Origin of the sequence: Pantoea sp. CCBC3-3-1 (assembly GCF_007981265.1) — a bacterium.
Taxonomy (GTDB): domain Bacteria; phylum Pseudomonadota; class Gammaproteobacteria; order Enterobacterales; family Enterobacteriaceae; genus Erwinia.
Genome location: NZ_CP034363.1, coordinates 2,638,081 through 2,695,234, shown reverse-complemented (window position 1 = coordinate 2,695,234; position 57,154 = coordinate 2,638,081). Strand labels below are relative to the sequence as shown.

Below are 57,154 nucleotides of genomic sequence, written 5' to 3'. Positions count from 1 at the left end.
TATAGTTATAAAAGCTGATATATAAATGTAACCACAATTAACCAAAGACTATCTTTCAATCGGCAAAGCCGAAAATACTACGGAAAAATGATTATTAGTAAGGCTCCTATTGGCTGCAATTTCGGCGATTAGATTTAGAGCTATCTCCCTGTCACGCTCTTGCCTGGCTCCCTCATTCGTTAGCCTGGCAATGAGTTCTACCCGCTCAAGCATCACCTGATTTTTCAATTCACTGTCCATTATCCCCCCTTAATAATTGCTGTTCATACATACAGTATCACAGCAATCATAACGATATAAAGCATTTTAAGAGAGTTCCTGAAAATCCATATCATCATGATACAAATAGCTTTTTCGACAAAATTCGTAACGAGCATTAATTAAACAGCCTTGGCATTTTTCCCAAGCATAGGCGAATTTTTGCACCACTATTCAGGCGACCAAATCATTTTTTAAAGGAAAATTCCCTAAGCTTTTCAACTCTGGCGAAAAGTTTTTCTATTTCAATGTGTTTTGTTGCCCTGAACAGCTCCCCACCGGCAGAACTGCGGAACCATTGCCCGTTGATTTTGGTTTCTGTACCGCCGATAAGGCGCACGGCGACCGCCCGGCTGATGGTTTCGCGGGTGATGTCGCGTATCTGGCCGATCACGTTTTCGCACGCTGCTTCTGTTTTGTCAGAGCGGCGCAGCTGAAGATGCCTCTTTTCCGGTATATCAGCCCTTACCCTGGTTAAATGCGCTGGTACGCGATGCTGTCATGCGCTCGCCTGATACGGCCGCAGCGGCAACTTTGCCTAATTCAGCCGTAGCCTGCATAACATAGTGGGTCATACGTTCGGCCTTAGCTTCATTCAACGGCACTGCTGGTAAGCATTTCATTTGTGCCAGCAAACCATCGATCAGCGTTGCATCTTCAGTTACATCAGTCAGCACAGCAATTTCTGGTGCCGTTAGCTGATGCATCTGGTCAGGGTTGAGCTTATTACGAAGAGTCTGCTGGTTCATGCCAATCTTATCCGCCAGCTCACGAATATTGTGGCGGCCAGCAAAAGCACGGCACGCATTTTCGAAATGAGATTGTTGAGAAACTTGAAAATCAAACATGGCTACCGATCCTTGAGCTTGCATAATCAAGTTATGGTTTGATATAGCGACAATTGAGGGCTTGCTGACGGTTCTTTTCACGCCATGCGGCAACGTTAATCAGAGCATTGCCATGCTTTTCCATTACGTCAGTACGTGTCCTGCCAGTCTTTTTACATTTGATAATGCGTGTGACAGCACTGGTTGGGGTAGGGGCTAAGAGTATGACACCGTTGGCAATCCATTTTTCCAGCACAGATTTGCTGATCCCGTTGGCTGCTGCGAAGTCTTCCTTAGACATGGTTGGCGAGGTGTTAAGGCTGATGGCACGGTCTACGGCAGCGTTAACGGCTGCCCTGAGTGCAGGCATCAGAGCAGACGTAATCTGAGCAATAAATTGTTGTGACTGCGCAGAGTCAAATGCATTTTGGCTGTTTGCATTTTCAGTATGCATGGAGCAATATCTCCTTTTGGTCGTTTTGTTATACGGTGTTTCATGTGGTGTGATGCATCCTAAATAAACAAATGATAATTAGTAAACAACAAAAGTTTATTTATTTGGTGGCTTATGGATTTTACCGAAGGAACGGCGTTAGAAATAATTGAGCGTCTGTCTACTGCGTATGGCGTTACTACACAGAAAACATTAGCTGAATGCCTTGGTGTGCCAGCTGCTAACGTAAGCAACTGGGTAAAGCGTGATAGCGTACCAGGCAGTGCGTTTGTGAAGTGCGCGCTGGATACCGGCAGTGATCTCAAACTACTTACTACTGGGAAACTTGCAAATGCGAGTTCGCTTGTTATGTCATCCTCTTCTAAAGGGAAAGCCCTTTACGACGAGATCATTTCTAACGGTGGCAGGCCAGTGCTTCGACGTATCATGGATGCCTACGGTTTCACCTTGCAGAAGCAACTCTGTGATTTGATGGGTATCTCGTCTGGTACAGTAAGCACCTGGATACGCAGGAATTATTTTCCCGGTGACGTTGTAGTAACTTGCGCGCTTGATACTGGCGTTTCTTTACAGTGGCTGGCAACAGGTCAGGGTGCGAAGGCAGGCGGGAACGCCAAGGAAAGCGCTGGCATAGCAGTCCAGCGTAAGAATCTGAGTGCAGGTGTGCTGCAGGATGCCGGAAACTGGACGGGAGATTTAACTTTTATTCCACACCCTCTTGATGAGCCTGTATTTATTTTAAGTAACTCGGGTTCGTGGGTTATTGATACTAGTGTGTCCAGTATCAGTAATGGACGTTGGCTGTTGAGTATTGACGATAAATACGACATTTATGATATTACTCTTTTACCGGGGCGCAAGATTAGTGTAACGAGTAAAGGAACTAACTTCACATGTGGCGCTGACGAGGTGAATGCCATAGGAAAAGTAGTGTTAACGATGGATTACAGTTTTTAAAAAAAGCATTAGATGATTTTTGTGCGTGAGCTTTCTCAAGCCAAGGATATGATGCGTAAGGATATAATATGTCGTTCGAATTTATTAAAGACATCCTATTGGTTGTAAACACACTAGTGTCGTTATTCATGATAACAATACACATTAAAAACAGCAGGCTGCAAAGAAAGAGCTATTTGTTGAATTCTCATAACCATAGGATTAGTTCAACTAACCTCGATTTTATTGAGTGTAAACAGCTTGATGATAATTTTGTAATCAAGTTGGCTTTTTACAATCCAAGTTCCACTGCTGCTATTATAAGATCTCTGACAGTCACTAAGAGTATCCCACATCCGAATTTTTTACTTCGAAATATTGGCCTCATGAAAGAAATTGATGTGGATTATATTTGGAGTCCGGCTTTAGATGAACAGAGCTACGAAGTTTCATATCTGCGAGATGCTTATCATTTACTACACGTCAAGACCGTGGCGACATTATATGTATCTGTAAAGGGATATGTTGACAGGTCTCGATATTTTTTTGAAATAAAGACAAACCATAATCATTATAAGCTTAGCTCACATATCGATGGCTTCAATCATCGCTTTTCCACATACTTTCGCGAATGGTACAGGGATTGATAGTTACAGGTGTTTAGTAGATTGTGTTGAAGCACCTGTAGCCATATTGTCGCCATTTGTTACTGTAACACTATGATTTTAAATAACTAAAAACGTCTTTGGTCTTTTTTTTGGATTGGTGACGGCCTCTTGCACGCTCCGTCGTTAATACGTATCTCAAGGCAGGCGGGATTATCAAAAAATGGACGGCATAAAGCATTTAAACCCCCTGAATATATAAATCGGTGCCAATATTTTTTGTGTTACCATTTTCCACTTTTTAGCTGGTAATTAATTTAGCGAAAAGTGACAGAAATAAAGTTCGGGGTGATGAGAAGGGGGGGTATTTAAAATCTTCAACCCGTCTTAATAAAAGATAAAGGTTAAAAATACGGCTCAGCATTCCTTTAGCTAAGCCGTAAATTAATTATATTTTTACTGTGCGTGGCACCTTTAGGCTGCTGTGAGGGATTTTTCTATCTTAATACTACCAGCCTCACCTTCTGTTAGTTCAAAGGTTTTTTCATCTGCTGTCACTTCCCATTCACCTTTGTCTGTATAGATAACATTGAATGTATAATCTCCCTTAGATGCATCACAAAATCCTGCATTTTTGAAGATGTTGTGAAATCCATTACATTTCCAGCTTCATAACTCCCAACCTGAACATAGAATTTAAGCTGAGGTTGAAAATCCATGTTGCTGTTAGGGCTTGCTTCGATGAAATTTGACATAATAACTTCACCACTGGAAGCCCTTACGGCTGAACCAGCATAGAAAACTTTATCGAAAGACCCATATGTCGGCGTCGATATTCTAAATGCACCCGCTTGTGTTTCTGGGTCATAAATAGCGTTTTCTAAATACCAGTTTTCCTCATCATCCATCACCATATTGATAGAGTTATTTACTTCCTCGTTGTTATTAGGCGTAAGCTCAACAATTTTTATAGCCGATCTTTCGCCTGAGGGTTCATTTATTTTTGGTTCTGATTTGTTTTCTTGCACGCCACCATAATACTGCACATATATTCTGAACGTTAATGTTTGATCGTTATAAAGTTTGTCGGTGTAAATGCTATTAACAAACGGAGTTTCGCCTCCTTCATATAAAGAAGGCTCTTGAAAGATAAATATATCTTTATCCATTTTGTTCATGTTAGTGACGTTAAGAGTGATTAACGTGGCCATAATACGCCTCCGGGGATTGAGTGGTTTGCTGATTTTTAACATGAAGTTACGATCGCAAAGCATCCAGTTGAGACAACAAAATGTTTAATTTAAAACAGGGCTGTTTTAAAACCCATTCACATTGATGAGTGTTATATGTGTTGTTTTTAATTGCCGCTGGTATTGAGGTTTGTTAAACAAGCCTGAGGTTGATTTATACTATTAACCATTTTTTAATAAAAGAAATAATTATATTTAAAGTAAAATGGTTCGGGACGATAAATTCAATTTGTCATTTATAAATTTTACGATTAATTATATCGATGCATTTAAGGTAAAGTCATGGTTAACTGCTGCTTTAAGAATTAACTTAGGTGCAGGAAATTATGTGATGGCGATCATATTTTAAAATATTAATGAATTTCATGATGTTGCGTCTTTCCCGGAGCGCGAGCAGCGATATTAAGCGTCTCGCTATTAAATTCATTCAGCCAGCGTTCCGCAAGCGCCTGTACCAGGTGACGTTTCAACCAGATAAAAATTCATATTTCTGTTCGAGACGACCCGTGAGGATTTTTGATAAAAGCTGCTTGTTTCTGTTTACCAGGCACAGCCACGGGATGTTGTGCCGTTTATCCAGGCCGCACTTTATCGCCTTCGCCTTGCGGTAAGCAATTTTAACATTTCATTAACCTCACAATGGTGATTAGATGAACTGTAAAAACCTGCCGATAAAATCCAAAAATTTCCTGACCAGTGCGATGAATAACGTAAGCCAGAAAATTAATAAACAAAAAAAGGGCAAACTAATAGCCGGAAAACTGATTGTTTATGGCTTTTGTTACATCGATCAATGTTTGATATCCAGTGAAATCATAACATTACAACGCTTTGAATCCGTATCCGGTTTTTTGCCCGAGCGGAGAAGAAGCTGCCGGATTAAAAAATCAGGGAAGCTGGTCACTTATCAGCATTCCGGATAGAAAATTAGCATTTCAGGGAAAGTATGTAGCTCTCACTGTGGTGTTGATGTCATGCCCTGTAAGGGAAAATTAAAGTTTAAAAGCTCTGTTTAGGATTAAATAAGGATATCCATGAAAAAGTTTTTTAGGTGGGTTTTTTACGTCGTTGTCGCATTAATTTTAATTGGCTTCTTTGTTGGTAAAGATGAAAATGCTTCATCATCAGGCAGCACCTCTCAGGCAACCTCATCAAACTCAGCGGCTCAAGCTGAAGCCACATCGGCACCACAAAAACCGGTTTATGAAACTACCGCTCGTAAGCTGTTCAATGCTTATGAAGAGAATGAAGTGGCAACGGATGAAGCGCTTAAAGGCAAGCGGGTTGCGGTAACAGGGATTGTGCAGTCGATTGACAAGGATTTTACCAATTCCATTATTATCAGTCTTAAAACGGATAACCAGTTTATGGCTGCGCGAATGGAAATGAAAGACTCCCAAAAAGCCGCCGCTATGTCGCTGAAGAAGGGAAACCAGGTTGTTATTGTCTGTGAAAAAATGTCCCGGATTATTGGTGCACCCTCAGGACGCGATTGTACTTTTAATTAATTGAGTAAAAGGTGCTGATTACAACCGGGTAAACAGCACCTTTTTTACCGATTAGAAACTTTCCCAGCTTTCATCCTGTGTCGAGATAACTGGTTTTGCCGGACGTTTTACCGGCTGCTTAACGATTTTTTCAGCCTGATGATTACCATATACTTCAGACATCAATTTAAACGATGACACCAGCTTACTGAGATTTTCGGCCTGATTCTGGAGTGAATGAGAAGCGGAAGAAGCCTCTTCAACCAGCGCGGCGTTCTGCTGGGTCACTTCATCCATCTGACCAATAGCCTGATGCACCTGTTCAATGCCACGGCTCTGCTCGGTAGCAGAACTGGCTATTTCGTTCACAATCGTTGCTACCTGCTTAATGGATTCGGTTACTTTTTCCGAGTTCTCACCCACGTTAGCAGCCTGAGCCGTGCCGTTCTCTACATGCTGTACAGAGGTGGTGATCAATCCTTTAATCTCACGGGCGGCAGAGGAAGAGCGCTGTGCCAGGTTGCGTACTTCGCTGGCGACAACGGCAAAGCCACGTCCGTGCTCACCGGCCCTTGCGGCTTCAACCGCAGCGTTAAGCGCCAGGATATTGGTCTGGAAGGCAATACTCTCAATCAGGCCGGTAATTTCCGAAATCTGGCCTGAACTTGTACGGATATCGTTCATCGTCAGCAGCATCGCCTTAACGGAGGCACCATTCTCAACGGAAAGATTATTGGCGGTATTAGCCAGCGTGCTGGCTTCATCTGCGCTGAGCGAGTTGCTTTTAACCGTCTCACTGAGTGCCGCCATGCTGGCAGCCGTCTGTTCAAGCGAGGCAGCCTGTTCTTCAGTACGTGAAGAGAGGTCTTCGTTACCCGCAGCAATCTGCGATGAGCCGGTACTGACCGACAAAGCAGAGCTGTTAACGGATGATAATGTCTCAGAAAATTTGCCAAGGAGCTTATTAAAAGCAGATGCGGTTTTACCGATCTCATCCTGTTTAGTGTCATCAGCCCGCCGGGTCAAATCAAGACTACTGCTCACCTCTAGCATGGTATTTTCAATATTAATTAAGCTTTTCCTGATGGTGGTAATGGTTCTAATCGCAAAGAAGCTTAATAAAATAATAATGAATGCCACACTGACGGACATAATCCAGATGGTTTTGGTATAAATCTCCTGGTTCTGACCTTTCAGCGCGTTACCAATTTCGATATTCAATTCAATCTGTTTATTTAAGTCGGCTGCCAGTTTTCTGCCGGCCTTGCCGATGCCGGTATCGCCCTGAAGCAGGGCTATTGTCAAAGCATGATTATGAGCACGTGACGCCTCTAAAAACGCAGGCAGCGCGGCACGAACGGCATCAATATCCTGATAAACCTGATTAGTGATTTGGCTGTCTTCCTCACTGGAAATATCATTATTTTTATAATAATCAGTGAGTTTCTTTAACTCGTCCAGAACGTTATTAATATTCTGTTCAGCTTCGGGGAATTTTTCATCATTAATTACGGACTGATGTTTATAAAGCAAGATGCCCAGACTGCTGGCTGCACTGATTGATTTGTTAAGATCCTTAATGCTTGGGATAGTATTGTTTTGCACGTATTCAAATCGCGACTGAAAGCCGGATATGATCGAGAACGAAACAAAGGCCAGGCTGCATAACGCCAGGGCCAGCATAGCAAATGTTAAAAAAAGACGCTGCGTAATGTTCATGCACACCTCAACCTGAGAGAGTTTAAGCTTAATAAGGCAATACTGCCTCCAGGTTGAGGTTATCGGCTTGCCTGAGCGTAACCTTAGCGCTCTGGGAATAGAAGCGGTAAAAAATTATGCTCCCCGGCCTCTGTTAAGACTGCTGTTCATCGTAACGTGACAATTCTATTAGATTTAAATCAGGATCTCGCACATAAACAGAGGTGATGTTGCCCCGGGCACCAGTACGCTTAACCGGGCCTTCAATGATGTCAGTATTTGTCGCTTTCAGGTGAGCGATGACCGCTTCAAGCGGCTGAGAGCAGATAAAGCACAGATCCAGCGAACCGGGAACGGGCAGGTGCGCCTTCGGATTAATTTCTTTCCCGTATTCATGAATATTAATTTTTTGCGAGCCAAACATGAAGGACTGGCGATTTTCGCCAAAGCCGATTCTCTCCATACCCAGGATGCGCGTATAGAAATCCGTGCATGAAGCGATGTCGCGTGTCGTCAGTACAAGGTGGTCCAGATGATCAATCATAATAACTCCCTGCGATATACAGATTCAGAAAGTTACTAAGTTTATACAACGGCAGAAAAAATGTTAAATGCACCGCATCGCTGCGATTTCGCTGACATCAGCGCCGGGGAGCTCTGCTTACGAGGATAGTGGTTGATCACCCAGTGACTCCGGCACCTGCCAGCCGCGGGGCAAATAGTTTTACGCATATTGCGTAAATAACAGGCGAATCAGCTCCTGGTAATGTTTCTCTTCTTCTGCACTGCGGGCAACTTCCAGACGACGCAAAAGTTTAGTGCAGACAGATTTAAGGTTGAGGTACTTTCCTGCTCGCAAAATTTCAACAACGATACTCCCCAACGTTTCCTGCTGAGAAGGAAGGGAAGCGCTGCTAAAGTAATGGGCCATCTTGTTAACCGATAAGGCATGATATCCATTCTGCTGCATGCGTCATTCCTCTGCTGATCAAAAGTTGTCCGGGCGCGTATAAGGCCCGGTGAAGCATGTTTCTTATACTTGTACAGCTTTTTTCAGATTGTACAAAGCAATATTATAGAATTAATAAATTAAAGCTTTATTATTAATGTGTTACAGATAGTGGGTTTTGCATCACTCACGCGTTTTTAATGACCTGCGCTGAAAATCAAACGTGAGCAGAGCTGATAACAGCATGTTGGCTATTTTACGGCTTAAAAATTCCTCAACTACACTTAACAGACTGGAAATAAAAGGAGAGGAAGATGTCAGAAAAAAAAGCAAACGAAAAACGTAAAGAAGAGGGTGATGTACATAAAGGCTTGCCGGAGGCGGCACCTTCGGCGGGAAATCCTTATGAAGAAGACGACCATCCGGCGAAGGACGCTCCCGATCAGCATGGAGAAATCCCTCGCCACCGGGATGACAGTGAAGACGACAAACAGGATCCTTACGAAAAGGATTAGCCTGATGCCGGGGCCCATTCATGCATGGCCCCGGCGATTTGACCGGACACTACCCTGATAAATATTAATCTTTCACGGTGGCCTCGCTAAGGCGTTCCGGCGCGGGTTTTTGCCATTGCTCTTCCAGCTCTTCCAGCGATTTCCCTTTCGTTTCCGGCACAAATTTCCACATAAACAGTGCGGCCATCAGGCCCATTACGCCATACAGCCAGTAAGCAAAGCCATTATTGAAGTGCGCATTCAGGTAGCTATTTTTGTCCATCATCGGGAAAGTCCAGGAGACCAGATAATTTGCAATCCACTGAGCGGCAACCGCTATTGACATTGCCTTACTGCGAATACGGTTTGGAAAAATTTCTGCCAGTAATACCCAGCATACTGGCCCCCATGAAATGGCAAATGAGGCGACGTAAAACAGCATTGCGCCCAATGCGACAACGCCAGAAAGCTTGCTGTAAAACGCAGTGCCGAGCGTGAACATCCCTATCGCCATGCCTAATGCGCCGATAATTTGCAGCGGTTTGCGGCCAAAATTATCGACAGTCATAATAGCAATAGTGGTAAAGATTAAATTAATTACCCCAACAATGATGGTTTGCAGCAGCGCAACGTCTGTACTGGATCCTATTGAGCGGAACACTTCTGGCGCGTAATAAAGTACCACGTTAATGCCCACGAACTGCTGGAATACTGACAAGAAAATACCGATAACAATGATACCCATCCCAAAAGAGAACAGAGAGTGCGAGGCGTTTTTATTATTCACTGACTGCGTTATATTGCGTAATTCAATCACGCTCTGCGCTTTGCCAACAAGTTTTTCCAAAATTTCAGCTGCTTTTATGGTCAATCCTTTTGTTGCCAGCCAGCGAGGGCTTTCCGGTACGGCAAACAGCAATACAAAGAAAAGGAGCGACGGCACGGCGCCGGAAAGAAACATAAAGCGCCAGCCCATCGTATTAAGCCAGGTTTCACTTCCCGATAACGCAATGCCATAATTAACGCAGTAGACCAGCAGCTGGCCTAAAATAATAGCGAACTGATTACAAGCCACCATTCTGCCACGAATTTTTGCCGGCGTTATTTCAGCAATATACATAGGCGAAACCATTGATGCCAGTCCAACGCCGATACCGCCGATGATACGATAAATAACAAATTCGCTGAGATAGCCGGAAAGATACCAGGGAACGCCGTTATCTGCATCTACGGAGCGGTGACCCAGCTCGGGGAAAGCCGATCCCACAGCGGACAGGAAGAAAAGCACGGCCGCGACAATCAGCGTTTTTTTACGGCCGAAGCGTGCGCTCAGCGGCCCGCCGCAGGCCCCGCCGATAATACAGCCAATCAGCGCGCTGGCAACGCAAAAGCCGAGCAGAGAGTTCGCTGCTGATTCACTCAGCCCCCTTGGAGAAATAAACACTGCATCGAGCGATGAAACCGTACCGGAGATAACGGCGGTATCATAACCGAATAATAATCCGCCTAATGTTGCTACCAGCGTGATGGAAATGACATAGCGGTTGCTGGCTTTGATATCTGGGGATATTGCCATAGTTACCTCTTGATAAAATATACCGAATCAGGCGGAGCCTTTTTATTTATCCGCAGGCTACCGCATCTTGCAGATACTCTGCTTTGCAACAAATAAACGACGGTGGGCTGTTGTGAACCCAACATAGGCCTGGCGGGTGGCAATGGAAATTACAATTTATGGTAATCGTAACCGTCTTTTTGCTTTTTATGATAACCATCACATGTCAAATTTTAACGGCTTAATAGACGCTGGTGTTGTCATGTGATCCCGGTCATGGATGGGATATTACAGAATAACAATGTGAGATTTTATAATTGTCAGATGCGAAGCGGACTTTGCATAGTGTTATTTCCTGACAGTGAATAAATAAGGAATTTCCGGTGAAAGAATATTTTGAACACGTGGGTAAAATTGATTACGAAGGCGCTGACAGCCAGAACGATCTCGCCTTTCACTTCTACAATCCGGATGAAATCATTCTCGGTAAGAAGATGAAAGATCATCTGCGTTTCGCTGCCTGCTACTGGCACACCTTTTGTTGGGCCGGTACGGACATGTTCGGCACGGGCGCGTTCGATCGTCCCTGGTTCAAGGCGGGCAGCGAGCTGGAACAGGCCAAACTGAAAGCGGAAATTGCCTTTGAATTTTTCGACAAGCTGAACGTGCCCTTTTACTGCTTCCACGATGCCGACGTGGCGCCTCAGGGAAATTCGGTGAAAGAGTATCTGCATAATTTCGCGGTTATCACCGATCTGCTGGCGGAAAAACAGCAGCAAACGGGGGTAAAACTGTTGTGGGGAACGGCAAACTGTTTTACTCATCCTCGCTACGGTGCGGGAGCGGCAACCAGTCCGGATCCGGAAGTTTTTGCCTGGGCTGCAACGCAGGTCAACGCGGCAATGGCGGCGACGCAAAAATTAGGCGGCGAAAACTACGTGTTGTGGGGCGGGCGTGAAGGCTATGAAACCCTGCTGAATACTGACCTGAAGCGCGAGCGCGAACAGATTGGCCGCTTTATGCAGATGGTGGTGGAGCACAAGTACCGTATCGGCTTTACCGGCACATTGCTGATCGAACCTAAACCTCAGGAGCCAACCAAACATCAGTATGATTACGATGTTGCTACCGTCTATGGCTTCCTGAAGCAGTTTGGTCTGGAGAATGAGATCCGGGTTAACGTCGAGGCCAATCACGCCACGCTCGCGGGTCACTCATTTCAACATGAAATTGCCACGGCGGCGGCGCTGGGTATCTTCGGTTCGGTAGATGCTAACCGTGGCGACCTGCAGCTGGGCTGGGATACCGATCAGTTCCCCAACAGCGTCGAAGAAAATGCGCTGATTATGTATGAGATCCTGAAAGCCGGCGGTTTCACCACCGGTGGCCTGAACTTTGATGCCAAAGTGCGTCGGCAAAGCACCGATCCCGCCGATTTGTTCTATGGTCATATTGGCGGCATGGATGTCATGGCACAGGGCTTGCGGATTGCCGCCAGACTGATGGAAGAAGGGCGGCTTGAGCAGGCACGCGAGGCGCGCTATGCGGGCTGGAACGGCCAGCTGGGGCAGGATATCCTGGCGGGTAATCTGTCGCTCAACGATCTGGCAGGCTATAGCGAAAAAGCCGCGCTTTATCCTGCGCATCGCAGCGGCCAGCAGGAGCGGCTGGAAAATATCGTTAATCAGGCTATCTATCGCTAACGCCAGGCAGCGCCAGAGGAAAAGGGCATGTATATAGGTATCGATCTCGGTACGTCCGGGGTAAAGGCGGTTCTGCTAAATGATGAGAACCAGGTGCTGGCCAGCCAGACGGAAACGATGACGGTTTCACGGCCTCATCCGCTCTGGTCAGAGCAGGATCCGGAAATGTGGTGGCAGGCCGCCGATCGGGCCATGCTTTCTCTGGCGCAACAGCATTCATTGCAGGCTGTTCACGCTATTGGGCTGACCGGGCAAATGCACGGTGCCGTACTGATGGGACGATCGCAGCAGGTTTTGCGTCCTGCCATCCTGTGGAACGATGGACGCAGCGCTGCGGCCTGCCGTCAACTCGAACAGAGCGTGAGGGATTCACGACGAATTACCGGCAACTTAATGATGCCCGGTTTTACCGCCCCGAAAGTGCTGTGGGTGAAGCAGCACGAGCCGGCTGTTTTTCGGCAGATTAACCGGGTGCTGCTGCCGAAAGATTATTTGCGCTGGCGAATGAGCGGTCAGTTCGCGACGGATATGTCAGACGCAGCCGGGACGATGTGGCTGGACGTCGGCAAGCGCGACTGGAGCGACAGTCTGCTGGCGGCATGCGGGCTGGATCGCGATCGGATGCCGACGCTGTTTGAAGGCAATCAGGTGACGGGAAGGCTGCTGCCCGAGCTTTGCCAGCGCTGGCATTTGCCTGCAAAGGTTCCGCTGGTTGCGGGAGGGGGCGATAATGCGGCCGGGGCGATAGGGGCGGGCATCTGGCGTCAGGGGCAGGCGATGCTTTCTCTTGGGACATCCGGCGTCTATTTTGCGGTCAGTGAGGGTTTTCAAAGCAATCCAGAGCAGGCCGTACACAGTTTTTGCCACGCTTTGCCTGATACCTGGCATTTGATGTCGGTGATGCTGAGTGCCGCATCCTGTCTTGACTGGGCTGCTCGTCTGACCGGTCAGGCATCGGTACAGGCCTTACTGATGCTGGCAGAGAAAGCCGTGGTTGACGAGCGGTCGCCCTGTTTTTTACCTTATCTTTCCGGCGAGCGTACGCCGCATAACGATGCGAATGCCACCGGGCTTTTCTGGGGGCTGACGCATCAACATGGGCCGGAAGCGTTGGCGATGGCGGTACTCGAAGGTGTAAGTTTTGGGCTGGCCGACGGCATGGCCGCGCTGCATGCCACCGGGGTGACTCCTGAGTCTGTTACCCTGATTGGCGGTGGGTCGCGAAGCCATTTGTGGCGGCAACTGCTGGCAGATATTACGGGAATGGCGCTGGACTACCGTACCGGTGGTGATGTGGGGCCGGCTCTGGGCGCCGCGCGGCTGGCAAGAATGAGTTGCTATCCCACAGCTTCACCGCAGGATTTGCTGCCGGCGCTGCCGCTGGAATGCCGCTATACGCCACAAGCGGAACGCCATGCGTTTTATCAGCAGCGGCAACAGCGTTTTCACCAGCTTTATCAACAGACCCGCGCCATCGTTTAGCTCTGTCGTCTTAATACGTTTCCCCGGCTCTTTCTTTTGACGGAGCCGCTTTCCTGCTCTGCCCCTCACTTTGTGCGATAACAATGCGCAAACTCTTTTGTTGATCACACTCTCTGCACGCGCCATGGCTTACCCGGATGAGACAGAATGAAAAAAGCACTATATTGGCTTATCCGTAGCCGGTCAGGAATGCTGAATGAACAGAAGCCATGACGCCTCGCCACCCCAGGCGAAAATTTCACTGCTCTTCAATGCCAATAAAGCCTACGACAGGCAAATCATAGCCGGTATTGGCGAATATTTTTATTCCTCAAAATGTGGCTGGGATATCTATATCGAAGAAGATTTCAGCGTGCATCACTTTAATTACAACATCCTTTCAAGTCGTGGCATTATCGCAGACTTTGACGATGTGGAAATGGCTCAGCAGCTAAGTCAAATTGATGTTCCTGTGGTTGGCGTAGGCGGGTCCTATCATCACCGTCAGGATTACCCTTCCGTGCCTTACGTCGCCACCGATAACGAAGCGCTGGTAGCCTGCGCCTTAAACCATCTGATTGAAAAGGGGCTGGAGCGATTTGCGTTCTATGGTTTGCCTGCCGCGGCAAATAAGCACTGGGCACACGAGCGAAGGGCGGCCTTTCTGCGCCAGACGGGCGCGCGAGGTTATCCGGGCGAAATCTTTGAAGGAATGGTAACCGACAGCCAAACCTGGGAGAGCGCACAGCGCAATCTGGCTGACTGGCTGACATCTCTGCCGTCTCAAACGGGGATCGTCGCCGTCACGGATTCCCGCGCACGTCATATTTTGCAAACCTGCGAGTATCTGGGGATTGCCGTACCGGAAAGCCTGTGTGTGATCGGCATTGATAATGAAGAACTGACGCGTTACCTGTCACGCATTTCACTCTCTTCGGTGGTGCAGGGTACGCAAAAAATGGGGTATTCAGCGGCGAAGCTGCTGGATGGATTGCTGGCCGGGCGCGCTGTGCCAGATGCGCCGGTGGTGATAGCGCCGGAAGGCGTGATTGCCAGACAGTCAACCGATTACCGTTCGGTTATTGATACCATGGTTATTCGTTCCCTGTCGTTTATCCGTAAAAACGCCTGTCGTGGTATTACCGTTGAGCATGTTCTGGAATCGGTTGGTACCTCACGTTCTAACCTGGATAAAAGGTTTACGTTGGAAACAGGCATGACTATTCATAAAGCGATTCAAACTGAAAAGCTGGCGAGGGCAAAAGAGCTGCTGGAGACCACCTCATTACCGGTAGCGGAAATCAGCCGCTTATGCGGTTACAACACGCCGCAATATTTTTGCGCGATTTTCCAGCAGAACCTTGCCGTTTCACCGGTGAAATATCGCAGTAATCGCGTCAGTCTCGTGCGATAAATTAAGGTTATTCGCAGCGAAAAGTAAAGGAAGCGGGCGGTTTCCGGGTGACTACCGATCCTCCCCGCTTCGAATTCGCGTGTTTAGCTTGTTTATCTCTGGTCAAACCACTAGTCTCATGAGCAGCATCACCTCGCGAGCATCGCGCCTGTAAGTTCTGGCTGGAGCCAACCTGATGAAAAATGAGAAAGAAATTTCGATAGACCAGTTTACCGACGCTGAAAAAACGCTGGTAGACGCTAAGGTAAAGGCCCTGACGCTAAAAAAAAGGTCATGTGCCGACTAAAAAAGAGGAAAAGGAGATCCTGAAAGAGGCCAAGCGTATTGTGATGAAAGATCGGGTCGTAAAAGAGACCACCAAAGCGGTTATTGCAAAAAAACCGCGTAAACCGGCTAATGCAAAAGAAAGCGAAGTGAAAGAGTTTAACTGGACCGCTTCTCTCAGAAAAAATCCCCGCGCGCTGAAAAGCCAGTAACACCGACGTCCTCAGCTGGCAAAATCGTACTGATTTATGCACTGAGGACCACGATTATCTCCCGCCTTAAATTAACGCTGTTATGCCAACGTTCTGTCGATGAGAGGGTTATTAACAGACTACACTTTATCTGTTTAGCCGCGCTACCCGTCGCCTTTTACGTGAACAGTTCAGGATCCGACTATGACATACCAATACCTTAATGGTGAAAACTGGCGGCATATTTATATTGTGGGGGATTTGCATGGTTGCCTGCGGCTATTGCAGGATCGGCTGGAGACGGTGCGTTTTGATGCTAAACAGGATCTGTTGATTAGCGTCGGCGACCTGATCGATCGCGGGCCGGACAGCCCCGGTTGCGTGGCGCTACTGACTCAGCCATGGTTTCGTAGCGTACGTGGCAATCATGAAGAGATGGCGATGAATGCGCTCAGCAAAGGCAATCATCAACAGTGGATTGGCAACGGCGGTGACTGGTTTTATAAGCTGGAAGGCATGAAGATGATTGAGGCGAAGCATGCGCTCAGCCGCTGCCGCCTTATGCCGCTAATTATTCATTTACAGCTGAAAAACCGGCTGATTGTGGTGGCGCATGCTGACTATCCGGCGGCCAGATATGAATGGGAAGCGCCGGTCGATCCTTTCGATGTTGTCTGGAGCCGCGCCCGTATCGAGCGCATCCAGCAGGGGAAGGGCGAACCGATTAGCGGCGCGGATGATTTCTACTTCGGTCACACGCCGCTGCCCAACGCGCTACACGCTTTCAACCAGCACTTTATTGATACCGGTGCCGTGTTCGGCAATCAGCTTACGCTGGAACAGGTTCAATAAAGGTCAGGAGGAAAACAGCCTGCCGTCACGAACCAGATCGCGCGGGTAGTTGTTTTTAATCCGGCTGCCGACCTTTTTTGCCAGTCCGACTGGCTGCTGCTGGCAGGTAACGATAACTTCATCGGCGGGCAACGCCCGCTCCGGATAAATATCGCGTCCGCGATACCACTCTTCGGCTTCAGCATGGGTGAGTTCAAAGCGATTCTTCGCCTGAGGCTGCGCCAGGGCAATCACCGCTTCATGCTGCCAGCGATAGCCTTTCGGGAAGGTTTCCGCCAGCTTCAGGCCGATGCGAGAGAAACGCACTTTGCCCAGCAGCGGTTCGATTGCCTGAGGAAATAACCACAGCTCTTTATCACGTGACCAGAGGCTGTGCGTGTCAGCGTTCCATACCAGGCCAGATTTCGCCGCTGCGGCTGCAATCTCTTCGGTTTCTTTGCGTCTGACCGGTAAGAAGGGCAGCTTACCCACTTTATAACCGGGGACGGGCAGCGGCTCGACGCTTTGCAGCTTGCGCAGACGCGCCACAAAGAAGCCTTCGCTGTCGAAAATTTGCGGGAACACGTGCAGGAAACCTTCTGGCGTACTGACGCGTTCGGCTCCGGCAAACAGCGCCTGCAAGGGTTCGATTTCCACCGCGCCTGGGTAACGTTCCAACAGCCAGCTAATCACCTGCTGATTTTCACTGCGGTTAAGCGTACAGGTTGAATAGATCAGCGTGCCGCCAGGCTTGAGCGCATGAAAGGCGCTTTCAATCAGATCGTGTTGAGTGGCGGCAATCGCTTCTGTGCTTTCCGGCGACCAGTTACGCAGCGCATCGGCATCTTTACGGATCACGCCTTCGCCGGAACAGGGCGCATCAAGCAGAACCGCATCGAAATGTTCAGGCAGCGCCGGACCGAAAACGCGACCGTCAAAGTGGGTCATGGCGGTATTGCTTACGCCGCAGCGGCTGAGATTGGCATGCAGCACTTTTACCCGACTGGCCGAATACTCATTGGCAAGAATTGCGCCCTGGTTCTGCATGCGGGCGGCGATCTGTGTGGTTTTCGAGCCCGGTGCCGCCGCCACATCCATTACCCGCTGTGGTGCCGGACAGCCCGCAAACAGTGCGCTAACGGGCAACATGGAGCTGGCTTCCTGAATATAAAACAGCCCCGCCAGATGTTCAGCGGTACTGCCCAGCGGCAGCGTATCGGCATCGCCACGGGCGATCCAAAATCCTTCTTCGCACCACGGGATCGGCGTCAGCGCCCATTGATAAGGTTCAACCAGCGTCAGGAAATCCGCCACGCTGATTTTTAAGGTGTTCACCCGCAGGCTGCGGCGAAGGGGTTGCTGGCTGATGGCGATAAACCGATCGAACTCTGCCGCATCAGGCAGCAGGTCGCGCATTTGATCTAAAAAGAGTTCCGGGAAGTACACGCGTGAAGAAGAAGACACTGAAAAATTCCGGCAGGAAAAAAGTGGGGGGAGTTTAGCACAATTGCGGTGGGCAGAAAAAAGGGGCGGTAAGTTACCCCTTTTAGACGAATGATGAACTCAAAGCGGGAGGGACACAGGCTGGTAATAAAGCGTCACGGGCCATGGACGGCCCGTGTCGAGCTGGCATGGATGCCGTCTTTTGCGTCTTTATGGACAGCCTGTGTCCCTCAAGCCAGCACCATGCCCTCTTTTTGGGTTAATTCGGCAGCGCCGTACCCCATTTGCGCCAGTCTTTTGGCTCCTCGTCTTCCAGCAGGAAATGCTTGCCGGAAGAAGCCCGAGGTGCCAGCGGAACCGTTGGCGGCGTGGCAAAGGCAATGCCACCCTGAATGAACTGCTGGAAGGTGCCGGTCTTCACCACGCCGCCGATCAGCCCAAATTTCAGGTTGTAGCCGGAAGCCAGCCAGAACACCGAGTTGTTACGGACCAGATGCTGGTATTTTTTACTGATGCGCAAGGTAATCTGCACGCGATCCGCCATTGAGCCGAGCGACGTGCCGGTGACCGTACCCACTTCAATACCCCGGAACAGTACCGGTGTGCCGACAGAAAGCGAGCCGCCCTCCGGCGCATCCATCACGACATTCAGACCATCAAGATAGCGGGCGTCGGTAATTGTCGATTCCTGTAGTTCAAAGGTACGTTGAGCACGACCTTTACCGGGATCGACGTTGATATAGGGCTGTAGCAGCGTATCAAGATGATTAACGCCTGCGGCCGAAATCTCTGGCGAAACCACCGAGAAGCGGCTGCCCAGACGGGCGAAATCCTCTACATATTCCGGGTAAAGCACCGCTTTGGCGATCACCTGATTTTTGTCCGCATTCAGCGCCAGCGATTCAAGCTGCCCAATGGTGATGCCGAGATAGCGAATTGGCATACCGGAAGAGAGCTTGCTGGCATCATAAGTATGCAGCGTAATCTGGCTACCGACGGCGCGGGCTGCGGTTTCAGAATCGTACAGCACGCGCTTGTCTTTGCTGGTCAGGCCTGCGCCTGCGCCAGAGAGGTTATCGAAGCTGATCGCGCCTTTCAGCGCACGGTTAAGCGGCGAAGCCTGTACCGTCAGGCCCGCGCCATTGAGCTGAACCCGTGCGCCGCCTTCTGACCAGAACACGCTGTTAGGCGTGAGGAGCTTGCGGTATTCCGGTTTAATATGAACGCGCACATCGAACTCGTTTGCTCGCGGTGTCACGTCAACAATCTGGCCCACCTGGAATTTACGGTAAAGCACTACCGAACCCGCCTGAATATCCGGCAGGCTGTTGGCGGTCAGCGTCAACGTGACCGGAAGCTGATTGCTGGTAATGCCTTCCGCCGCTTTTTCGGCATTGGCATAGAGCGGATAGCTTTCCTTAACGTTGCCCTTGCTGCCCGGCTCAAGGCGAATGCCACCGTTTACCCATTCGCTGGCGCTGGCACCCAGTACTTCCATGCCGTCCAGACCGAGCTTGACGTCGAGCCGGCTGTTAATAATGAACTTGCTGTCGCCATGCACCAGATGACGAAAGTCAGCGCCCAGTGCGACAACAAAATCAACGCCTTGCTCGCTCAGCTTGCGGCTAACGACCTGACCAATTTGCATACCGTGCAGCATAATCGGTTGACCAGCATCAATACCGTAGCTCTCAGGTGCGGTCAGCTTAAGTGACAGCGCATTGGGCTGCTGCAACAGGGATTCATTGCTTTGCAGCACGGTAAAATGATCTTCCGGCTCGCCTTCGCCCGGGATCAGCTCAAGCGTATCGCCGGTAAGCAGGCTGCTGAGGCTGGTATCGGTCAGGCTGATTTTCGGGCTGCGCATTTCAATGCGGGTGCTGGTGCGCATTAATCCTGTGACTGAAGGATCGATAGTCAGTTCGCCAGTCACTCTGCCATTCGGCAACAGCTTCATGGCGGTCAGGGTGCCGACTTCCAGCCCCTGATACATCAGCGGCGTGCTGTTTGCTTTCAGGTTTTTCCCGCCAGGCAGATCCAGCGTGATCACCACGCCGCGATGGCTATGCGCCAGATCGGGATAGAGCTGATAATTGTCCTCACTGCTGGCCTGAGGCGACTGCTGCGGCGAATCGAAGGCGATGGCGCCGTTGACCAGCGCCGCCAGGCTTTCGAGCTGAACTTTCGCGCCGCTCAGACCAACGTCCGCTTTTACGCCCGACACATTCCAGAACCGGCTCTCTTTTTTCACCAGATTGGTAAAGCGTCGTTCAATCAGCACATCAACCGTGACGCCCTGATTGCCAGGGTTGATGCTGTAATCATAAACGCGACCCACCGGGATCTTGCGGAAATAGACCAGCGAACCGGTATTCAGCGATCCTAAATCAGGCGTGTGCAAATGGATCAGCATTTCACCCGTATTAACGCGATATTTTGGCTGGGTATCCTGAGCCACGAACTGCTCACGCGGCTTGCCTTTACCGGGCATCATGCCGATATAGTTACCGCCCACCAGCGCATCAAGACCCGACACGCCCGCCAGCGACGCTTTCGGCGTCACCAGCCAGAACTGCGTCTGCTCACGCAGCGCATCTTTCATATCACTTTTGATACTGGCTTTGATTTTGATGGTGCGCAGATCGTCAGTCATGCTGATCCCCTGCACCAGACCCACTTCGACACCCTGATAACGCACCGGCGTTCGGCCCGGCACAATGCCATCCGCGGTTGCGAAATCAATAGTAACCGTCGTGCCGCGCTCCTGGTAATTGGTCCAGACGAGCCAGCCTGCGATAAGCAGAGCAATAAGCGGCAGCAGCCAGAAAGGCGAAATTCTGCGCCGGCTTTTAATGCGTGCGTTAGTCGGTGTAGTCGGCGTTTCCTGTTGCATGAGCATCCCAAAGTAAACGGCTATCCAGCCACTCAACGGCAAGGATAGTGAGTATGACCGCTGAGCCAAAATAGAAGGCAGCCGGTCCCATGGTAAAAGCCAGAAGCTGATCGCGATTGACCAGCGACATGGTGAGTGAAATAACAAACAGATCCAGCATAGACCAGCGGCCTACCCAGGTAACGACCCGCAGCAGGCGGACGCGAGTTTTCAGGCCCTGTTCGCATTTAAAATGAATGCTGCAAAGCAGCGTGATCAGCACGATAACCTTGGTAAAAGGCACCAGAATACTGGCGATAAATACCACTATCGCTACCGGAACGTTTCCTGAAGCCAGCGAAAGGATGCCGGAAAGAATGGTATCTTCCTGACGAGCGCCGTTCAGATAAATAACAGATATTGGCAACAGGTTAGCGGGAATAAGCAGCACGATTGACGAAATCAGTGCAGCCCATGACTTTTGCAGGCTGAAATTGCGCCGAAAGTAGAGCGGCGTATGGCAGCGTGGGCAGCGTTCCCGCTCGTCCGGCAAGCCGGTGTGATGGCAGTTCAGGCAAACGCGCAAACGTTCTGGTGCGACATGCGGCTGCGGCTGCGGATAAAACCGGTGCCACAGCTGTTCAATGTTCATATGGATTAGCGTGACGAGGCTTAATACCGCCAGCGAGATAAATGCCACCAGCCCGGGGCCGGGCGTAATGTCGGCATAGTCCTGGACTTTAATCGATGCTACGGCAATACCGACCAGATAAATATCCAGCATTACCCACTCTTTCAGCCGATCGAGCATTAATAATACCGGCCGTAAATTCATGCCAAGCTTATTGCCAAAAAACAGGTAAGCAATTGAGCCGACCAGCGTTGCAGGGGCAGCGATGGTACAGAATGCCACCATCGACGCGGTAATCACGTTGCCCTGTTGCGCCATTTGCACTATGCCTTCCATCAGGCTGGCGCGAATGTTGGTGCCGAGCAGGCGGACGGTCAGCAGCGGTTCACTGAAGGCAAACGGCATCAGCAGCAGCATAGTGACCGCCATCGCGGTCAGTCTGGTCATCGACCAGTCCCGCCCGTTCAGAATACGGGCATTGCAGCGCGGGCAGTGCGCAGACTGGTTAGATTTAACATCTGGTAAGGAAAAAAGGGTATCGCATTGCGGACAACGCTGATAACGTGCCTGAGGCAGAGCATGGCTGATAACGTGTATTTTCATATTTCCGATTAAGGTGCTTGCCCGGACGTTGCAGGTTTTGGGCCGGTGGTTCTTAATGAGTCGCCACCGCGGTGAATGACCTGTTCTTGTTATGCTTTTAAAACTCCAGAACCGCTAGGTTATATTAACCTGTGGTATGTTTCACCTTGTCCGTCTGGACATTTAATGCTTATTTTCTCCGGCGAAGTCCAGTGACTTCGCCAATTGTTTTCATAATGGTTAAAAAATGACTAAGACAGAATTTTACTCGGACCTCAACCGTGATTTACGCGCACTTCTCGCTGGCGAAACGAGCTTCCTTGCTGCCATGGGTAACTGTAGCGCATTATTGTACGAACGTCTGGAAGGCGTGAACTGGGCGGGTTTTTATCTGTTAACCGAAGAAAATACGCTGGTCCTGGGGCCGTTTCAGGGCAAAATCGCCTGCGTCCGAATCCCGGTAGGTAAAGGCGTGTGCGGTACAGCGGTAGCCGAAAGCGCTATTCAGCGCGTTGATGACGTCCATGCTTTTCCTGGCCATATCGCCTGCGATGCCGCCAGTAATGCTGAAATTGTTCTGCCGCTGGTGGTTAACGGCCAGACAATTGGCGTGCTGGACATCGACAGCGTGACCTATAATCGCTTCGACAGTGAAGACGAAGCTGGTCTGGCAATCCTTGTTGAAGGGCTGAGCGAAGTGCTTGCTGGCTCTGACGTGGAAAAATTTATTCACATGAAACGCAGCTAAAGTGCTGGATCACGTAGCATTTGCCGATGGTGTCATTATAATGACGCCTGTTCATGCCTGCGCTGATTGGCAAACCCGTTGTAATCAGGAAATTTCATGGAAAATCAACCCAAGTTGAATAGCAGCAAAGAAGTTATCGCCTTTCTGGCGGAGCGTTTCCCACAATGCTTCAGTGCCGAAGGCGAAGCACGACCGCTTAAAATCGGAATCTTTCAGGATTTAGTCGAACGTGTGCAGGGTGAAATGAGCCTGAGTAAAACTCAGCTTCGTTCCGCACTGCGCCTGTATACTTCTAGCTGGCGCTATTTGTATGGCATCAAAGCGGGTGCCATCCGCGTTGACCTGGATGGCAACGCCTGCGGTGTTCTCGACGAGCAGCATGTCGAACATGCTCGTAAGCAGCTCGAAGAGGCGAAAGCGCGTGTTCAGGCACAGCGCGAACAGCAGCAGGCGAAAAAACGCGAAGCGGGTACCGATACTGCCCCTCGTCGTCCTCGTAAGCCGGTGCGTAAAGCATCTGCTGAAGGCGAACAGTCTAAACCGGCTCGCAGTAAACCACAGCGTAATGCTGGCAGCGCTCCTGCTAAAGAGCGTCAGCCACAACCTACCAAACCCGTTACCGATACCGCAGCATTGCAAGTGGGTCAGAATATCAAAGTCACCGCGGGCAAAGGTGCGATGGATGCAACCATTCTTGAGATCACCAAAGATGGCGTCCGGGTACAGTTGGCTTCCGGCCTGGCAATGATAGTACGCGCAGAACACTTGCAGTTCTGATACGGAGGCCAATCAGGGCATGAACAACTTTTTTAAAACCACCGTTATCGCCGGACTGCTGTTTGCCGGGAACGTTTTCGCTGCCGATACCATTACGCGTGCCGATCAGATCCCCCAGCTTCATCAGGAACCGCAGCATGCGACGGTAAGCGAGCGTGTTAGTTCGCGCTTCACCCGTTCGCATTATCGCCAGTTTGATTTAGATAAAGATTTCTCCGCGAAGATTTTCGCGCGCTATCTCAATCTGCTGGACTACAGCCACAATGTCATGCTGGCTTCAGACGTTGAGCAGTATGCTCAGAAAAAAACCACGTTAGGCGACGAGTTAAAATCGGGCCAGCTGGACGTGTTTTATGATTTATATAACCTGGCACAAAAACGCCGCTTCGAGCGCTATCACTACGCGCTGTCGGTGCTGAACAAGCCAATGAATTTCTCCGGGAACGAGTCGATCGATATCGACCGCAGTAAGGCTCCGTGGCCAAAAACCACCGCCGAACTGGATAAGCTGTGGGATGCCAAAGTCAAATATGACGAACTGAGCCTCAAGCTTACCGGTAAAGAAGAAAAAGAGATCCGCGAGGTTCTGACCAAGCGTTATCAGTTCGCCATCCGCCGTCTGGCGCAAAGCAACAGCGAAGACGTTTTCCAGCTGGCCATGACCGCCTTTGCTCGTGAAATCGATCCGCACACCAGCTATCTTTCTCCGCGCAACACCGACCAGTTCAATACGGAAATGAGCCTCTCTCTGGAAGGGATCGGCGCGGTATTGCAGATGGATGATGATTATACCGTGATCAATTCCATGGTAGCCGGTGGTCCGGCGGCGAAAAGCAAAAACATCACCGTTGGCGATCGTATCGTCGGTGTGGGTCAGCCGGGCAAACCCGTTGTTGACGTCATCGGCTGGCGTCTTGACGATGTTGTTGCACAGATTAAAGGGCCGAAAGGCAGCAAAGTCAGACTGGAAATTCTGCCAGCAGGCAAGGGAACGAAAACCCGTATTGTCAGCCTGACGCGTGAAAAAATTCGCCTGGAAGACCGTGCGGTAAAAATGACCGTGCACAATGTTGGCAAACAAAAAGTTGGCGTGCTCGACATTCCTGGTTTCTACGTTGGTCTGACTGACGACGTAAAAGTGCAGCTACAGAAACTGCAAAAACAGAACGTCGACAGCGTGGTGATCGATCTGCGCACCAACGGGGGCGGCGCACTAACCGAAGCCGTTTCGCTATCCGGCCTGTTTATTCCGTCTGGCCCGGTGGTGCAGGTGCGTGATAATAACGGCAAAGTGCGCGAAGACAGCGATACGGACGGCATTGTTTACTACAAAGGTCCGCTGGTGGTGTTAGTTGACCGCTTCAGCGCATCGGCATCGGAAATTTTTGCCGCGGCGATGCAGGATTACGGACGCGCACTGATTGTGGGCGAGCCAACCTTTGGTAAAGGCACCGTGCAGCAGTACCGTTCCCTGAACCGCATCTACGATCAGATGCTGCGTCCGGAATGGCCTGCATTAGGATCCATTACTTACACCATCCAGAAGTTCTATCGCGTCAACGGCGGCAGTACTCAGCGTAAAGGCGTGACGCCCGATCTGCTGATGCCAACCGGCGTGGAAGCGGTAGAAACCGGTGAGAAGTTTGAGGATAACGCACTGCCGTGGGACAGCATCAACGCTGCTTCCTACACGAAAACCGGCGATCTGAAACCGTTAGAGCCGCAGCTGCTGAAGCAGCATCAGGATCGTATTGCGAAAGATATTGAGTTCCAGTACATCCTGAAAGACATTGCCCGCTTTAACGCGATGAAAGATAAGCGCAATATCATTTCCCTCAATCTGGCAGAGCGCGAGAAAGAGAACCGTGAAGATGATGCGCTGCGCCTGGAGCGTATTAACGCGCGTTTCCAGCGTGAAGGCAAAAAACCACTGGCGAAGCTTGAAGATCTGCCAAAGGATTACAAAGAGCCGGATCCTTACCTGGACGAAACGGTGGATATTGCCAACGACTTAGCCCAGCTTGAAAAAACGCAGGCCTCGGCAAACTAAACGGCCAGCGCGTTGTTAGCCCTCTACACCCTGTCAGCATGACGCTGACGGGGTGTTTTTTTTATCCGCAGACTTTTCATACTCCGCTATAGCCAACATATATTGACAGCAAACTGACAACAGCTGACTCTGCGGCGTCAGAAAGTGCGACAAAATGTAAAGTTATGTCTTTTTAGACACTTAAAACAAACCAGCGCTTGAAATGTTTTGCCGCGCCCATAGGATAGGTATCCGCTACACGCCTATTTTAACCGAGGAAGATGAAATTTTATGATGCGTATTGCGCTTTTCCTGTTGACCAACCTGGGAGTGATGTTGGTTTTTGGGCTGATCCTCAGTCTGACAGGGATCCAGTCAAGCAGCGTTCAGGGTCTGATGATTATGGCAGGCCTGTTTGGCTTCGGCGGTGCGTTTGTTTCACTGCTGATGTCCAAATGGATGGCGTTGCGTTCCGTTGGCGGTGAAGTCATTGAACAGCCGCGTAACGAAACAGAACGCTGGCTGATGCAGACCATTGCGCAACAGTCTCAGCAGGCAGGCATCGCGATGCCGCAGGTGGCGATTTATCACGCCCCGGATATCAATGCCTTTGCCACCGGTGCCCGTCGCGATGCTTCGCTGGTGGCGGTCTCTACGGGACTGTTACAGAACATGAGCCGCGACGAGGCGGAAGCCGTGCTGGCGCATGAAATCAGCCATATCGCGAATGGTGATATGGTGACGATGACGCTGATTCAGGGGATCGTGAACACCTTTGTTATCTTTATTTCCCGCATTCTTGCGCAGATCGCCGCAGGCTTTCTGTCAGGCGATCGTGAGGAAGGGGAAAGCAACAACGGTAATCCGATGGTCTATTTTGTCGTGTCGATGGTGCTGGAGCTGGTCTTCGGTATTGTGGCCAGCATCATTACCATGTGGTTCTCACGTCACCGTGAGTTCCACGCGGATGCCGGATCGGCCAGACTGGTCGGGCGTGAGAAGATGATTGCCGCGCTGCAGCGTCTGAAAACCAGCTACGAGCCGCAGGAAGCCAGCACCATGATGGCCTTCTGCATCAACGGTAAATCGAAATCGTTGAGCGAACTGTTTATGTCGCATCCGCCGCTGGATAAGCGCATTGAAGCACTGCGCAGCGGACAGTATCTGAAATAACCGTCAGGTATCAACGCTAACCGGGTCTGTGGCTGAATATTCAGCAGCAGGCCCGGTTTTTTTACGTCTGATGTTTGGTTATTCATGCCAGATAAATCAGGCGCGCGGCTGAGTCATACGAACTGCACTCACGATTGCGGCCACCGTCGAGAAACAGCCCGCGAGCAGCAGGGAAGCGTGAGTACCACGCGCATCAAACAGATTAAACATCAACGCGACCAGCGCCGCACCGCTGGTTTGCCCCAGCAGGCGCGCGGTTCCTAACATCCCGCTGGCTCCGCCGCTACGATGGCGGGGTGCGGAAGTGATAATCGTATGGTTATTGGGCGACTGAAACAGGCCAAAGCCTGCACCGCACAGGATCATTCGCCAGATTATATCACCATCACCGGGTGTGGCAGGCAGCAGCGCCAGGGCAAACAGTCCGAGGGCAAAAACAGTCAGTCCAACCGCACCTAGCAGCCCGGCATGAAAGCGCTCAATCAATCGTCCGGCAATCGGCGCCATCACCATGGTGGCAAGCGGCCACGGCGTTAATAACAGTCCGGTTGCCACTTCGCTGCGATGCAGAACGGTTTGCAGGAAAAAGGGCAGTGAAACCATTGCCAGCATCTGTGCGCAGAATGAACAGACCGATGTGCCCAGTGACAGTGAAAAGACAGGGATGCGCAGTAAATCCACCGGGAAAAGCGGAAAAGGTAAACGCAGCTGGCGGCGGATAAACACGACGCCAACGATAACCAGCGCGACAACTTCTGCCAGAATCAGCTTGCCGCTCTGACCCTGAGCGAAACCGCTAAGCGCCGAAATCATCAGACCGAAGGTTAGCGCGTTCATTATGGCGCTGGGCACGTCGAACCGCTGCTCCTGCGCTTTCTGCTGATTATCCGGTAAAAAACGCAGCGCAAGGTAAAGCGCCGCCAGGCAAACCGGCACATTGATCAAAAACAGCCATTTCCACGATGCAACAGAAAGGATCGCCGCTGCCACGGTCGGGCCGGCTGCGGTTGATACCGCAACAATCAGCGAGTTAATCCCCATGCCCCGGCCCAGATAGCGCTGCGGGTAGATAATTCTGATCAGTGCTGTATTAACGCTCATCAAAGCTGCGCCGCCAAAACCCTGTAGCACGCGGGCAAAAGTCAGTATCTCTAGCGAGCCGGAAAGGGCGCAGAACAGTGAGGTACAGGTAAATAACACCAGGCCGGCCTGATAGATACGTCGGTAGCCGAGGATATCCCCCAAAAAAGATAACGAAAGCAGGGAAACGATAATCGCCAGCTGATAAGCATTGACGATCCAGATTGATTCTGCCGGGCTGGCATGCAGTTCACGGGCAATCGTAGGCAAAGCAACGTTGGCGATGGCACCGTCAAGTACAGCAACAGTGATGCCAAGCGCAATCGCGAGAATTGCGCCATAACGCTGTGGAATGGGCAAACCGTCTTGTGGAGGTGTTATCGGCATCGGGAAAAGTAGTCAGAAGAGTGAATATCACTATGCTAATGATTTTTTAATAACTATGCCATTTTTGGTTAACAGTAATCATCAGTAAATGTGTCGAGGTTATTACGCTGAGCGTTGCGCCACCGACAGCGAAAAATCTATAATAGAAATAGTGTTCCATTTTTTATAAAACAATAAAGGTTAGATGATGGCGAAGGATGATATGGATAAACAGCCTGATTCAGTCTCTTCGGTGCTGAAAGTGTTCGGCATCTTAAAGGCGCTGGGTGAGGAGAGGGCGCAAGGTATTACCGAGCTGTCCCAGCGGGTCATGATGTCTAAAAGTACCGTCTACCGTTTCTTGCAGACGATGAAATCTCTTGGATACGTTTCTCAGGAAGGCGATAGCGAAAAATACAGCCTGACGCTAAAGCTGTTTGAGCTGGGAGCAAAAGCGCTGCAAAACGTTGATTTGATTCGTAGCGCAGACGTGCAAATGCGTGAAATATCCCGACTGACAAAAGAAACCATTCATTTGGGCGCGCTGGAAGAAGACAGCATTGTCTACATTCACAAGATAGATTCCCTCTATAACCTGCGTATGTATTCACGCATTGGTCGCCGTAATCCTCTTTACAGCACGGCGATTGGGAAAGTTTTACTGGCCTGGCGCGATCGTGGAGAAGTCGAGCAGATCCTCGCAGAAGTGGCGTTTGAGCGCAGTACCTCACGTACTCTAACCAGCATCAGTGCGCTTCTGCCAGAGCTGGATAAGGTGCGTTCGCAAGGGTTTGGCGAGGACAATGAAGAGCAGGAAGAAGGGCTGCGATGTATTGCGGTACCGGTATTCGATCGTTTCGGCGTGGTGATTGCCGGACTGAGCATCTCCTTCCCGACAATCCGCTTCTCTGAAGAAGAGAAAAGTAGCTACGTCAAAATGTTGCACCACTCTGCACGCATTATTTCCGAGCAGATGGGCTATCGCGACTGGCCTTTCTGAACAAGCAGGCCAGTATAAAACTGGCCTTTTTTACATCAGTTATCGACAACTTTTGTAATTTTTTTCAGTAACGGGCAATCTGTAACGCCAACAATGCCGCTATCGCTATGCAGATACTGAGCGGTAGTCATGCCGTGTGCTGTCAGATACTGACACTGCAACCCCATACCCGCCACGTTCTCAGCGCTGCCTGCCAGAACGCCATAGCCTGTTATCAGCAGGCCAAGCCAGAGCACGACCAGTAATGCAACAATACGCACTAAAAATTTCATCCTTTCTCCTTTTTTGTAAGAGACAGCTTCCTGTTTTACTTCCACGCTGTCTGCCATCACGCTACTACGTTTTTACGATGCGTTACGCATTACGAGTGAAGCATACACAACTATCTCTAAATCGCCTGCGTGAAGGTTCTGAATTTTACGCATGGCGGCTGTCAATTTAAGCCTGAGCCGGTAAAATCTTCCCTGGCCGCGATAAAAGGCCGGTAATCATAAAATTTTGAGGTCGTGATGAATGAGTTAGCAAGCGGTGCGATGGGGATGGCGTCCCTGGGCTTCATCGTTGGATTAATCATTGTTGGGCTGCTTGCCTGGTTTTTTATCAACCGTGCCAGCGTACGGGCCAATGAGCAGGTTCGTTTACTTGAAGCGCTGCTGGAAGAACAGAAGCGGCAGAATGCGTTGCTGATGCGGCTCGCTGAGGCAGTGGCCGGGAAAGAAAAAACAGCGTCTGACGAAGAGGGCAGTAAAGACTTTACCCGTTTGATCCCGGAGCGCTAATACTTTAAACAAGGAAAAAAGATGGCCTGGCAAAATCCCTGGTACGATCCGCAAAAGGCACACCACACGCCTGAGGGGTTCCGCAACCCTGAAGTTGAATTACGTAAAGAAGGCGACCTTAAACGCTGGCGCAAGGAGCGTAAGGCGCAGGGTTTACCTTTTCCCCCGGCTCACGGCTACGATGAATTTATCCAGCAGTGGTGGCAGCGTGCTGATTTGTCGGGTAATGATGATGCGGTCTGGTGGCTGGGACATGCTTGTCTGCTGTTACGAACGGCGGGAAAATATACGCTAATCGACCCGGCACTTTCGGAGCGAGCGTCGCCAGTGAGTTTTTATGGTCCTAAACGTAAAACGCCAGCGGCCCTCAATATTGCTGATTTACCCTCTCTCGATTGCGTGTTGATATCCCATAATCATTACGACCACCTCGATCGTCCTACCATCAAAAAAATTCTTCATCGTTTCCCGCAGGTGCAGTTTGTCGTGCCGCTGGGGCTAAAGCCCTGGTTTGATAAGCGGGGCGCGAAGCAGGTTACGCAGCTGGACTGGTGGGAAAGTACCCAGGCAGCCGGATTAACGCTGCATGCAGTGCCTGCACGCCACTGGAGTATGCGCACCCTTAAAGATCGTAATCGCTCACTATGGTGTGGTTGGGTGATAAAAAATACCGCCCTCAGTTTCTGGTTTACAGGTGATAGCGGATACTCCGAGAACCTTCTTGCTGTGCCACGCAACCTTGGCCCGTTTAATCTTGCGGCGTTGCCTGTGGGGGCCTATGCTCCTACATGGTTTATGCGCGGGCAACACATGGACCCGACACAGGCTGTTTCGCTGCATCGCGATTTAGGGCAGCCGCTCACTATTCCGATTCACTGGGGAGTCTTTGAGCTGGCTGATGAATCGCTTGATGAACCTCCACGCGTGTTAGCAGCGGCGATGCGTGCCGCCGGGCTGGATGATATTTGTTTCAGCGCCTGGAAAATTGGTGCAAAAATTACACTAAATAATATTAATTAGGAATAGTCCTAAATTGCTTAATTTAACTCTTGCCAAAGATGGAGGTACGAGCCGTTAATCCAAAATGACTGATGCTTCGGCCGGGAATAAGCAGACGGCCGTCTTGCTTATAAATGGGGCAACGCAAAAACCATTTTCCTGATTTTGGTGCAATTTAAATTTCATTTTGAACCAAAGGCTTCTTTTTGTGCAGTCAGGCCTGACATTTCTTTAAGCAATGAATACCATTTTTGAATGAAGTTTTTTGAGTAAGCTATGCCATATTTCTGCAATCAATTCAGCCGACAATGGAAGCCAGCCTTTAAAGCGCAATGGACTTCAGTGCGCCGGCAGGTTAACATAGGGCTAAGTTTTGAGAAGCATTCAGGCCACCATTATTTGGTGTTTGCGATTAACGCTTGTGATAATCCATACATAATGTGCGATCCATGACTTACCGTTTCAATTGTGTGCAGCATCTCTATCACTGTTTAAAAATGACTTGCCATTAATAAACGAATATGTGATAACGCTTTTGGTAAAACGGGGTACAGTTCTGTTTATGTATGGCATCTTCAGTAAAGAAGTTCTGAGTAAAGACGTTACGTTGAATACCGCTTCCTTGCCGAGCCTTAATTTATGCCTCATGCAGTTGTGTCTCTGATTTTTTTGTACGTCAAGCCCTCGGGCGAATTAACACTCTAAGGAATTTGCAAAATGGCAAAGATTAAAGGTCAGGTTAAGTGGTTCAACGAGTCTAAAGGTTTTGGTTTCATCACCCCAGCTGATGGCAGCAAAGATGTGTTCGTACACTTCTCTGCAATCCAGGGTAATGGCTTCAAAACTCTGGCTGAAGGCCAGAACGTTGAGTTCGAAATTCAGGACGGCCAGAAAGGCCCTGCTGCTGTGAACGTCACCGCTATCTAATTTTCGATCTGAGCCTGTTATTGCCTCGCGTAATCAGGCACGAATCTGAATTTTAAAGCCCTGCCAGAAATGGCAGGGCTTTTTCTGTTACGCGAAGAAAAACTGCCGCAGCGCCTGGGTTTCCGGTAAACTGCCGCCCTCAATATTGCCGGAGAGTTGTTATGTCGTACCAGTGTCCCCTTTGCCATCAGCCCCTGTCATCACAAGCGTCCTCATGGCGCTGTGAAAACCGGCATCAGTTCGATCAGGCAAAAGAGGGCTATGTTAATCTGCTGCCGGTACAGCATAAGCGCTCTAAACAGCCGGGCGACAGTGCCGATATGATGCTGGCACGGCGCGAGTTTCTTGATGCCGGTCACTATCAGCCGTTACAGCAAAAAGTGTGCGATATCTTTGCGCGTGTACTGGAAGGCGACGCCTTAAGCCTGCTGGATATCGGCTGTGGGGAAGGGTATTACACGCATGCGGTCGCTAACCGGATGCAGGAAAAAGGCCCGGCTGACGTACATGCGCTGGATGTCTCAAAGGTGGCCGTACGCTTTGGCGCTAAGCGCTACCATAACGTTAAGTTTTGCGTCGCCTCCAGCCACCGTTTGCCTTTCGCTGATAACCAGTTTGATGCTGTACTGCGTATTTACGCGCCCTGCAAGGCAGAAGAACTGGCGCGAGTGGTTAAGGATCGAGGCTATGTATTGACCGTTACGCCCGGGCCACGCCATCTAATTCAGTTCAAAGAGCTGATTTATCAGCACGTTAAACTGCACGATGAAACGCCTGAGCAGCTTGGCGGCTTTACGCTGGTTGAAGAGCATTCGCTGAATTATCCAATGCGGCTCAACAGCGAAGAGTCAGCCGCTCTGCTCCAGATGACGCCTTTCGCATGGCGTGCGCGCCCGGAAGTGTGGGGCGTACTGGCGACAACCGCAGAATTTGCAGTGGAAACTGATTTCACGTTGCGTTTATGGCAGCGAACCCGTGATATTGCAGAGTCCTGCCAGGCCGGGCAGGAATAAGCAAATTCAGCCTGTGCATCATCTTTGGACGCAGGATGATGCATGATAATGTAAATGTAAGAAAATATTTTGACGCCAGGCAACGGTGTGATTACAGTAGGGATCCTTATTTAACACAGGAGTAACGGGCCTCAGCCCTCCCTATGGACTGTCACCGAAGTCGCTCATTAATGCCCCCGGGTCATCCGGCCAGTTTTTCCCCGTTTCAGCCGTTAAACGGCACATTTTCTGTTCTTCTGAATGCCCTGCTTAGCGTGTTAATTCGACCGCTGGCTTTCTCTTCCTGTACCTTTTTCCGGAGTCTGTGATGGAATTTCTTTTAGACCCCTCAATTTGGGCAGGTCTGCTGACGCTGGTCGTCCTTGAGATCGTCCTTGGCATCGATAACCTGGTGTTCATCGCCATCCTTGCCGATAAGCTGCCGCCTAAACAGCGTGATAAGGCCCGATTAATTGGCCTGTCTCTCGCGCTGGTAATGCGCCTGGGGCTGCTCTCGCTCATCTCATGGATGGTCACGCTAACGCGTCCGCTGTTCAGCGTTGGCGATTTTGCTTTTTCGGGCCGCGATCTGATTTTGCTGATCGGTGGACTGTTCCTGCTGTTTAAAGCCACGATGGAGCTCCACGAACGGCTGGAAAATCGGGAGCATAACGGAGACGGCAACAAAGGTTACGCCAGTTTCTGGGCTGTAGTGATTCAAATCGTTGTGCTGGATGCGGTTTTCTCGCTGGATGCCGTCATAACCGCAGTAGGGATGGTAAACAACCTGGCAATCATGATGACTGCGGTTGTTATTGCCATGGGCGTTATGCTGCTGGCATCAAAGCCTTTAACCAATTTTGTTAACGCGCATCCGACAGTCGTTGTGCTGTGTTTAAGTTTCCTGTTAATGATTGGTCTTAGCCTGGTAGCTGAAGGTTTCGGTTTCCATATTCCGAAAGGCTATCTCTACGCGGCAATTGGCTTCTCCATCCTGATTGAGCTGTTTAACCAGATTGCGCGAGTTAATTTTATGCGTCATCAGGCCAGAAGGCCGATGCGTGAGCGAACGGCCGAAGCGATTTTACGCCTGATGGGCGGCCGACGTAGCCAGGAAAGCAGCAGCAGTGAAGGGACGGAAATGGCAAAAATATTGCCACAGGAAGCCTTTAAGGATGAAGAACGCTACATGATCAACGGCGTGCTGACGCTGGCCTCGCGCTCGGTTCGCAGTATCATGACGCCGCGCGGAGAAATTTCCTGGGTTGATGCAACGCGTCCAACAGATGAAGTCCGCTTGCAGCTGCTTGATACGCCTCACAGCCTGTTCCCGGTATGTCGTGGCGAGCTTGATGAAATTATCGGTGTAGTGCGAGCGAAAGAGCTGCTGGTGGCATTGGATCAGGGCGCCGATGTTGCCGCTTTTGCTTCGGCCACGCCACCCATCATTGTACCTGAGACGCTCGATCCAATTAACCTGCTGGGCGTGTTGCGCCGGGCGAAAGGCAGTTTTGTGGTGGTCACCAGCGAGTTTGGCGTTGTGCAGGGCTTAATCACCCCGCTGGACGTGCTGGAAGCCATTGCCGGTGAATTCCCGGATGAAGATGAAACGCCAGATATTGTGGCTGACGGCGACGGATGGCTGGTTAAAGGCGGCACGGATTTGCACTCTTTGCAGCAGCTGCTGGATACGCAGGTACTGGTTAATTATGAAGACGATCACGCATCGTTAGCCGGTCTGTTGATCGAACAAAAAGGCCAGCTGCCGCAGCCAGGCGAAGTGATTGAGCTGCCCCCGGTGAAGTTCCAGATTTTGGAAGCTACCGACTACCGTATCGATCTGGTGCGGGTTACGCGTGAGCGTCCTCACGCCGAAGAAGAGCAGTAATGCGCTGAAACCTGGCTGGGTACACACTTACCCTGCCAGGTTTATCCGTTTTCAGCGGGGGTTTCCCGGCTTGCGTTTTGCCGCTCTTCCAGCCAGTGCGGGAAATCTTCCAGCGGCATAGGACGGGCAAAGAAATACCCCTGTAACACATCAACGCCTTTCTCGCGCAAATAGTCTGCCTGCTCCGCCGTTTCCACGCCTTCCGCAACCAGGCTGATATTCAGACGCTGGGCCAGTGAAATTACCATGTCCGTTACCGTGGCATTAATCGCATCCGTACCGATAGCGGCTGTGAACACTTTGTCGATCTTTAAGACGTCCGGGCTGAGCGTTTTAAGATAAGAGAGCGAGCTGTGTCCGGTGCCGAAGTCATCAATAGCCAGTTTTACTCCGATATCATGCAGTTGCGTGACCACGCGCTGATCCATCTCGGGCAGGGCATCACGCTCGGTCAGCTCGACAATGAGCTGTGGTTTAGGCTCGGCAGGCCACCAAAGCTGCTGTAAATCGTTGATGATTTCCCGATGATGAAAATGGCTTGAGGCAACGTTGATTGCAATATGAAAGGTCGAGCAGGCTGGCAGAAGGGGTAGATGACGGACAACTTCACTGAGCACAAAGCGCGTCAGTGGCGCGATCAAATTGTGCCGTTCGGCCAGGGGAATAAACAGATCGGGTGAAACCCATCCCTGACGAGCATTATGCCAGCGTAACAGCAGCTCAATACCATCACATCCGCCGGTGCGGGCGTTAATCAGCGGCTGGCAATAGACCCTGAATTCACGGGCATTGATGGCATAGATGATTTGCCAGGAAAGGCTCATGCGATTCGCTGTTGCCAGCCAGACAATATAGCCCGTCAACAGGCTGAGCAATAATGCCAGGGGAAGCTGTGAAGGCAGCGTCATTAAGGCCAGCTGCGCCGGAGCCGGTCCAAACAGCGTAATGGTGAACGGGTAGCGTAACGAGGCGTCCTGATAGCTGACTTCATCTTCTGAAGGCCGCGCTTTTTCAATCATCGGATTGCCATATTCCAGACTCTGCTCACCGACATTAAATACCGCTCGCTCAACCCACGGCAGCGTTGGCTCCAGCAGATAATTGCTCATCATCTCAATATTAATGATTTGCAGGATCCCGGCACGATTATCTGTGTCATGCGCCGTCCATAACAGCAGCACAGGCGAACCTTTCAGCAGATGGTCATCAGTGCTGAGCATCATGCGCTCGTTATTGACCGCCAGTTCAGGATAGGCGGTGCTGAAATTTATATTGCTGCTGCCAAAAATGCTGGAGCAATACATCACATCATCCTGCACCAGGACGATAGCGCGGACGGTTTGCAATGAGGCCAGCTTTTCAACTAAGGGAAAGCGGACCTGATCGCAAGGGAGCCCAACAAGGCCCATCGTATTATTGGCGGCCACGTCTAAAGGCGAAAACAACCGATCGAAGCGTTGGATCGCCTCACTGGCAAACGTCCGTGATTGCAGCGCAATGTGGTTTTTCGCTTCCACAAAACGAAAGGCCAGTGTCAGGATGAGCACCAACGCGGCCACCACTGCAGCAATAACTAAACGCCTGCGGCGAAATTGTCCGGAAGCTTCCTGGGACACCTGCATCAGTAACCATCCTTTAAGCGAAACGCGAGCACAGAATTCAAATATCGGTTATCGGCAATCACAACGGTAAGTTTAGTCTGACAAAACGGAAAAGCGGCATTAATTAAAACAGCGACTTAACGCGGCGAGCTTTCAGGAAAAGGGGCGATGGGTGACCAGAGGAAAAACGGGTGAAAAAGGGCATGTTGAAAAGGCGGGAAGAGATAACGTTATAAAAAAGCTGGCACTTATAAAAGCGCCAGCTCGTTTAATTAATCACACTGAACTTTAATCGCGAGGCCGCCACGGGAGGTTTCGCGGTATTTAGCGTTCATATCTTTACCGGTCTCATACATGGTTTCGATAACCTTATCCAGCGAAACGCGGGCTTCACTGGTACGGCGCATTGCCATACGCGCCGAGTTAATCGCTTTGACCGAGGCGATAGCGTTACGCTCGATGCAGGGAACCTGAACCTGACCGGCAACCGGATCGCAGGTCAGCCCCAGATTGTGTTCCATACCGATTTCTGCTGCCACACAAACCTGCTCCGGGCTGGCGCCCAGCAGCTCGGCCAGGCCAGCCGCAGCCATTGAGCAGGCCACGCCGACTTCGCCCTGACAGCCAACTTCGGCACCGGAAATTGACGCATTCATTTTATATAAAATGCCCACCGCGCCGGCGGCGAGGAAATAGCGAATAAAAATATCCGGGCTGACGGAGGCGATAAAATGATCGTAATAGGCCAGCACAGCAGGGACAATCCCGCAGGCACCATTGGTTGGCGCTGTCACCACACGCCCGCCCGCGGCATTCTCTTCATTAACAGCCAGCGCAAACATGTTGACCCAGTCAATCACATTCATCGGATCGCTGGAAAGTTTGTCGGAAGAAACCAGCAGGCGACGGAGCGCCGAAGCACGACGCGGCACACGCAGCGGCCCAGGCAGAACGCCTTCGGTATTCAGACCGCGGTCAATACAGTCGCGCATGCTTTGCCAGACATCCGCAAAGTAATTTTCAATTTCCGCACGGCTGTGCAAAGCCAGTTCGTTTTTCATCATCACGCCGGAAAGCGACATCCCGGTTTCGTGACAGTGCGCAAGCAGCTCTTTAGCCGAGTTGAACGAGTAGGGCACGGAGACTTCATTCAGCGTTGACTGGCCAAAATGTTCTTCGTCAACGATAAAACCGCCGCCAATCGAATAATAGGTTTTGCTCAGCAGCAGCGTTTCGCCTGCGAAAGCATGGATCTGCATACCATTTTCATGCAAAGAGAGATTATCGCTACGGAAAATCATGCCGCCTTCACGAGGGAAATCGACCTCGTGGCGGCCATTTGCAATCAGCAAACGCTGACGCTCTTCCACATCACGAATAAAACCGGGAATGGCATCAATATCCACGCTTTCCGGTGACGCGCCAGAGAGCCCCATAATAATGGCGATATCGGTATGGTGACCTTTGCCGGTCAGGGAGAGAGAGCCATAAACGTCCACGGCGATACGGGTAATATCCGTAAGCTTGCCCTGGTTTTCCAGCTCATCAATAAATTGTTTGCCCGCTTTCATCGGACCTACCGTATGGGAACTGGACGGGCCAATACCGATTTTGAACATGTCGAAAACGCTAATCACACTCTGCTCCCTGGTCCGCAGACAATCGTTATAAATTTTAGATAATGGTAATCTTCATGGGATGGATAATCGCATGAAATAAACTAATCAGGTTCGGATAAGAATGTTATAGCTAAGCGCGTCGGGTCGCTAACTTGCTTATTCTTATGCCCAATCCTGAGTAGGGCAAAATAGTTACTGACGCGCTGAAAGTATTCTGTGCAATCCGCGCAGCAATATAAAGGATTCGGTGCGATTGTGAAGAGGTTTGACTCACTTAAATAGCGCATTTCGTTCAAAAAGTGACAGAACTCACTGGCGTACGCGCAGAATGGCACTATTTTGTGCGAAATGTCAGTCCGCGACCTGCAAACTCAGCTGGCGAATGATGCCAGCGGTCATTCCCCAGATAAAATAATCATCAAACCAGGAAAGCCAGACGCGATGAGATTGCCCGTGGCGGTGAATATCCAGCGGGGAGTAGCGGCCTAAGCGCAAAGCTTCCTGCAACGGCATCTCAAACACCGATTCAACCTCGGCCTCGCTGGCCTGCCAGCGTACGGTATCCGGAACAATACCCACCACAGGCGTCACCTGAAAGCCGGTGCTGCTGGTGACAGCAGGCAAGGTGCCAATAACACGCACGCTGGCGGGAGGAATGGCCACTTCCTCTTCCGCTTCACGCAGCGCGGTGAAGATAAGCGATTCGTCTTCCTCATCCATCATGCCGCCAGGAAAAGCCACCTGGCCTGCATGTTTCCTCAGCGTCGCTGCGCGTCGGGTCAGGAGCAAGGTAGGGCGTTCACGATCGACTATGGGCACCAATACTGCTGCCCGACGGAGTGGAAGCGGCTGTGGCTGGCTGTCCGGTCGCTGTAAAACAAAACGGCTGAGGAACCGATCAAGCCCGTAGTCGTTATTGGTCATCGGCGGATTCCAGGCAGGGAAGGATACGGTTTACCTTATCGAACGTTTCCTGATATTCGCCCTGTTCATCACTGTCCGCCACAATGCCACCACCCGCGGTGCAAAACAGCTGGCCCTGTTCTGCCGTCAGCGTACGAATAGTAATGCTGGTATCCATTTTGCCGCAGGCGCTGAGATAGCCAATGCTGCCGCACCACGCGTTACGACGATGAGGCTCAAGTTCATCAATAATCTCCATTGCCCGCACTTTCGGCGCACCCGTGATCGAGCCGCCGGGGAAGCAGGCACGCAGCAGATCACAGCAGCTGAGCGAGTTTTTCAGCCGGGCGGTAACGGTGCTCACCAAATGATGTACCGCCGGAAAGGGTTCAACCACAAACAGCTCAGGTACGCGCACGCTACCCGGCTCGGCAACCCGGCCAATATCATTGCGTAACAGATCCACGATCATCACATTTTCTGCCCGATCTTTGGGTGACTGCGCCAGCTTTTTAGCTTGCAGGCGGTCTGCTTCAGGATCGCTCAGGCGCGGAAGTGTCCCTTTAATCGGACGAGTCTCCACCGCGCCACCGGCAACTTTCAGGAAGCGCTCCGGCGACAGGCTTAAAATAGTGCTGTGCGGCAGGCGTATAAAAGCGCTGAATGGCGCACGGTTCTGCTGGTTCAGCTGGCGAAAGGCCTGCCATTCGCTGCCACAGTAGGAAGCCTGAAAACGCTGGGCGAGATTGATTTGATAACAGTCGCCGCTGCGCAGCAGGCTCTGAACCTGACGAAATTTTTGGCCGTACTCGTCACGCGTCATATTCGAAGACCATGAACCGGTGAGCCTGAAAGGCTCGCTTGCCGGCTGGCGTAATTCACCGAGCCAGCGCAGGCGTTGCTGAGCATCACCATGCACAATCAGCGTCAGCGTCTGCTGATGGTGATCGGCAATCAGCGCCCAGTCATAAATGCCGATTGCCATATCGGGCGTAAAGAGATCCTGCTGCGCTTTTTCGGGCAGCGTTTCGAAGCGACGACCCAGATCGTAACCAAAGAGCCCTAACGCGCCGCCCTGAAACGGATAATCATCCTGCTCGTTTGCCACCAGTCCGCTTTGTTGCAGGGCAGTGTGCAGCAGGTACAGCGGATCGGCCTCGCTTTCGGTAACGATGTTATTATGTGCAATACGGGTCGTTTTACCGCGAGTGGTTAGCGTGGTGAGCGGTTCCGCCACCATAATATCGAAACGGTTATCGCTGTGTTCGGCAAAACCGGAATGCAGCAACATCGCCCAGGGCTGGTCAGAAACACAAGCAAACAGATCCCCGAGGCTTTCTGGCGTATACTCAAGCGGATAATAAACAGGTGGCATGATTTAAACAGATTGGACAATAACAGGCCCTAAGCCTGACATATTTTTCCCCCTCTGGCATCTGTTTGTTACGCGTGGAATAATCTTCGCGACCCGTTCAGGAGTAGATATGATTACAGGTTTACCAGCGCTCTCGCGCGAGCAACAGGAACAGGCAGTTGAACGTATTCAACAGCTGATGTCGGAAGGAATGAGCAGCGGCCAGGCGATCCAGCTGGTGGCGGCGGAAATCCGTGAAACGCATACCGGCGATATGGTCGCCGCGCGCTTTGAGGATGAAGAAGACGACGACGAAAACGAAGAATATCAACAAGACGAAGAAGAAGACGAAGACGAATAACGATGAATAAGGCGCGGCGGCAAGGCTCGGTGACGATCTCATTCCCGGTGCGCCTTTTCTTGGTGGCGTGTTGCTGGTTTCTCAGTTCTTTCCCCATCGCGGCGCAACAGAAGCGCTTGCTGGCGTATCCCGCGGGCGTGAGTCAGCAAACCTTCGCGTTAGCCAGGCATGCAGGAAACAGCCACTACTTCATAAAACCCGCCCAAAAAGGTGACATTGTCACTTCAGAATTGGTGGTGATTCACGGTTATCCGCATGATGCGCTTAATACGCTAAGCGCTGCGTTGCAGGCGGCCAAAAGCGTCCCTGCGTCAGATTCCGTGCCGGTTATCGCCCCTTTTTTCCCGCTTCCAGCGCGGCTCAACGGTCGTTGTTCGTCGACAGGGCTGCCTGCGCCTGCACCAGGTGATGCACTGTGGGACTGCCAGTCATGGCTGGATGGCGGGCTGGATCAGGCAAAAAATATCGGGTCTTTTCAGGTGCTGGATCAACTGCTCATCCATCTCAAACAGAAGTGGCCAGATTTACAGCAGGTGACGATAGCCGGTTTTTCCGCTGGCGGGCAATTTGTTCAGCATTACATTGGTTTTGCGAAGCCGCCGCAGGGGCTGCAAATGCGCTATGTGGTCAGCGATCCCGGCAGCTGGCTCTATTTTGATGCCGTTCGCTCAACCGCACTCTGCCCACAAGCATCTCGGTGGAAATATGGCCTGGAAAATATGCCTTCTGGGCTGGAAGCTCAGGCAGCTCAGGCGCGCGAACGTTACCGCAGAGCCAATATCACTTATCTGGAAGGCGCAGAGGATCGCGGTAAAGGAAAAGGGCGCTATTATCGCATCCTTGATAAATCCTGCGGGGCGAGGCTTCAGGGATTTTACCGGCTGGACAGAGGAATAAATTATGCGCGTTATGACAGTGAAATATTAAAGCCCCCAGGGCCGCATCAGTTGCACATCGTGGCGGGCTGTGGTCATAAGGTGAGCTGTGTATTTCCCTCCGCCGAAGGCAGGCAGGCGCTTTTCGCGTCAGGCCGCTAAAGCGCCCATAAGTTTACTTCGCGGCGACGATTTTAATTTCGACCCGATATTGAGGATTCATCAGGCCTGCCTGTACCGTGCAGCGCACCGGGGCATTTCCTGGTGAAACCCAGGCATCCCAAGCGCGGTTCATGGCGGCAAAATCTTCTTTATGCACGAGGAAAATAGTGGCATCCAGGATGCGGCTTTTATCCGATCCCAGGCGGATTAAAATGCGATCGATCACCGCCAGCGCGTTGGCCGTTTGCGCTTCGGCATCGTCATCCAGATTCTCGGGCACGCTGGTGTAATAAATAGTGTCGTTATGAACAACCGCTTCGGACATGCGGTGTTCGGGATCAAGACGTTCAATAGTCATCAGTGTTCCTTTTTAAAGTGCAACGAAAAGGCGGACAGCCTGACATAATTCACAGCGGATTGTCATCTCAAAGGTACTGACCGAACGGCAAATGTTATAATGCGCCTGAAACCCTGCGATACCGGACGCCTATGACTGCTATACACGCCCTTTTTTTGCGCTTATCACGCTCGTCTTTCCGCCAGAAGTTTCATCTGGGCTACACGGAATATCATTATTGCGAAGAGAAGGGTGAGGCGTGTGTAAAGCAGCATGCAGCAGATTTTATTCGTGAAAGGCTGGCGCCTGCGGACCCGGCTAATGACGGCAAACAGACGCCAATGCGCGGGCACCCCGTTTTTATTGCTCAACATGCTACCGCCACCTGCTGTCGTGGCTGTTTAAGTCAGTGGCACGGTATCCCTCAGCACACGGCTATGACGCCTGAACAGCAGGCCTGGGCCGTTGAGGTGATCCTGCACTGGCTTCGTCAGGAGATGAAACGCCCTGCGCCAGCAAAAAAAGTCAGGCCCAAACCTAAACCTAAAAGCGGGCAGCTGGAATTACTGTGAAGGCGTCGGATGTGGCGCGAGCTGAACCCTCAGGGATTATCCGGAGACGACATGAAAAAACGACTGTTAACCTTGTGTGCCCTGTTTATTTTATCGGGCTGTGCCGCCTCTTCTGGAAAAAACTTTGACGAGAGCGCCCTGACAAAAATCCATAACGGCGTGACAACCCGACAGCAGCTGATAGCGTTGTTCGGGCAGCCCACCAGTGAAACGCCTTATCCGGAAGGGCATACGCTGATGATGTGGTCTTACAGTCAGGCCAGAACAATGAGCACTACCGAAGGGAAAACGCTGACCGTACAGCTTAATAAAGGAAAGGTTTTCAGCTACGCGGTGAGTAAAACCTGAGCCAGTTTTAACCGTTAGTCTCGCCGCAACTGCGGCTTCTTAGCATTTTACATACGCGGCTTGATACTGACATAATCACAGTGTTTTTTCATCGGTAGTGAGGATATGTGGTAAACGATTTTGCAGCTGATGGCGCACTGGCGCTGGCTATTCCAGGTTTTAAACCACGTGAGCCTCAGCGCCTGATGGCCGATGCGGTCAGCAAAGCCATCGATGATAAGCGCGAGCTGGTCGTCGAAGCCGGCACCGGCACCGGTAAAACCTACGCCTATCTTGCTCCTGCGCTACGATCCGGCAAAAAAGTGATCATATCCACCGGCTCTAAAGCGCTTCAGGATCAGCTCTACAGTCGCGATCTGCCTACCGTTGCCCGTGCGCTAAAATTCAAAGGCATGCTGGCCTTGCTGAAGGGGCGCTCCAACTATTTGTGCCTTGAACGGCTGGAGCAGCAGTCAATGGCGGGCGGCGAGCTGGCTGCGCAGGCTATGAGCGATCTGGTGCATCTGCGCGGCTGGTCCAGCGAGACGGTGGATGGTGATATCAGCACCTGTGGCGGCGTAGCGGAAGACAGCGCCGTCTGGCCGCTGGTGACCAGCACCAACGATAACTGTTTGGGAAGCGACTGCCCGCTGTATCAGGACTGCTTTGTGGTCAAGGCGCGCCGCAAAGCGATGGATGCCGATGTGGTGGTGGTGAATCATCACCTTTTTCTGGCCGATATGGTGGTTAAAGAGAGCGGTTTTGCTGAACTGATCCCGCAGGCTGACGTGATGATCTTCGATGAAGCACATCAGGTGCCGGATATTGCCAGCCAGTATTTCGGCCAGCAGCTTTCCAGCAAGCAGCTTATCGATCTTGCGAAAGATATTACTATTGCTTACCGCACTGAGATCCGTGATGCGCAGCAGCTGCAAAAGTCTGCCGATCGCCTTGCACAGAGCGCGCAGGATTTTCGGCTGGCGTTGGGCGATCCGGGTTTCCGGGGCAATTTGCGCGATGTGTTAAACAATCCCACTATTCAGCGTGCGCTGCTGTTGCTGGACGATGCGCTGGAGCTGTGTTACGACGTGGCGAAGCTGTCGTTGGGGCGTTCCGCTTTACTCGATGCGGCTTTTGAGCGGGCGGCGCTCTATCGTGGCCGGTTAAAGCGGCTGAAGGATGTCTCCCAGCCGGGTTTCAGCTATTGGTACGAATGCAACTCACGGCACTTCGTGCTGGCGCTGACGCCGCTGTCGGTCTCGGATCGCTTCCGTGAAGTGATGGACGAGCGACCAGCCAGCTGGATCTTCACTTCCGCAACGCTTGCGGTAAATGAGCAGATGACCCACTTTGTTGAACGGCTTGGCGTCGCAAATGCTAAAACGCTGATCCTCGACAGCCCGTTTGATTATGCCAGCCAGGCGCTGCTTTGCGTGCCGCGTAACATTCCGTCGCCGAATCAGCCCGGCAGCGCCCGGCAGATGGCGCAGATGCTGCTGCCGCTGATTAAAGCCAATAACGGCCGCTGCTTCTTTTTGTGCACCTCGCATAAAATGATGCGCGATCTGGCCGAACAGTTTCGCGCCATGCTGACGCTGCCCGTATTGCTGCAAGGGGAAACCAGCAAAGGTGAGTTGCTAAAACAGTTTATTGCCGCAGGCGACGCGGTGCTGGTCGCTACCAGCAGCTTCTGGGAAGGCGTGGATGTGCGTGGCGATGTGCTTTCGCTGGTTATCATCGATAAGCTACCGTTTACCTCACCCGACGATCCGTTGTTAAAAGCGCGGATGGAAGACTGCAAGCTGCGCGGCGGCGATCCCTTTGCGGACGTTCAACTGCCCGATGCGGTGATTACCTTAAAGCAGGGTGTAGGCCGCTTAATCCGCGATGTCGACGATCGGGGGGTGCTGGTGATCTGCGATAATCGTCTGGTGATGCGGCCTTATGGCGCGGTCTTTCTTAACAGCCTGCCACCGACGCCGCGCACGCGTGATATCCAGCAGGCTGTGGATTTTCTCAAGCCGCCGTCAGCGCAGTAATTCCTCGCGCAGTATGCTATGCTGCGCGCCGAAAATTTTTCTCCCGCCAGAGGTTCAGAGATAAGTATGTCCACGCGAATTTTAGCTATTGATACGGCTACGGAGGCCTGTTCCGTTGCTTTACTGAATGATGAGAACGTGACGGCCCACTTCGAGCTTTGCGCGCGCGAACATACGCAGCGAATTTTGCCGATGGTGCAGACACTTCTTCAGCAAGAGCAAATGGCGCTAACCGGGCTGGATGCGCTGGCTTACGGACGTGGGCCGGGGAGCTTTACCGGCGTACGTATCGGGATTGGCATTGCACAGGGGATGGCGCTGGGTGCTGACTTGCCCATGATTGGCGTTTCAACGCTGAAAACCATGGCGCAAAGCGCCTGGCGTTTACAGGGCGCCAGCCGCGTGCTTGCAGCGATTGATGCGCGCATGGGGGAAGTTTACTGGGCCGAATATCAGCGTGATGAACAGGGCGTCTGGCAGGGAGAAGCAAGCGAAGCGGTGTTAAAGCCAGAAGACGCCTTAACACGCATGGCTGCGCTTACCGGCAGCTGGGCGATGGTCGGCACCGGCTGGAAAGCCCATCCACAGCTGGCTGAAGCCAGCCCGCTGGAACTTCACGCCACAGAGGTCGAATTACCTTGTGCAGAAGATATGCTGCCGCTGGCGGCTATCGACTTCGCGGCAGGGAAAACCGTGGCGGTGGAGCAGGCGGAACCCACTTATCTGCGTAACGAAGTGACATGGAAAAAATTACCGGGCCGTGAGTAATTTCAGCAACTAATCTGCCCGCTTGCAGTCAAAGTTAGCAGTCTCCTGGAGAACGTTATGCGTAAAAGTATGTTGTTACCATTAGGAAGTTTACTGCTGGCTGCGCTGCTGCTGTCGGGGTGTGTTAGCGTGCCGGATTCCGTAAAAGGCTCGTCACCCACACCACAGCAGGATTTGGTTCGGGTGTTGAACGCGCCGCAGATTTATGTTGGGCAGGAGTCGCGTTTTGGTGGAAAAGTGGTGAAGGTGACCAATAAAAATGGCACCACCCGGCTGGAAATTGCCGCCATGCGTCTGGACGAAACCGCCAGGCCGGTGCTGGGAAGCCCGTCAATCGGCCGCATTTATGCTGACATCAATGGCTTCGTCGACCCGGTTGATTTCAACAATCAGATGGTGACGGTTGTTGGCACCATTAAGGGAACGGAGCAGGGCGAAGTCGGGCAGGCGGCCTATCAGTTTGTAACGATTGCCGTAACCGGTTATCAGCGCTGGCATTTGACCCAGCAGGTGGTATCGGCGCCGCCGCCGATGGATCCCTGGATTTGGTACGGGCCGCCGCGTGGCCACCATCGTGGTGGATATTGGGGGCCGCCGCCGGGCATGATGTTTTATAATCAGGGGCCGGCTGAAGTGCAAACTATTCTCACTGAATAGTGACAGACAGAATTCATTTATGACCCGACGGCTGAATTCAGTCGCCGGGTCATTTTTTATCCATTATCTCAGGATGAGATTAATTTAGTGATGCGCTTCGCAACCTCAAAACGACGTGTTCAGCAAACTGGTACGCTGAGTTAAAATAATGTTAACGGCGGTTAGGCTGAGGTGGCGATGACAACAAATACACGTTTCAGAGGTGTTTCCTTGAATAAGGTTTGGTTAAACCGTTATCCTGCCGATGTTCCGGCTGAAATCAGCGCCGATCGTTATACGTCCCTGGTTGATCTTTTTGAACAGGCCGTCAGGCGTTATGACGATCGCCCTGCATTTATCAATATGGGTCAGGCAATGACTTTCCGGAAACTGGAAGAACGCAGCCGGGCTTTTGCTGCCTGGTTGCAGCAGGGATTAGGGTTGAAAAAAGGCGACAGGGTTGCGCTGATGATGCCGAATCTGTTGCAGTATCCTGTTGCTTTATTTGGCGTTTTGCGTGCCGGTATGGTGGTGGTGAACGTTAATCCTTTATATACGCCTCGTGAGCTGGAACATCAGCTGAATGACAGTGGTGCCAGCGCCATTGTTATTGTCTCTAACTTTGCGCACACGCTGGAAAAAGTGGTCGCAAAAACACAGGTTAAGCACGTTATTCTTTCCCGTTTAGGCGACCAGTTATCACCCGCTAAAGCGACGCTGGTGAATTTTGTTGTTCGCTATATTAAGCGTCTGGTACCGAAATACCATTTGCCGGATGCTATCTCATTCAGGCGCGCGCTGCATAAAGGCTATCGAATGCAGTATACGCGGCCTGAAATTATTAATGACGATCTGGCTTTCTTGCAATATACCGGCGGCACCACAGGCGTGGCGAAAGGCGCCATGCTTACCCATCGTAATATGCAGGCCAACCTTGAACAGACTAAAGCGACCTATGGTTCTTTACTCAAGGACGGAAAAGAGACGGTAGTAACCGCGCTGCCGCTGTACCATATTTTTGCGCTGACGGTTAACTGTCTGCTGTTTCTGGAGCTGGGCGGTGCCAATCTGCTGATAACCAATCCGCGCGATATTCCTGGGATGGTAAAAGAGCTGGCTAAAACCCGTTTTACTGCCATTACCGGCGTCAACACGCTGTTTAACGCATTATTAAATGATAACGACTTCCAGAAGTTAGATTTCTCCAGCCTGACGCTTTCCGCAGGCGGCGGCATGGCGGTACAAAAAGCCGTGGCCGAACGTTGGGAAAAGCTGACCGGGCATTATCTCCTGGAAGGTTACGGCCTGACCGAGTGTTCGCCGCTGGTTTCGGTTAATCCTTACGATATTCGTTACCACAGCGGCAGCATTGGGCTGCCCGTACCCTCTACCGATATTAAGCTGGTGGACGATCGGGGGAATGAGGTCAGTAACGGGGAGCCTGGCGAGCTGTGTATCAAGGGGCCGCAGGTGATGCTCGGCTACTGGCAGCGTCCCGCGGAGACCGATGAAGTGCTGAAAAATGGATGGCTTCACAGCGGTGATATTGTTAGGGTTGATCCGGAAGGTTTCATTCGAATTGTCGACCGAAAAAAGGATATGATTCTGGTTTCCGGATTCAATGTTTATCCTAATGAGATTGAAGATGTGCTGATGTTGCACCCGAAAGTGCGTGAAGCCGCAGCGATCGGCGTACCCGATCCGGTCGCGGGTGAGATCGTCAAAATCTGCGTGGTTAAGAAAGAGGCTTCCCTGACCAAAGATGAGCTGATTGCGCACTGTAAAAAACATCTGACCGGCTATAAAATTCCAAAAATCGTTGAGTTTCGTGAAGATTTACCGAAAACTAACGTCGGAAAAATCTTGCGACGTCAGCTGCGCGATGAAACGCTGAAAGCGGCGCAGGCCAGTTAAAGCTAGCGGGCTCTGAGAATACACAAACGCCGGTCAAGCCGGCGTTTTTATTGAATCACACTGAGGCAGTTCAAGCCGCAGCGAGAGGATCACTTTGAATTACACCATGATAACCACCAACGAGGCGCTGGCTGAAGTTTGCAATGCCGCCCGTCAGGTCGCCGCCGTGGCGCTGGATACTGAATTTGTTCGTACCCGCACCTACTATCCCGCCCTTGGGCTAATCCAGCTTTTCGATGGCCAGCAGATTGCGTTAATCGATCCGCTGCCGATTACCGAGTGGGGGCCGTTACGCGAACTGATCCTTGATAAAAACATCATCAAGTTCCTGCACGCCGGCAGCGAAGATCTTGAAGTCTTTCTGCATGAATATGGCGTGCTGCCTGAGCCGATGATCGATACTCAGATTCTGGCTGCCTTTACCGGCCGGCCGCTCTCCTGTGGCTTCGCGACTATCGTTGAATCCTTTACCGGCATCGCGCTGGACAAGAGCGAATCCCGCACCGACTGGCTTGCACGTCCGCTGACCGAAAAACAGTGTCAGTATGCTGCCGCCGACGTGTTTTATCTGCTGCCGATTGCCGAAAAACTGATGGCCGAAGCCGAGGCGAACGGCAAAATTGGTGCGGCCCTGAACGAGTGCGGTTTGCTGTGTAAGCGACGTCAACGCGTGGTAGCACCAGAAGAAGCCTGGCGCGAGATAACTAATGCCTGGCAGTTACGTCCTCGTCAACTGGCGGCGCTGCGTCTGCTGGCGGCATGGCGTCTGGAGCTGGCACGTGAGAAAGACATGGCGGTCAATTTCGTGGTGCGTGAAGAGAATCTCTGGAAAGTCGCGCGCTTTATGCCGGGTTCTCTGGCGGAGCTCGATCATCTTGGCCTGGCAGGACAGGAAATCCGCTTCCACGGTAAAACGCTGGTGGCGCTGGTTGCAGCGGCAAATGAGCTTGATGAGAGCGAACTGCCCAGGCCGCTTGAGAACCTGATCGATAAGCCAGCTTATAAAAAGGTCTTTAAAGAGCTGAAAGCACTGATGGCAGAGGTAGCGGAAAAAAATGGCGTGAGCCAGGAACTGCTGGCTTCTCGTCGTCAGATCAACCAGTTACTGAACTGGCACTGGAACCTGAAGCCACGGACTTCGCTACCGGAACTGATTGACGGCTGGCGCGGCGAGCTGCTTGCTGAAGACGTTAAACAGATCCTTGCGGCCTGTTGAGGCATTAATCTTCCCCTGCCAAAAAGCAGGGGAGGATCAGGCGCAGGATGGGGTCATTTCGGCGTATCTTCTGCCTCAGGCAGCGTGACGTTAAGCTCAAGAATCGAAATGTCATCATCTTTTTGATCCAGCTTCACGCTGAGCATTTCCGGGTCGATCTTCACGTATTTGCAAATGACTTCCAGAATATCCCTTTTCAGCTGCGGCAGGTAGTGGGGCTCGCTGTCGCCCCTCCTGCGTTCCGCCACGATAATCTGTAGCCGTTCCTTGGCTATATTGGCTGTGCTCTTTTTACGGGATAAAAAGAAATCGAGTAAGGCCATGGTTTATCCCCCAAACAGGCGTTTCAGAAAACCCTTCTTCTCTTCTTCGATGAAGCGGAAGGGACGTTCTTCTCCAAGAATACGATCTACGGTGTCCGCATAGGCTTTGCCCGCGTCCGATTCGGTATCAAGAATCACCGGTTCACCCTGGTTGGACGCTCTGAGCACCGACTGGTCTTCCGGGATAACGCCAGCCAGTGGAATACGCAGGATCTCCAGCACATCTTCCATGCTCAACATATCACCACGGCTTACGCGGCCTGGGTTATAGCGCGTCAGCAGCAGATGTTCTTTGATCGGATCCTGCCCGTTTTCTGCCCGGCGAGACTTAGAGGACAGAATACCCAGGATACGGTCTGAGTCACGTACGGAAGAGACTTCAGGGTTAGTGGTGATAATCGCTTCATCGGCAAAGTACAGTGCCATCAGCGCGCCGGTTTCGATACCCGCGGGTGAATCACAAACGATAAACTCGAAATCCATGCTGGTGAGATCGTTCAGCACTTTTTCAACGCCTTCACGGGTCAGCGCATCTTTATCGCGCGTCTGCGAAGCGGGCAGAATAAACAGGTTTTCGGTACGTTTGTCTTTAATTAACGCCTGGTTCAGGGAAGCATCGCCCTGAATGACGTTAACAAAGTCGTAAACTACCCGACGTTCACAGCCCATGATTAAATCAAGATTCCGCAGACCGATATCAAAATCGATGACCACGGTTTTTTTACCTTTCTGGGCTAAACCGGTAGCGATGGCCGCGCTGGACGTGGTTTTCCCCACGCCTCCCTTACCTGACGTAACTACAATAATGCGTGCCATATAATGATTTCCTTAAGAAAAGAAAGGGCTCGTGAGCCTGGCTCAGTTCAGTGTCTGTATAGTCAAAGCACCGTCTTTTAAACAAAGACGCGATGCTTTCGCAAAAAATTCAGCAGGGATTTGGTCCATAATCCAGTATTCACCGGCGATGGAAACCAGCTCTGCTGACAAGTTGGTGCAAAAAATCTGACAATCACGATCGCCGCCTGCACCCGCAAGGGCACGGCCACGCATCATGCCGTAAATATGGATATTCCCGTCGGCGATCAGCTCGGCACCGGCACTCACGCTGCTGGTAACGATCAGATCGCTGTTTTTGGCATAAATTTGCTGGCCGGAACGAACGGGCGTATTGACCACCCGGGTTTTGGTAGCAGGGGGCTCAACAGGTTTTGCAGGTTCGGCAGTCGCACCTGCTTTTTGTTCTTTACCTTCTGACAGCAAAGGCAAACCGGCACGGCTAATGATGCGCTTAAGCGCCTCATCTTTGCAGCCGCTGACGCCAACGATATGCAGGCCGGTGGCAGCAATAGCTTGTTGCATTTGCCGCCAGTCAACGTCGCTGGTCAGGGAGGCCACGTTTAAAACCACCGGCGCATTTTTCAGGAAGGCAGGCGCCTGATTGACTTTATCCTGAAGCGCCTGACGCACCACTTCTGCATCATGGTGGTGTAGATGAACAACAGACAGAGTAAAACCGCTGCCCTTTAACTCGATTGGCGTTTGTGACATCTGTCCCGCTCGGTCCTGTTATTTATAATCCTGATGCTTAAATGCCGTCAGGCTGACGTTTAATCGCATCGGGACAATATTCCGAAGTTCTGCAAGCATGTTATAGTTACTGCTATATTCAGGCAAGCCACCATCCAGGTTAATTCGAGTAAAATCTATGTTTTGTGTGATCTACAGAAGCCCTAAGCGTGACCAGACTTATCTTTATGTCGAAAAAAAAGACGATTTCTCACGCGTTCCTGCTGAACTGATGCAGGGATTTGGCAAACCCCAGCTGGCAATGATGCTGCCGCTCGACGGGAGCAAACGGCTGGCAAACGCTGACCTCGCTAAAGTGAAAGCGGCACTGGAGGAGCAGGGGTATTATTTGCAAATGCCGCCTCCGCTGGAAAGCCTGCTTAAGATCCATCTGGAAAAAGAGAAAAAACATTAATTAGGAATCATCTGTAGAATATATTCCCGCCGCAGACACGCTGAACTGAATTTAATTTGTGGCGGGAATCTCTTAAAAGGCCGCCCGCATGAAGCTTACTTCCCTCAGTACTCTTATTCTCTCACTCGTACTGGCCGGATGTGCCAGTAAAAACAACGCCGCGCCTACGCCTGAAAATAGTGCCCCGGCCAAATCGACGGCGCAATCTGCCACCGCCGGTAAAACGACGCTGGCGACAGAAGGTCGCGATCCCGCCGAATTCCCCGCCTATGTTGAACAGCTCAAGATGCAGGCCAGACAGCAGGGGATCGATCAGGCGACTCTCGACAGCGCGTTTGCCAACGTTCATTTCGTCGATCATGTCATTTCTTCCGATCGTAACCAGCTGGAGAAAAAGGTCACGCTGGGCGATTACCTGAACCGTGTTTTACCCCAGTGGAAAATTCAGCAGGCCCGCGATAATTATCAACAGCAGCAGAGCGCATTATTGCCGATTAGCCAGCAATATGGCGTGCAGCCGCAGTATATAGTGGCGCTGTGGGCGATGGAGAGCAGCTTTGGTAAAATCCAGGGTAGGGAAGATGTTGTCTCCGCGCTGGCAACGTTAGCGTTTGAAGGACGCCGTGAGGCATTCTTTACCAAAGAACTGAACGCAGCATTGCAGATTATCCAGCAGCAGCACATTACCGCAGATCGAATGAAAGGCTCCTGGGCGGGCGCGATGGGGCAAAACCAGTTTATGCCTTCCTCTTTCCTGCGCTACGGCGTTGACGGCGATGGCGACGGTAAAATCGATATCTGGAATAACATTAATGATGTTTTCGCCTCAACGGCTAATTATCTGGCCACTGAAGGCTGGAAGCCCGGACAAAGTTGGGGCCGGGAAGTGATCCTGCCGGTAGATTTTGTGCCGGAGCAGGCCGGCCTGAAAAATGGTCAGGCAAAAACCGTTGGTGAGTGGCAAAAGCTTGGCGTACGAATGAACAGCGATGCGGCATTGCCCGATACCTCACAGCGCGCATGGATTATTACGCCCGATGATGCACCTGGCCGGGCATTTATGGTTTATGACAATTTCCGTGTGATCATGCACTGGAATCGGTCATATTATTTTGCCATCAGTATCGGCATGATGGCCGATGCGATTTCTCAGTAACGGAATGATGGCCAGCGATGGCCATCCAACTCATAACAGGCAGGGGAACAGTATGTATCAGCATCATAACTGGCAGGGCGCTTTGTTAGATTATCCGGTGAGCAAAGTGGTCTGCGTGGGCAGTAACTATGCAAAACACATCAAAGAAATGGGCAGTGCAACGCCGTCTGAACCTGTGTTATTTATCAAACCGGAAACGGCGCTCTGCGATATTCGTCAGCCGTTATCTATTCCACAGAGTCTTGGGGCCGTTCATCATGAAGTTGAGCTGGCCGTGCTGATTGGCTCAACGCTCAGGCACGCTTCAGAAGATCACGTCGCTAAGGCGATTGCCGGATACGGCGTTGCGCTTGATCTGACACTACGCGACGTGCAGGCAGGCTGTAAGAAGGCTGGCCAGCCGTGGGAAAAAGCCAAGGGCTTTGATAATTCCTGCCCGATTTCTGGTTTTATTCCGCTGAATGAATTTGATGCCGATCCGCAAGACGTTGAGCTGAAGCTGGTGGTGAACGGCGAAGTGCGCCAGCAGGGAAGCACACAGGATATGATCCACAAAATCCTGCCGTTAATTGCCTATATGAGCCAGTTCTTCACCCTGCGCGCGGGCGATATTATCCTGACCGGAACGCCAGCAGGCGTTGGCCCAATGGTCTCGGGCGACAAACTTGAAGTCTCACTAGGCGGCCGTGGTGTGTCGACTCGCGTTCTGTAAGACTTGCAACTGGAGCCCGAACTGTTTATAAGGTGCGGGCTTTTACTTAATCAGGACACTAACATGACAGATACCCCTTTCTGGCAGCAGAAAAAGCTGGAACAAATGAGTGACGAGGAATGGGAATCCTTATGTGACGGTTGTGGCCAGTGCTGCCTGAATAAGTTGCAGGATGCTGACACGGATGAAATTTACTTCACTAACGTGGCCTGCAACCAGCTCAATATCAAAACCTGCCAGTGCAATAACTATGAACGCCGCTTCGATTTAGAAGAGGACTGCATCAAGTTAACGCGTGACAATCTGCCCACTTTTTCCTGGCTGCCGCCAAGCTGCGCCTATCGTGTGCTGGCCGAAGGGAAAAATCTGCCCGTCTGGCATCCGCTGCGCAGCGGCTCCAAGGCAGCGATGCATTCAGCCCGTATTTCTGTCAGGCATATTGCCGTGCGCGAAAGCGAAGTACAGGATTGGGAAGATCACATCATTAACAAGCCACGCTGGTACGGTAAATAGTTGATTTAAAAAAGATTGATGGTCAACTTACATCACTCTGTGGCATGAGTGGGGCATTAGTGCTAAATCTGGCGTTTAAAAGACCAATTTGGTCCAGACTGTTCTCGCTCATCTATTTGCCCTATACGTTGTAAATCATCTGCGATGAAGGGTGCCCCATCTGCCGGGCAATGAAGTATCAACCCTTGTCTTATCCTTCTCACGCAGGTTAACCACTATTGCCTGCTGGCGTCCGATTCTGGTGCGGTGAGCATGGTTTCAGCTTGACTACACTCGTTTACTGCTGATGGGGTTTAATATACAAAATGTATCTTCACTGCATAATACGAAATGTATACATATTTTGTGGTGTATACGTTATGTGACGTTTTTTAAGGTTATTTATTTTCCAGAGGGCAAATCTCAGGCGGGAGATAAGCCGCAGGCACAAAAAAGCCCGCTTAGTGGCGGGCTATTTAATGTGGCTCGTGAGCTGGGACTTCACCCGGCTTATTTTTTGGCAATTCGGGCCTGCGTAAATTTGCTAAGACCTCAAGGGCCTTTTTATTTTCAATGACTCTCTGCTCTACCTTGTCGGAGAGGTACTCACGAAAACCCTTAGGTACGTAATCTTCACGAAGCCAGCGGCGAAACTCACCAAGTGACCCCTCTGGATAGAGGGTGGCAGGAACGGGTCCGGCCAGTGCGCTTAAGTTTTCAGACTTTCCGTTTTCGATACAGCCATAAGGCTACCAGAGCCGCCACGGTAGAGAGTGCAGCTTTAGCAGCAATAACCGTAAACTCAAAGTTGTCCATAGCGTCTTCACCATCACCACTGATGTTAACGTGATGCTCAACTAAGCTGCTCAATAAACTATCAGGAATAAAAACCATTACAGCGACAAAAACGATAAAAAAAATGATAATTTTCATTTTACTTCACACTTAGAAAAGTCCGGAACTCCACGAACATCGATCCGACCATACGCCATAAGACCTTTGCCACCCGGAACGCGGATTTTTTTACGGTTTAACAGCGATTTTCTTAAAGTTTGGAAATCAGATGATTTGTAGAACGTAATGCATCCCCATGATACACCGGAACCATCAGTATTGAGAGGATGTAATCGGAAGCTCCCACGGCGAACACCGTTTACAAAAACATAGTCGCTCATTGTTTCTGCACTATACAGTCCAAACCATTCAGAATGATGATTTTTATAAAGATGGTACATATCAATGGCTTCTGCGCGTAACTGGTTGAGTAAGCTTCCTGTTGGCCTGTCGACAATCCAATAAGTGCCGGGTGGGATTGCAGCCTTCTCAATGTCTGAACAGTTGGGTTTGTTAATAAAGCGCTCAATACCCGACAGAACGTCAAAAGAGCCCACCCCGTAACAATTTAACTTTAGGCTTTTACCATCTTGAGAAAGACTTCCATAATCCATCATGCAGATCTGCACTTTTAATACTCCTTAAATCAGTTTTACTATCCACATCCTTTAGAGGCGGTAACCTAAACCAGCCGCATCTTTGTCTCAATCGCCACGCCGATAATCCGGCAGTTGCCGTTGATGGGCACCATGGGCCACTGCGGGTTTAGTCCCCGCAGGTATTTCTGACTGCCGTCTACAACCAGCTTCTTGAAAGTCGCCGGGTTATCGTCAACCAGTTTAGCCACGACCAGGCTGCCATTTATCGGCTCCCGTCCGGTGTCGAACAGCACGAACGTACCTTCCGGGATACTGAGTCCCATCGGTGCAGTCATGGAATCGCCGTCCGCCTCGAGCCAAAACCCTTCTCCCTGGGTGCTGGCGTCTGACTCAAGCCACAAGTCAATATCCTTGAGATTGTCGGGCTCACAAGCTTCAGCCCATGCTGCGGCCTGCACTTTACTCAGTACGGGATAACGCTTGCCTGGCGTATAGGGTTTATATCCATCCACATTACTAATGGAACCTGCTGGCGCTATGGTTCCATCATGGTTTACAACGAACGCCTTCAGGCCAAGATAGCGCATAATTTTGGCTATATCTTCGAGGCTGGGTTCTCTGCGCGCGTTTAACCAATGACTGACAGCACCTTTGGTGATGCCAAGGTGCTCAGACAATTTTTCTTGCCCGATCCCCATGTCACGCATGCGGATTTTAGCGAGCTCATTCCATTTCATATTCATGATTGCATCATACAATCCGTATTGTTTTGCGCGATACACATTTTGTGTATCTATCTTGATGCATTAATGTACAAAATGTATTATTTAGTTTTGAGGAGGAGCCTGTGAATAACTTACGCGTTATCCGTAAGCGACTGGGGCTGACACAGAGGCCGCTTAAGCAATAGCGCGCTTTATCAATCTGACCCTCCCCCGGAATACCAGGGAAAATTTAAGATTTATTTGTATTGCGGCTTCTCCTCTGAAGAGTAGACTTTTTCTCTTTGCACCTGGGAATGTTTATGAAAAATGTCATTTTGAGCATGCTTGCTAAAATCTCTAAGCTTGATGCAGAAACGAAAAAGCTAACCGCAAGAATCGAAGCTCAATCTTTACTCATAAGCGCTCTGGTTTTAGCCGTAGGTAAAAGGGGCGGCGTCACCAATATGGTGGAGAGTGCTAATAAAGCCATTAATACGGTGATAGAATCTGCTGAGGCAGACGAGATTTTAAAATCCGATGCAGCGTTGCTCCTTGCTGAATTCCAGGAACTGCTTTCAATATCCAAGCTTGTAGAGCAATCAGACAGTGAACTCGATGAAAAAGGGCTCACTAACGTTGCCGAAGCTGCCGGAATTGGGTTTGAAAACAAACCGTAACAACCTGTTCTGCATTACGATTACGGCGTTCATCTGAAAGGCTAAAGCCGCGAACCTGTTGCATAAACGTGATGAACAGCAAAATGATCGCATGAAAACTTGAAGGTGTTACGCGCGACTTCTATATTTTCGGTAAGCTCGTGACAGCTGAGCAATAAAATTAAAGAAAGCCCTGACCTTTGCCGGTCGGGGCTTTTGCGTTTCTGCACGGTACATTTGTCTGGATCCCTTCTTCAGAGGCTCACTTCGGTGGGCCTTTTTTCATTTTGTTAACCCGCTCAGCAAAAAGCACCCGCCGGGTAGCTTTGCAGACAGGAGATACGACCTAT

Annotated in this window: 58 protein-coding genes and 1 pseudogene (1 of these 59 cut by a window edge); 34 read left to right on the top strand and 25 right to left on the bottom strand. The window is 50.9% G+C overall.

The genetic code is table 11. From position 1 onward, the window contains the following. Nucleotides 1-48: 48 nt before the first annotated feature. The 4 genes and pseudogenes from EHV07_RS12565 to EHV07_RS12550 form a co-directional block, all read right to left on the bottom strand. On the bottom strand, nt 49-240 hold the full coding sequence (locus EHV07_RS12565) for a hypothetical protein (protein ID WP_147198382.1): 192 nt from the start codon (nt 238-240) through the stop codon (nt 49-51). A 205-nt stretch (nt 241-445) separates the two neighbouring features. After that, nucleotides 446-652 carry a hypothetical protein gene (locus EHV07_RS12560; protein ID WP_147198381.1) on the bottom strand — a complete coding sequence of 69 codons (207 nt, stop codon included), beginning with the start codon at nt 650-652 and terminating at the stop codon, nt 446-448. Nucleotides 653-746: 94 nt separating this feature from the next. Then, nucleotides 747-1,106: pseudogene (locus EHV07_RS12555) on the bottom strand (phage regulatory CII family protein); the annotation flags it as partial. 31 nt (nt 1,107-1,137) lie between these two features. Continuing rightward, a complete protein-coding gene (locus tag EHV07_RS12550; RefSeq protein ID WP_147198379.1) occupies nt 1,138-1,539 on the bottom strand; it encodes a hypothetical protein in 402 nt (133 codons plus the stop codon). A 114-nt stretch (nt 1,540-1,653) separates the two neighbouring features. Between EHV07_RS12550 and EHV07_RS12545 the strand changes: the two genes are divergently transcribed. Further along, nucleotides 1,654-2,496, top strand: coding sequence for a helix-turn-helix domain-containing protein (locus EHV07_RS12545; protein WP_147198378.1), 843 nt, complete (start codon nt 1,654-1,656; stop codon nt 2,494-2,496). 1,138 nt (nt 2,497-3,634) lie between these two features. On the opposite strand, the gene EHV07_RS12540 is transcribed toward EHV07_RS12545, so the two are convergent. Next, nucleotides 3,635-4,291, bottom strand: coding sequence for a hypothetical protein (locus tag EHV07_RS12540; RefSeq protein ID WP_147198377.1), 657 nt, complete (start codon nt 4,289-4,291; stop codon nt 3,635-3,637). A gap of 1,073 nt (nt 4,292-5,364) precedes the next feature. Here EHV07_RS12540 and EHV07_RS12535 point away from each other — a divergent pair. Continuing rightward, nucleotides 5,365-5,838: a hypothetical protein gene (locus EHV07_RS12535; protein WP_147198376.1), complete on the top strand. Its 474-nt coding sequence runs from the start codon at nt 5,365-5,367 to the stop codon at nt 5,836-5,838. Between the two features lie 51 nt (nt 5,839-5,889). On the opposite strand, the gene EHV07_RS12530 is transcribed toward EHV07_RS12535, so the two are convergent. The 3 genes from EHV07_RS12530 to ycgZ form a co-directional block, all read right to left on the bottom strand. Beyond that, nucleotides 5,890-7,536, bottom strand: a complete 1,647-nt coding sequence (locus tag EHV07_RS12530) for a methyl-accepting chemotaxis protein (protein ID WP_147198375.1) — start codon at nt 7,534-7,536, stop codon at nt 5,890-5,892. 133 nt (nt 7,537-7,669) lie between these two features. Beyond that, entirely contained in the window at nt 7,670-8,059 is a 390-nt protein-coding gene (locus EHV07_RS12525) for a VOC family protein (protein ID WP_147198374.1), read from the bottom strand. A 180-nt stretch (nt 8,060-8,239) separates the two neighbouring features. Further along, nucleotides 8,240-8,485 (bottom strand): regulatory protein YcgZ, encoded by a 246-nt coding sequence (gene ycgZ / locus EHV07_RS12520; RefSeq protein WP_147198373.1) that lies wholly within the window; start codon nt 8,483-8,485, stop codon nt 8,240-8,242. A 293-nt stretch (nt 8,486-8,778) separates the two neighbouring features. Between ycgZ and EHV07_RS12515 the strand changes: the two genes are divergently transcribed. Next, the gene (locus EHV07_RS12515) at nt 8,779-8,979 is read left to right on the top strand and encodes a hypothetical protein (protein WP_147198372.1); all 201 of its coding nucleotides are present in this window, start codon (nt 8,779-8,781) and stop codon (nt 8,977-8,979) included. A 64-nt stretch (nt 8,980-9,043) separates the two neighbouring features. Here the strand turns inward: EHV07_RS12515 and xylE are convergent, their stop codons facing one another. Then, nucleotides 9,044-10,534, bottom strand: coding sequence for a D-xylose transporter XylE (xylE, locus tag EHV07_RS12510; protein WP_147198371.1), 1,491 nt, complete (start codon nt 10,532-10,534; stop codon nt 9,044-9,046). 362 nt (nt 10,535-10,896) lie between these two features. Here xylE and xylA point away from each other — a divergent pair, with 362 nt between their 5' ends. From xylA to EHV07_RS12485, 5 genes are all read left to right on the top strand, one after another. Continuing rightward, on the top strand, nt 10,897-12,216 hold the full coding sequence (gene xylA, locus EHV07_RS12505) for a xylose isomerase (protein WP_147198370.1): 1,320 nt from the start codon (nt 10,897-10,899) through the stop codon (nt 12,214-12,216). A 27-nt stretch (nt 12,217-12,243) separates the two neighbouring features. Beyond that, nucleotides 12,244-13,698 (top strand): xylulokinase, encoded by a 1,455-nt coding sequence (gene xylB, locus EHV07_RS12500; protein WP_147198369.1) that lies wholly within the window; start codon nt 12,244-12,246, stop codon nt 13,696-13,698. Between the two features lie 196 nt (nt 13,699-13,894). Beyond that, entirely contained in the window at nt 13,895-15,091 is a 1,197-nt protein-coding gene (locus EHV07_RS12495) for a XylR family transcriptional regulator (RefSeq protein ID WP_147198368.1), read from the top strand. Nucleotides 15,092-15,366: 275 nt separating this feature from the next. Further along, complete coding sequence (locus tag EHV07_RS12490; protein ID WP_254446240.1) at nt 15,367-15,567, top strand: hypothetical protein; 201 nt, start codon at nt 15,367-15,369, stop codon at nt 15,565-15,567. A 183-nt stretch (nt 15,568-15,750) separates the two neighbouring features. Continuing rightward, a complete protein-coding gene (locus EHV07_RS12485) occupies nt 15,751-16,398 on the top strand; it encodes a metallophosphoesterase (protein ID WP_147198367.1) in 648 nt (215 codons plus the stop codon). A gap of 3 nt (nt 16,399-16,401) precedes the next feature. Here the strand turns inward: EHV07_RS12485 and rsmF are convergent, their stop codons facing one another. The 3 genes from rsmF to yebS all read right to left on the bottom strand — a co-directional run bounded on the left by rsmF (nt 16,402) and on the right by yebS (nt 21,926). Beyond that, nucleotides 16,402-17,793, bottom strand: coding sequence for a 16S rRNA (cytosine(1407)-C(5))-methyltransferase RsmF (rsmF, locus tag EHV07_RS12480; RefSeq protein ID WP_254446356.1), 1,392 nt, complete (start codon nt 17,791-17,793; stop codon nt 16,402-16,404). 286 nt (nt 17,794-18,079) lie between these two features. Further along, nucleotides 18,080-20,713 carry a PqiB family protein gene (locus tag EHV07_RS12475; protein WP_147198365.1) on the bottom strand — a complete coding sequence of 878 codons (2,634 nt, stop codon included), beginning with the start codon at nt 20,711-20,713 and terminating at the stop codon, nt 18,080-18,082. Then, nucleotides 20,682-21,926 (bottom strand): membrane integrity lipid transport subunit YebS, encoded by a 1,245-nt coding sequence (gene yebS, locus EHV07_RS12470; protein WP_147198364.1) that lies wholly within the window; start codon nt 21,924-21,926, stop codon nt 20,682-20,684. Before yebS ends, EHV07_RS12475 begins: the two co-directional genes overlap by 32 nt. Nucleotides 21,927-22,152: 226 nt before the next feature. On the opposite strand from yebS, the gene EHV07_RS12465 reads away from it, so the two are divergent. The 4 genes from EHV07_RS12465 to htpX all read left to right on the top strand — a co-directional run bounded on the left by EHV07_RS12465 (nt 22,153) and on the right by htpX (nt 26,632). After that, complete coding sequence (locus tag EHV07_RS12465) at nt 22,153-22,653, top strand: GAF domain-containing protein (RefSeq protein WP_147198363.1); 501 nt, start codon at nt 22,153-22,155, stop codon at nt 22,651-22,653. A 96-nt stretch (nt 22,654-22,749) separates the two neighbouring features. After that, entirely contained in the window at nt 22,750-23,430 is a 681-nt protein-coding gene (proQ, locus tag EHV07_RS12460; RefSeq protein ID WP_147198362.1) for an RNA chaperone ProQ, read from the top strand. A 19-nt stretch (nt 23,431-23,449) separates the two neighbouring features. Beyond that, the gene (prc, locus tag EHV07_RS12455; protein WP_147198361.1) at nt 23,450-25,480 is read left to right on the top strand and encodes a carboxy terminal-processing peptidase; all 2,031 of its coding nucleotides are present in this window, start codon (nt 23,450-23,452) and stop codon (nt 25,478-25,480) included. A 270-nt stretch (nt 25,481-25,750) separates the two neighbouring features. Then, a complete protein-coding gene (gene htpX, locus EHV07_RS12450) occupies nt 25,751-26,632 on the top strand; it encodes a protease HtpX (protein ID WP_147198360.1) in 882 nt (293 codons plus the stop codon). Between the two features lie 96 nt (nt 26,633-26,728). On the opposite strand, the gene EHV07_RS12445 is transcribed toward htpX, so the two are convergent. Continuing rightward, nucleotides 26,729-28,099, bottom strand: coding sequence for an MFS transporter (locus tag EHV07_RS12445; RefSeq protein ID WP_147198359.1), 1,371 nt, complete (start codon nt 28,097-28,099; stop codon nt 26,729-26,731). Between the two features lie 187 nt (nt 28,100-28,286). Here EHV07_RS12445 and kdgR point away from each other — a divergent pair, with 187 nt between their 5' ends. Then, nucleotides 28,287-29,078 (top strand): DNA-binding transcriptional regulator KdgR, encoded by a 792-nt coding sequence (kdgR, locus tag EHV07_RS12440; protein ID WP_147198358.1) that lies wholly within the window; start codon nt 28,287-28,289, stop codon nt 29,076-29,078. A gap of 35 nt (nt 29,079-29,113) precedes the next feature. Here kdgR and EHV07_RS12435 read toward each other — a convergent pair whose 3' ends face one another. Then, entirely contained in the window at nt 29,114-29,350 is a 237-nt protein-coding gene (locus EHV07_RS12435) for a YobH family protein (RefSeq protein ID WP_147198357.1), read from the bottom strand. A gap of 237 nt (nt 29,351-29,587) precedes the next feature. Between EHV07_RS12435 and EHV07_RS12430 the strand changes: the two genes are divergently transcribed. The 6 genes from EHV07_RS12430 to EHV07_RS12405 all read left to right on the top strand — a co-directional run bounded on the left by EHV07_RS12430 (nt 29,588) and on the right by EHV07_RS12405 (nt 34,663). Continuing rightward, nucleotides 29,588-29,857, top strand: coding sequence for a YebO family protein (locus EHV07_RS12430; protein ID WP_147198356.1), 270 nt, complete (start codon nt 29,588-29,590; stop codon nt 29,855-29,857). A gap of 21 nt (nt 29,858-29,878) precedes the next feature. Further along, nucleotides 29,879-30,877 (top strand): MBL fold metallo-hydrolase, encoded by a 999-nt coding sequence (locus tag EHV07_RS12425; RefSeq protein ID WP_147198355.1) that lies wholly within the window; start codon nt 29,879-29,881, stop codon nt 30,875-30,877. Between the two features lie 541 nt (nt 30,878-31,418). After that, nucleotides 31,419-31,520 (top strand): DUF2627 domain-containing protein, encoded by a 102-nt coding sequence (locus EHV07_RS25180; protein WP_253461303.1) that lies wholly within the window; start codon nt 31,419-31,421, stop codon nt 31,518-31,520. Between the two features lie 53 nt (nt 31,521-31,573). Continuing rightward, a complete protein-coding gene (cspE, locus tag EHV07_RS12415; RefSeq protein WP_001062678.1) occupies nt 31,574-31,783 on the top strand; it encodes a transcription antiterminator/RNA stability regulator CspE in 210 nt (69 codons plus the stop codon). 161 nt (nt 31,784-31,944) lie between these two features. Further along, nucleotides 31,945-32,796 (top strand): 23S rRNA (guanine(745)-N(1))-methyltransferase, encoded by an 852-nt coding sequence (gene rlmA / locus EHV07_RS12410; protein ID WP_147198354.1) that lies wholly within the window; start codon nt 31,945-31,947, stop codon nt 32,794-32,796. Nucleotides 32,797-33,103: 307 nt separating this feature from the next. Beyond that, complete coding sequence (locus tag EHV07_RS12405; RefSeq protein WP_147198353.1) at nt 33,104-34,663, top strand: TerC family protein; 1,560 nt, start codon at nt 33,104-33,106, stop codon at nt 34,661-34,663. Nucleotides 34,664-34,704: 41 nt separating this feature from the next. Here EHV07_RS12405 and EHV07_RS12400 read toward each other — a convergent pair whose 3' ends face one another. The 4 genes from EHV07_RS12400 to pabB form a co-directional block, all read right to left on the bottom strand. Further along, complete coding sequence (locus tag EHV07_RS12400; RefSeq protein ID WP_147198352.1) at nt 34,705-36,285, bottom strand: cyclic diguanylate phosphodiesterase; 1,581 nt, start codon at nt 36,283-36,285, stop codon at nt 34,705-34,707. A gap of 251 nt (nt 36,286-36,536) precedes the next feature. Next, the gene (gene sdaA / locus EHV07_RS12395; RefSeq protein WP_147198351.1) at nt 36,537-37,901 is read right to left on the bottom strand and encodes an L-serine ammonia-lyase; all 1,365 of its coding nucleotides are present in this window, start codon (nt 37,899-37,901) and stop codon (nt 36,537-36,539) included. Between the two features lie 333 nt (nt 37,902-38,234). Continuing rightward, entirely contained in the window at nt 38,235-38,807 is a 573-nt protein-coding gene (locus EHV07_RS12390) for a CoA pyrophosphatase (RefSeq protein ID WP_147198350.1), read from the bottom strand. After that, complete coding sequence (gene pabB, locus EHV07_RS12385; protein WP_147198349.1) at nt 38,797-40,161, bottom strand: aminodeoxychorismate synthase component 1; 1,365 nt, start codon at nt 40,159-40,161, stop codon at nt 38,797-38,799. Before pabB ends, EHV07_RS12390 begins: the two co-directional genes overlap by 11 nt. A gap of 109 nt (nt 40,162-40,270) precedes the next feature. Here pabB and EHV07_RS12380 point away from each other — a divergent pair, with 109 nt between their 5' ends. Then, nucleotides 40,271-40,501, top strand: a complete 231-nt coding sequence (locus EHV07_RS12380) for a YoaH family protein (RefSeq protein WP_147198348.1) — start codon at nt 40,271-40,273, stop codon at nt 40,499-40,501. Nucleotides 40,502-40,638: 137 nt separating this feature from the next. Then, on the top strand, nt 40,639-41,538 hold the full coding sequence (locus EHV07_RS12375) for a hypothetical protein (RefSeq protein ID WP_254446239.1): 900 nt from the start codon (nt 40,639-40,641) through the stop codon (nt 41,536-41,538). Between the two features lie 13 nt (nt 41,539-41,551). Here EHV07_RS12375 and EHV07_RS12370 read toward each other — a convergent pair whose 3' ends face one another. Beyond that, a complete protein-coding gene (locus EHV07_RS12370) occupies nt 41,552-41,896 on the bottom strand; it encodes a RidA family protein (protein ID WP_147198345.1) in 345 nt (114 codons plus the stop codon). Between the two features lie 131 nt (nt 41,897-42,027). On the opposite strand from EHV07_RS12370, the gene EHV07_RS12365 reads away from it, so the two are divergent. From EHV07_RS12365 to rnd, 7 genes are all read left to right on the top strand, one after another. Further along, nucleotides 42,028-42,447, top strand: coding sequence for a DUF4186 domain-containing protein (locus EHV07_RS12365; protein ID WP_147198343.1), 420 nt, complete (start codon nt 42,028-42,030; stop codon nt 42,445-42,447). 51 nt (nt 42,448-42,498) lie between these two features. Continuing rightward, a complete protein-coding gene (locus EHV07_RS12360; RefSeq protein ID WP_147198341.1) occupies nt 42,499-42,795 on the top strand; it encodes a lipoprotein in 297 nt (98 codons plus the stop codon). Nucleotides 42,796-42,902: 107 nt separating this feature from the next. After that, a complete protein-coding gene (locus EHV07_RS12355; RefSeq protein ID WP_147198339.1) occupies nt 42,903-44,813 on the top strand; it encodes an ATP-dependent DNA helicase in 1,911 nt (636 codons plus the stop codon). Nucleotides 44,814-44,879: 66 nt separating this feature from the next. Beyond that, nucleotides 44,880-45,581, top strand: a complete 702-nt coding sequence (tsaB, locus tag EHV07_RS12350; protein WP_147198337.1) for a tRNA (adenosine(37)-N6)-threonylcarbamoyltransferase complex dimerization subunit type 1 TsaB — start codon at nt 44,880-44,882, stop codon at nt 45,579-45,581. A 57-nt stretch (nt 45,582-45,638) separates the two neighbouring features. Further along, nucleotides 45,639-46,238: a Slp family lipoprotein gene (locus tag EHV07_RS12345; protein WP_147198335.1), complete on the top strand. Its 600-nt coding sequence runs from the start codon at nt 45,639-45,641 to the stop codon at nt 46,236-46,238. Nucleotides 46,239-46,448: 210 nt separating this feature from the next. Beyond that, a complete protein-coding gene (gene fadD, locus EHV07_RS12340; RefSeq protein WP_147198333.1) occupies nt 46,449-48,131 on the top strand; it encodes a long-chain-fatty-acid--CoA ligase FadD in 1,683 nt (560 codons plus the stop codon). Nucleotides 48,132-48,237: 106 nt separating this feature from the next. Next, the gene (gene rnd, locus EHV07_RS12335; RefSeq protein ID WP_147200614.1) at nt 48,238-49,347 is read left to right on the top strand and encodes a ribonuclease D; all 1,110 of its coding nucleotides are present in this window, start codon (nt 48,238-48,240) and stop codon (nt 49,345-49,347) included. A gap of 53 nt (nt 49,348-49,400) precedes the next feature. Here the strand turns inward: rnd and minE are convergent, their stop codons facing one another. The 3 genes from minE to minC are packed head-to-tail and all read right to left on the bottom strand — an operon-like array spanning nt 49,401 to nt 51,218. Further along, nucleotides 49,401-49,670 carry a cell division topological specificity factor MinE gene (gene minE, locus EHV07_RS12330; protein ID WP_147198332.1) on the bottom strand — a complete coding sequence of 90 codons (270 nt, stop codon included), beginning with the start codon at nt 49,668-49,670 and terminating at the stop codon, nt 49,401-49,403. Between the two features lie 3 nt (nt 49,671-49,673). Next, on the bottom strand, nt 49,674-50,486 hold the full coding sequence (gene minD / locus EHV07_RS12325) for a septum site-determining protein MinD (protein WP_147198330.1): 813 nt from the start codon (nt 50,484-50,486) through the stop codon (nt 49,674-49,676). A gap of 42 nt (nt 50,487-50,528) precedes the next feature. Further along, complete coding sequence (minC, locus tag EHV07_RS12320) at nt 50,529-51,218, bottom strand: septum site-determining protein MinC (protein ID WP_147198328.1); 690 nt, start codon at nt 51,216-51,218, stop codon at nt 50,529-50,531. Between the two features lie 157 nt (nt 51,219-51,375). Between minC and EHV07_RS12315 the strand changes: the two genes are divergently transcribed. The 4 genes from EHV07_RS12315 (at nt 51,376) to EHV07_RS12300 (ending at nt 54,032) form a co-directional block, all read left to right on the top strand. Next, on the top strand, nt 51,376-51,651 hold the full coding sequence (locus EHV07_RS12315) for a YcgL domain-containing protein (protein WP_147198326.1): 276 nt from the start codon (nt 51,376-51,378) through the stop codon (nt 51,649-51,651). Nucleotides 51,652-51,739: 88 nt separating this feature from the next. After that, nucleotides 51,740-52,807 (top strand): lytic transglycosylase domain-containing protein, encoded by a 1,068-nt coding sequence (locus EHV07_RS12310; RefSeq protein WP_147198324.1) that lies wholly within the window; start codon nt 51,740-51,742, stop codon nt 52,805-52,807. A gap of 52 nt (nt 52,808-52,859) precedes the next feature. Next, complete coding sequence (locus tag EHV07_RS12305; protein WP_147198322.1) at nt 52,860-53,519, top strand: fumarylacetoacetate hydrolase family protein; 660 nt, start codon at nt 52,860-52,862, stop codon at nt 53,517-53,519. Nucleotides 53,520-53,582: 63 nt separating this feature from the next. Further along, the gene (locus EHV07_RS12300; RefSeq protein ID WP_147198320.1) at nt 53,583-54,032 is read left to right on the top strand and encodes a YcgN family cysteine cluster protein; all 450 of its coding nucleotides are present in this window, start codon (nt 53,583-53,585) and stop codon (nt 54,030-54,032) included. A gap of 696 nt (nt 54,033-54,728) precedes the next feature. Here the strand turns inward: EHV07_RS12300 and EHV07_RS12285 are convergent. From EHV07_RS12285 to EHV07_RS12275, 3 genes are read right to left on the bottom strand one after another with little or no spacing between them, the layout of a single operon-like run. Next, nucleotides 54,729-54,944, bottom strand: a complete 216-nt coding sequence (locus EHV07_RS12285; protein ID WP_147198318.1) for a hypothetical protein — start codon at nt 54,942-54,944, stop codon at nt 54,729-54,731. Continuing rightward, the gene (locus EHV07_RS12280; RefSeq protein WP_147198316.1) at nt 54,941-55,474 is read right to left on the bottom strand and encodes a DUF2778 domain-containing protein; all 534 of its coding nucleotides are present in this window, start codon (nt 55,472-55,474) and stop codon (nt 54,941-54,943) included. The genes EHV07_RS12285 and EHV07_RS12280 overlap by 4 nt, the downstream gene beginning before the upstream one ends. A 53-nt stretch (nt 55,475-55,527) precedes the next feature. Beyond that, entirely contained in the window at nt 55,528-56,187 is a 660-nt protein-coding gene (locus EHV07_RS12275) for a LexA family transcriptional regulator (protein WP_147198314.1), read from the bottom strand. Nucleotides 56,188-56,468: 281 nt separating this feature from the next. Between EHV07_RS12275 and iraP the strand changes: the two genes are divergently transcribed. Both iraP and EHV07_RS12265 read left to right on the top strand, forming a co-directional pair. After that, on the top strand, nt 56,469-56,825 hold the full coding sequence (gene iraP / locus EHV07_RS12270; protein ID WP_147198312.1) for an anti-adapter protein IraP: 357 nt from the start codon (nt 56,469-56,471) through the stop codon (nt 56,823-56,825). A 327-nt stretch (nt 56,826-57,152) separates the two neighbouring features. Next, nucleotides 57,153-57,154, top strand: partial view of a lysozyme gene (locus tag EHV07_RS12265; RefSeq protein WP_147198310.1) — a 2-nt sliver only. The gene runs 436 nt beyond the window's last position; just 2 of its 438 coding nucleotides fall inside the window; its start codon straddles the right edge of the window (only 2 of its three bases are visible, at nt 57,153-57,154); the stop codon falls past the right edge of the window.

Bases quoted from the DNA above. Each gene is read 5' to 3' on its own strand.
- ycgZ (WP_147198373.1), bottom strand. From the start codon at position 8,485: ATGCAGCAGAATGGATATCATGCCTTATCGGTTAACAAGATGGCCCAT.
- EHV07_RS25180 (WP_253461303.1), top strand. From the start codon at position 31,419: ATGTATGGCATCTTCAGTAAAGAAGTTCTGAGTAAAGACGTTACGTTG.
- xylB (WP_147198369.1), top strand. From the start codon at position 12,244: ATGTATATAGGTATCGATCTCGGTACGTCCGGGGTAAAGGCGGTTCTG.
- EHV07_RS12445 (WP_147198359.1), bottom strand. From the start codon at position 28,099: ATGCCGATAACACCTCCACAAGACGGTTTGCCCATTCCACAGCGTTAT.
- rlmA (WP_147198354.1), top strand. From the start codon at position 31,945: ATGTCGTACCAGTGTCCCCTTTGCCATCAGCCCCTGTCATCACAAGCG.
- EHV07_RS12435 (WP_147198357.1), bottom strand. From the start codon at position 29,350: ATGAAATTTTTAGTGCGTATTGTTGCATTACTGGTCGTGCTCTGGCTT.
- EHV07_RS12530 (WP_147198375.1), bottom strand. From the start codon at position 7,536: ATGAACATTACGCAGCGTCTTTTTTTAACATTTGCTATGCTGGCCCTG.
- EHV07_RS12430 (WP_147198356.1), top strand. From the start codon at position 29,588: ATGAATGAGTTAGCAAGCGGTGCGATGGGGATGGCGTCCCTGGGCTTC.
- EHV07_RS12365 (WP_147198343.1), top strand. From the start codon at position 42,028: ATGACTGCTATACACGCCCTTTTTTTGCGCTTATCACGCTCGTCTTTC.
- EHV07_RS12360 (WP_147198341.1), top strand. From the start codon at position 42,499: ATGAAAAAACGACTGTTAACCTTGTGTGCCCTGTTTATTTTATCGGGC.
- EHV07_RS12285 (WP_147198318.1), bottom strand. From the start codon at position 54,944: ATGAAAATTATCATTTTTTTTATCGTTTTTGTCGCTGTAATGGTTTTT.
- EHV07_RS12515 (WP_147198372.1), top strand. From the start codon at position 8,779: ATGTCAGAAAAAAAAGCAAACGAAAAACGTAAAGAAGAGGGTGATGTA.
- EHV07_RS12390 (WP_147198350.1), bottom strand. From the start codon at position 38,807: ATGACCAATAACGACTACGGGCTTGATCGGTTCCTCAGCCGTTTTGTT.
- EHV07_RS12465 (WP_147198363.1), top strand. From the start codon at position 22,153: ATGACTAAGACAGAATTTTACTCGGACCTCAACCGTGATTTACGCGCA.
- EHV07_RS12475 (WP_147198365.1), bottom strand. From the start codon at position 20,713: ATGCAACAGGAAACGCCGACTACACCGACTAACGCACGCATTAAAAGC.
- proQ (WP_147198362.1), top strand. From the start codon at position 22,750: ATGGAAAATCAACCCAAGTTGAATAGCAGCAAAGAAGTTATCGCCTTT.
- EHV07_RS12495 (WP_147198368.1), top strand. From the start codon at position 13,895: ATGAACAGAAGCCATGACGCCTCGCCACCCCAGGCGAAAATTTCACTG.
- EHV07_RS12425 (WP_147198355.1), top strand. From the start codon at position 29,879: ATGGCCTGGCAAAATCCCTGGTACGATCCGCAAAAGGCACACCACACG.
- yebS (WP_147198364.1), bottom strand. From the start codon at position 21,926: ATGAAAATACACGTTATCAGCCATGCTCTGCCTCAGGCACGTTATCAG.
- EHV07_RS12345 (WP_147198335.1), top strand. From the start codon at position 45,639: ATGCGTAAAAGTATGTTGTTACCATTAGGAAGTTTACTGCTGGCTGCG.
- kdgR (WP_147198358.1), top strand. From the start codon at position 28,287: ATGGCGAAGGATGATATGGATAAACAGCCTGATTCAGTCTCTTCGGTG.
- EHV07_RS12550 (WP_147198379.1), bottom strand. From the start codon at position 1,539: ATGCATACTGAAAATGCAAACAGCCAAAATGCATTTGACTCTGCGCAG.
- rnd (WP_147200614.1), top strand. From the start codon at position 48,238: ATGATAACCACCAACGAGGCGCTGGCTGAAGTTTGCAATGCCGCCCGT.
- EHV07_RS12275 (WP_147198314.1), bottom strand. From the start codon at position 56,187: ATGAATATGAAATGGAATGAGCTCGCTAAAATCCGCATGCGTGACATG.
- EHV07_RS12370 (WP_147198345.1), bottom strand. From the start codon at position 41,896: ATGACTATTGAACGTCTTGATCCCGAACACCGCATGTCCGAAGCGGTT.
- rsmF (WP_254446356.1), bottom strand. From the start codon at position 17,793: ATGCGCGACCTGCTGCCTGATGCGGCAGAGTTCGATCGGTTTATCGCC.
- minE (WP_147198332.1), bottom strand. From the start codon at position 49,670: ATGGCCTTACTCGATTTCTTTTTATCCCGTAAAAAGAGCACAGCCAAT.
- EHV07_RS12525 (WP_147198374.1), bottom strand. From the start codon at position 8,059: ATGATTGATCATCTGGACCACCTTGTACTGACGACACGCGACATCGCT.
- EHV07_RS12315 (WP_147198326.1), top strand. From the start codon at position 51,376: ATGTTTTGTGTGATCTACAGAAGCCCTAAGCGTGACCAGACTTATCTT.
- EHV07_RS12405 (WP_147198353.1), top strand. From the start codon at position 33,104: ATGGAATTTCTTTTAGACCCCTCAATTTGGGCAGGTCTGCTGACGCTG.
- EHV07_RS12380 (WP_147198348.1), top strand. From the start codon at position 40,271: ATGATTACAGGTTTACCAGCGCTCTCGCGCGAGCAACAGGAACAGGCA.
- EHV07_RS12310 (WP_147198324.1), top strand. From the start codon at position 51,740: ATGAAGCTTACTTCCCTCAGTACTCTTATTCTCTCACTCGTACTGGCC.
- pabB (WP_147198349.1), bottom strand. From the start codon at position 40,161: ATGCCACCTGTTTATTATCCGCTTGAGTATACGCCAGAAAGCCTCGGG.
- prc (WP_147198361.1), top strand. From the start codon at position 23,450: ATGAACAACTTTTTTAAAACCACCGTTATCGCCGGACTGCTGTTTGCC.
- htpX (WP_147198360.1), top strand. From the start codon at position 25,751: ATGATGCGTATTGCGCTTTTCCTGTTGACCAACCTGGGAGTGATGTTG.
- EHV07_RS12485 (WP_147198367.1), top strand. From the start codon at position 15,751: ATGACATACCAATACCTTAATGGTGAAAACTGGCGGCATATTTATATT.
- EHV07_RS12305 (WP_147198322.1), top strand. From the start codon at position 52,860: ATGTATCAGCATCATAACTGGCAGGGCGCTTTGTTAGATTATCCGGTG.
- EHV07_RS12565 (WP_147198382.1), bottom strand. From the start codon at position 240: ATGGACAGTGAATTGAAAAATCAGGTGATGCTTGAGCGGGTAGAACTC.
- EHV07_RS12300 (WP_147198320.1), top strand. From the start codon at position 53,583: ATGACAGATACCCCTTTCTGGCAGCAGAAAAAGCTGGAACAAATGAGT.
- minC (WP_147198328.1), bottom strand. From the start codon at position 51,218: ATGTCACAAACGCCAATCGAGTTAAAGGGCAGCGGTTTTACTCTGTCT.
- EHV07_RS12540 (WP_147198377.1), bottom strand. From the start codon at position 4,291: ATGGCCACGTTAATCACTCTTAACGTCACTAACATGAACAAAATGGAT.
- minD (WP_147198330.1), bottom strand. From the start codon at position 50,486: ATGGCACGCATTATTGTAGTTACGTCAGGTAAGGGAGGCGTGGGGAAA.
- tsaB (WP_147198337.1), top strand. From the start codon at position 44,880: ATGTCCACGCGAATTTTAGCTATTGATACGGCTACGGAGGCCTGTTCC.
- cspE (WP_001062678.1), top strand. From the start codon at position 31,574: ATGGCAAAGATTAAAGGTCAGGTTAAGTGGTTCAACGAGTCTAAAGGT.
- EHV07_RS12400 (WP_147198352.1), bottom strand. From the start codon at position 36,285: ATGCAGGTGTCCCAGGAAGCTTCCGGACAATTTCGCCGCAGGCGTTTA.
- iraP (WP_147198312.1), top strand. From the start codon at position 56,469: ATGAAAAATGTCATTTTGAGCATGCTTGCTAAAATCTCTAAGCTTGAT.
- EHV07_RS12545 (WP_147198378.1), top strand. From the start codon at position 1,654: ATGGATTTTACCGAAGGAACGGCGTTAGAAATAATTGAGCGTCTGTCT.
- xylE (WP_147198371.1), bottom strand. From the start codon at position 10,534: ATGGCAATATCCCCAGATATCAAAGCCAGCAACCGCTATGTCATTTCC.
- EHV07_RS12535 (WP_147198376.1), top strand. From the start codon at position 5,365: ATGAAAAAGTTTTTTAGGTGGGTTTTTTACGTCGTTGTCGCATTAATT.